Origin of the sequence: Chryseobacterium sp. SSA4.19 (genome assembly GCF_022601875.1) — a bacterium.
Lineage (GTDB): Bacteria > Bacteroidota > Bacteroidia > Flavobacteriales > Weeksellaceae > Chryseobacterium.
This window is the reverse complement of sequence record NZ_JAKVIP010000010.1, coordinates 1-57671: the sequence shown is the minus strand read 5'-3', so window position 1 is coordinate 57671 and position 57671 is coordinate 1. Positions and strand designations below refer to the sequence as shown.

General features: G+C 38.0%; 58 protein-coding genes (1 of these 58 running past the window's edge). 24 read left to right on the top strand and 34 right to left on the bottom strand.

Annotated features, from left to right (window positions below):
* Positions 1-162, top strand: partial view of a voltage-gated chloride channel family protein gene (locus tag MKJ01_RS08845; RefSeq protein ID WP_241614287.1) — the end only. 1143 nt of this gene lie to the left of the window's left edge; 162 of the gene's 1305 nt are visible here — the last part of the coding sequence; the start codon falls outside the window, past its left edge; the stop codon is at positions 160-162.
* Positions 163-370: 208 nt separating this feature from the next.
* Here the strand turns inward: MKJ01_RS08845 and MKJ01_RS08840 are convergent, their stop codons facing one another.
* The 8 genes from MKJ01_RS08840 to MKJ01_RS08805 form a co-directional block, all read right to left on the bottom strand.
* Positions 371-565, bottom strand: a complete 195-nt coding sequence (locus tag MKJ01_RS08840) for a hypothetical protein (RefSeq protein WP_241614286.1) — start codon at positions 563-565, stop codon at positions 371-373.
* Positions 566-730: 165 nt separating this feature from the next.
* Positions 731-1972, bottom strand: a complete 1242-nt coding sequence (locus MKJ01_RS08835; protein WP_241614285.1) for an MFS transporter — start codon at positions 1970-1972, stop codon at positions 731-733.
* Positions 1973-2049: 77 nt separating this feature from the next.
* Complete coding sequence (gene rny, locus MKJ01_RS08830; protein WP_241614284.1) at positions 2050-3621, bottom strand: ribonuclease Y; 1572 nt, start codon at positions 3619-3621, stop codon at positions 2050-2052.
* 228 nt (positions 3622-3849) lie between these two features.
* The gene (locus tag MKJ01_RS08825) at positions 3850-4137 is read right to left on the bottom strand and encodes a cell division protein ZapA (protein WP_241614283.1); all 288 of its coding nucleotides are present in this window, start codon (positions 4135-4137) and stop codon (positions 3850-3852) included.
* Positions 4137-4523 (bottom strand): hypothetical protein, encoded by a 387-nt coding sequence (locus MKJ01_RS08820; RefSeq protein ID WP_241614282.1) that lies wholly within the window; start codon positions 4521-4523, stop codon positions 4137-4139. The genes MKJ01_RS08825 and MKJ01_RS08820 overlap by 1 nt, the downstream gene beginning before the upstream one ends.
* A gap of 51 nt (positions 4524-4574) precedes the next feature.
* Positions 4575-5357, bottom strand: a complete 783-nt coding sequence (locus MKJ01_RS08815) for a porin family protein (protein ID WP_241614281.1) — start codon at positions 5355-5357, stop codon at positions 4575-4577.
* 3 nt (positions 5358-5360) lie between these two features.
* Positions 5361-6092 carry a bifunctional demethylmenaquinone methyltransferase/2-methoxy-6-polyprenyl-1,4-benzoquinol methylase UbiE gene (gene ubiE / locus MKJ01_RS08810; RefSeq protein WP_241614280.1) on the bottom strand — a complete coding sequence of 244 codons (732 nt, stop codon included), beginning with the start codon at positions 6090-6092 and terminating at the stop codon, positions 5361-5363.
* Positions 6093-6095: 3 nt separating this feature from the next.
* The gene (locus MKJ01_RS08805; protein WP_241614279.1) at positions 6096-6665 is read right to left on the bottom strand and encodes a hypothetical protein; all 570 of its coding nucleotides are present in this window, start codon (positions 6663-6665) and stop codon (positions 6096-6098) included.
* Between the two features lie 100 nt (positions 6666-6765).
* Here MKJ01_RS08805 and MKJ01_RS08800 point away from each other — a divergent pair, with 100 nt between their 5' ends.
* Both MKJ01_RS08800 and MKJ01_RS08795 read left to right on the top strand, forming a co-directional pair.
* Positions 6766-7833: a 3-oxoacyl-ACP synthase III family protein gene (locus MKJ01_RS08800; protein WP_241614278.1), complete on the top strand. Its 1068-nt coding sequence runs from the start codon at positions 6766-6768 to the stop codon at positions 7831-7833.
* 70 nt (positions 7834-7903) lie between these two features.
* On the top strand, positions 7904-9109 hold the full coding sequence (locus tag MKJ01_RS08795; protein ID WP_241614277.1) for a metallophosphoesterase: 1206 nt from the start codon (positions 7904-7906) through the stop codon (positions 9107-9109).
* Between the two features lie 50 nt (positions 9110-9159).
* Here the strand turns inward: MKJ01_RS08795 and MKJ01_RS08790 are convergent, their stop codons facing one another.
* Positions 9160-9912 (bottom strand): polysaccharide deacetylase family protein, encoded by a 753-nt coding sequence (locus MKJ01_RS08790; protein WP_241614276.1) that lies wholly within the window; start codon positions 9910-9912, stop codon positions 9160-9162.
* A gap of 83 nt (positions 9913-9995) precedes the next feature.
* Entirely contained in the window at positions 9996-10961 is a 966-nt protein-coding gene (locus MKJ01_RS08785) for an NAD-dependent epimerase/dehydratase family protein (RefSeq protein ID WP_241614275.1), read from the bottom strand.
* 268 nt (positions 10962-11229) lie between these two features.
* Between MKJ01_RS08785 and MKJ01_RS08780 the strand changes: the two genes are divergently transcribed.
* On the top strand, positions 11230-12510 hold the full coding sequence (locus tag MKJ01_RS08780) for a dicarboxylate/amino acid:cation symporter (protein ID WP_241615192.1): 1281 nt from the start codon (positions 11230-11232) through the stop codon (positions 12508-12510).
* Between the two features lie 15 nt (positions 12511-12525).
* On the opposite strand, the gene MKJ01_RS08775 is transcribed toward MKJ01_RS08780, so the two are convergent.
* The 5 genes from MKJ01_RS08775 to gyrB all read right to left on the bottom strand — a co-directional run bounded on the left by MKJ01_RS08775 (position 12526) and on the right by gyrB (position 20281).
* The gene (locus MKJ01_RS08775) at positions 12526-13377 is read right to left on the bottom strand and encodes a diacylglycerol kinase family protein (RefSeq protein ID WP_241615193.1); all 852 of its coding nucleotides are present in this window, start codon (positions 13375-13377) and stop codon (positions 12526-12528) included.
* Positions 13378-13421: 44 nt separating this feature from the next.
* Positions 13422-14249 carry an RsiV family protein gene (locus MKJ01_RS08770; protein WP_241615195.1) on the bottom strand — a complete coding sequence of 276 codons (828 nt, stop codon included), beginning with the start codon at positions 14247-14249 and terminating at the stop codon, positions 13422-13424.
* Positions 14250-14324: 75 nt separating this feature from the next.
* On the bottom strand, positions 14325-16256 hold the full coding sequence (locus tag MKJ01_RS08765; protein ID WP_241615196.1) for a transglutaminase-like domain-containing protein: 1932 nt from the start codon (positions 16254-16256) through the stop codon (positions 14325-14327).
* Position 16257: 1 nt separating this feature from the next.
* Positions 16258-18150, bottom strand: coding sequence for a DUF3857 domain-containing protein (locus MKJ01_RS08760; RefSeq protein ID WP_241615197.1), 1893 nt, complete (start codon positions 18148-18150; stop codon positions 16258-16260).
* Positions 18151-18346: 196 nt separating this feature from the next.
* Complete coding sequence (gene gyrB, locus MKJ01_RS08755; protein WP_241615198.1) at positions 18347-20281, bottom strand: DNA topoisomerase (ATP-hydrolyzing) subunit B; 1935 nt, start codon at positions 20279-20281, stop codon at positions 18347-18349.
* Between the two features lie 227 nt (positions 20282-20508).
* Here gyrB and MKJ01_RS08750 point away from each other — a divergent pair, with 227 nt between their 5' ends.
* Positions 20509-21852, top strand: a complete 1344-nt coding sequence (locus tag MKJ01_RS08750) for a cytochrome ubiquinol oxidase subunit I (RefSeq protein WP_241615199.1) — start codon at positions 20509-20511, stop codon at positions 21850-21852.
* A complete protein-coding gene (locus MKJ01_RS08745; RefSeq protein ID WP_241615200.1) occupies positions 21849-22892 on the top strand; it encodes a cytochrome d ubiquinol oxidase subunit II in 1044 nt (347 codons plus the stop codon). Before MKJ01_RS08750 ends, MKJ01_RS08745 begins: the two co-directional genes overlap by 4 nt.
* A gap of 81 nt (positions 22893-22973) precedes the next feature.
* Here the strand turns inward: MKJ01_RS08745 and lysS are convergent, their stop codons facing one another.
* The 4 genes from lysS to MKJ01_RS08725 all read right to left on the bottom strand — a co-directional run bounded on the left by lysS (position 22974) and on the right by MKJ01_RS08725 (position 26321).
* On the bottom strand, positions 22974-24674 hold the full coding sequence (lysS, locus tag MKJ01_RS08740; protein WP_241615201.1) for a lysine--tRNA ligase: 1701 nt from the start codon (positions 24672-24674) through the stop codon (positions 22974-22976).
* 113 nt (positions 24675-24787) lie between these two features.
* On the bottom strand, positions 24788-25717 hold the full coding sequence (gene rlmF, locus MKJ01_RS08735; protein WP_241615202.1) for a 23S rRNA (adenine(1618)-N(6))-methyltransferase RlmF: 930 nt from the start codon (positions 25715-25717) through the stop codon (positions 24788-24790).
* A 3-nt stretch (positions 25718-25720) separates the two neighbouring features.
* Positions 25721-26095, bottom strand: a complete 375-nt coding sequence (locus MKJ01_RS08730) for a c-type cytochrome (RefSeq protein ID WP_241615203.1) — start codon at positions 26093-26095, stop codon at positions 25721-25723.
* 1 nt (position 26096) lies between these two features.
* Entirely contained in the window at positions 26097-26321 is a 225-nt protein-coding gene (locus MKJ01_RS08725) for a hypothetical protein (RefSeq protein ID WP_241615205.1), read from the bottom strand.
* Between the two features lie 402 nt (positions 26322-26723).
* Here MKJ01_RS08725 and MKJ01_RS08720 point away from each other — a divergent pair, with 402 nt between their 5' ends.
* The 13 genes from MKJ01_RS08720 (at position 26724) to MKJ01_RS08660 (ending at position 38555) form a co-directional block, all read left to right on the top strand.
* Positions 26724-28154, top strand: coding sequence for an anthranilate synthase component I family protein (locus tag MKJ01_RS08720; protein WP_241615207.1), 1431 nt, complete (start codon positions 26724-26726; stop codon positions 28152-28154).
* A gap of 10 nt (positions 28155-28164) precedes the next feature.
* Complete coding sequence (locus tag MKJ01_RS08715; RefSeq protein ID WP_241615208.1) at positions 28165-28755, top strand: aminodeoxychorismate/anthranilate synthase component II; 591 nt, start codon at positions 28165-28167, stop codon at positions 28753-28755.
* A 24-nt stretch (positions 28756-28779) separates the two neighbouring features.
* Positions 28780-29766, top strand: a complete 987-nt coding sequence (gene trpD / locus MKJ01_RS08710; RefSeq protein ID WP_241615209.1) for an anthranilate phosphoribosyltransferase — start codon at positions 28780-28782, stop codon at positions 29764-29766.
* A gap of 33 nt (positions 29767-29799) precedes the next feature.
* On the top strand, positions 29800-30579 hold the full coding sequence (trpC, locus tag MKJ01_RS08705; RefSeq protein ID WP_241615211.1) for an indole-3-glycerol phosphate synthase TrpC: 780 nt from the start codon (positions 29800-29802) through the stop codon (positions 30577-30579).
* Positions 30580-30601: 22 nt separating this feature from the next.
* Positions 30602-31270 (top strand): phosphoribosylanthranilate isomerase, encoded by a 669-nt coding sequence (locus tag MKJ01_RS08700; protein ID WP_241615213.1) that lies wholly within the window; start codon positions 30602-30604, stop codon positions 31268-31270.
* Positions 31271-31334: 64 nt separating this feature from the next.
* On the top strand, positions 31335-32513 hold the full coding sequence (trpB, locus tag MKJ01_RS08695) for a tryptophan synthase subunit beta (RefSeq protein WP_241632577.1): 1179 nt from the start codon (positions 31335-31337) through the stop codon (positions 32511-32513).
* Between the two features lie 74 nt (positions 32514-32587).
* Positions 32588-33322 (top strand): tryptophan synthase subunit alpha, encoded by a 735-nt coding sequence (trpA, locus tag MKJ01_RS08690; RefSeq protein WP_241615215.1) that lies wholly within the window; start codon positions 32588-32590, stop codon positions 33320-33322.
* A gap of 32 nt (positions 33323-33354) precedes the next feature.
* Positions 33355-34077 (top strand): lipoyl(octanoyl) transferase LipB, encoded by a 723-nt coding sequence (gene lipB, locus MKJ01_RS08685; RefSeq protein ID WP_241615216.1) that lies wholly within the window; start codon positions 33355-33357, stop codon positions 34075-34077.
* A gap of 264 nt (positions 34078-34341) precedes the next feature.
* Entirely contained in the window at positions 34342-35475 is a 1134-nt protein-coding gene (locus tag MKJ01_RS08680) for a DUF4932 domain-containing protein (RefSeq protein ID WP_241615217.1), read from the top strand.
* Between the two features lie 249 nt (positions 35476-35724).
* On the top strand, positions 35725-36357 hold the full coding sequence (locus MKJ01_RS08675; protein ID WP_241615218.1) for an NAD(P)H-dependent oxidoreductase: 633 nt from the start codon (positions 35725-35727) through the stop codon (positions 36355-36357).
* Between the two features lie 24 nt (positions 36358-36381).
* Entirely contained in the window at positions 36382-36816 is a 435-nt protein-coding gene (locus MKJ01_RS08670; protein ID WP_241615219.1) for a MarR family winged helix-turn-helix transcriptional regulator, read from the top strand.
* Positions 36816-37238 carry an organic hydroperoxide resistance protein gene (locus tag MKJ01_RS08665; protein WP_241615220.1) on the top strand — a complete coding sequence of 141 codons (423 nt, stop codon included), beginning with the start codon at positions 36816-36818 and terminating at the stop codon, positions 37236-37238. The genes MKJ01_RS08670 and MKJ01_RS08665 overlap by 1 nt, the downstream gene beginning before the upstream one ends.
* Before the next feature lie 189 nt (positions 37239-37427).
* Complete coding sequence (locus MKJ01_RS08660) at positions 37428-38555, top strand: lactonase family protein (protein WP_241615221.1); 1128 nt, start codon at positions 37428-37430, stop codon at positions 38553-38555.
* 5 nt (positions 38556-38560) lie between these two features.
* Here MKJ01_RS08660 and MKJ01_RS08655 read toward each other — a convergent pair whose 3' ends face one another.
* From MKJ01_RS08655 to MKJ01_RS08615, 9 genes are all read right to left on the bottom strand, one after another.
* On the bottom strand, positions 38561-39187 hold the full coding sequence (locus tag MKJ01_RS08655) for a peptide deformylase (RefSeq protein WP_241615223.1): 627 nt from the start codon (positions 39185-39187) through the stop codon (positions 38561-38563).
* Between the two features lie 95 nt (positions 39188-39282).
* Positions 39283-40155 (bottom strand): ChaN family lipoprotein, encoded by an 873-nt coding sequence (locus tag MKJ01_RS08650; protein ID WP_241615224.1) that lies wholly within the window; start codon positions 40153-40155, stop codon positions 39283-39285.
* 259 nt (positions 40156-40414) lie between these two features.
* Positions 40415-41443: a hemin-degrading factor gene (locus MKJ01_RS08645; RefSeq protein WP_241615225.1), complete on the bottom strand. Its 1029-nt coding sequence runs from the start codon at positions 41441-41443 to the stop codon at positions 40415-40417.
* A 4-nt stretch (positions 41444-41447) separates the two neighbouring features.
* The gene (locus MKJ01_RS08640) at positions 41448-42098 is read right to left on the bottom strand and encodes a class I SAM-dependent methyltransferase (protein WP_241615227.1); all 651 of its coding nucleotides are present in this window, start codon (positions 42096-42098) and stop codon (positions 41448-41450) included.
* 1 nt (position 42099) lies between these two features.
* On the bottom strand, positions 42100-42870 hold the full coding sequence (locus MKJ01_RS08635; protein WP_241615229.1) for a heme ABC transporter ATP-binding protein: 771 nt from the start codon (positions 42868-42870) through the stop codon (positions 42100-42102).
* Positions 42867-43910, bottom strand: coding sequence for an iron ABC transporter permease (locus MKJ01_RS08630; protein WP_241632575.1), 1044 nt, complete (start codon positions 43908-43910; stop codon positions 42867-42869). The genes MKJ01_RS08635 and MKJ01_RS08630 overlap by 4 nt, the downstream gene beginning before the upstream one ends.
* Positions 43894-44772 (bottom strand): hemin ABC transporter substrate-binding protein, encoded by an 879-nt coding sequence (locus MKJ01_RS08625; RefSeq protein WP_241615231.1) that lies wholly within the window; start codon positions 44770-44772, stop codon positions 43894-43896. The genes MKJ01_RS08630 and MKJ01_RS08625 overlap by 17 nt, the downstream gene beginning before the upstream one ends.
* Positions 44773-44804: 32 nt before the next feature.
* Positions 44805-45926, bottom strand: coding sequence for an HmuY family protein (locus tag MKJ01_RS08620; RefSeq protein ID WP_241615233.1), 1122 nt, complete (start codon positions 45924-45926; stop codon positions 44805-44807).
* An 11-nt stretch (positions 45927-45937) separates the two neighbouring features.
* Positions 45938-48073 (bottom strand): TonB-dependent siderophore receptor, encoded by a 2136-nt coding sequence (locus MKJ01_RS08615; protein WP_241615234.1) that lies wholly within the window; start codon positions 48071-48073, stop codon positions 45938-45940.
* 96 nt (positions 48074-48169) lie between these two features.
* Between MKJ01_RS08615 and MKJ01_RS08610 the strand changes: the two genes are divergently transcribed.
* On the top strand, positions 48170-48976 hold the full coding sequence (locus MKJ01_RS08610; RefSeq protein ID WP_241615236.1) for a choice-of-anchor J domain-containing protein: 807 nt from the start codon (positions 48170-48172) through the stop codon (positions 48974-48976).
* Between the two features lie 216 nt (positions 48977-49192).
* Positions 49193-50497 (top strand): T9SS type A sorting domain-containing protein, encoded by a 1305-nt coding sequence (locus MKJ01_RS08605; protein ID WP_241615238.1) that lies wholly within the window; start codon positions 49193-49195, stop codon positions 50495-50497.
* 115 nt (positions 50498-50612) lie between these two features.
* Here MKJ01_RS08605 and MKJ01_RS08600 read toward each other — a convergent pair whose 3' ends face one another.
* The 6 genes from MKJ01_RS08600 to MKJ01_RS08575 form a co-directional block, all read right to left on the bottom strand.
* Entirely contained in the window at positions 50613-50903 is a 291-nt protein-coding gene (locus tag MKJ01_RS08600; RefSeq protein WP_241615239.1) for a putative quinol monooxygenase, read from the bottom strand.
* Between the two features lie 90 nt (positions 50904-50993).
* Entirely contained in the window at positions 50994-51875 is an 882-nt protein-coding gene (locus MKJ01_RS08595; RefSeq protein WP_241615241.1) for a sulfite exporter TauE/SafE family protein, read from the bottom strand.
* Between the two features lie 93 nt (positions 51876-51968).
* Positions 51969-53210 (bottom strand): GTP-binding protein, encoded by a 1242-nt coding sequence (locus MKJ01_RS08590; RefSeq protein ID WP_241615242.1) that lies wholly within the window; start codon positions 53208-53210, stop codon positions 51969-51971.
* 136 nt (positions 53211-53346) lie between these two features.
* Positions 53347-54255, bottom strand: a complete 909-nt coding sequence (gene cysD, locus MKJ01_RS08585) for a sulfate adenylyltransferase subunit CysD (protein WP_241615243.1) — start codon at positions 54253-54255, stop codon at positions 53347-53349.
* Between the two features lie 17 nt (positions 54256-54272).
* Positions 54273-54965 (bottom strand): phosphoadenylyl-sulfate reductase, encoded by a 693-nt coding sequence (locus MKJ01_RS08580; protein WP_241615245.1) that lies wholly within the window; start codon positions 54963-54965, stop codon positions 54273-54275.
* An 87-nt stretch (positions 54966-55052) separates the two neighbouring features.
* Positions 55053-55460 carry an Rrf2 family transcriptional regulator gene (locus MKJ01_RS08575; protein WP_241615246.1) on the bottom strand — a complete coding sequence of 136 codons (408 nt, stop codon included), beginning with the start codon at positions 55458-55460 and terminating at the stop codon, positions 55053-55055.
* 140 nt (positions 55461-55600) lie between these two features.
* On the opposite strand from MKJ01_RS08575, the gene MKJ01_RS08570 reads away from it, so the two are divergent.
* From MKJ01_RS08570 to MKJ01_RS08560, 3 genes are all read left to right on the top strand, one after another.
* A complete protein-coding gene (locus MKJ01_RS08570; protein ID WP_241615247.1) occupies positions 55601-56029 on the top strand; it encodes a DUF4268 domain-containing protein in 429 nt (142 codons plus the stop codon).
* 213 nt (positions 56030-56242) lie between these two features.
* On the top strand, positions 56243-57061 hold the full coding sequence (locus MKJ01_RS08565; RefSeq protein WP_241615248.1) for a DUF2314 domain-containing protein: 819 nt from the start codon (positions 56243-56245) through the stop codon (positions 57059-57061).
* 83 nt (positions 57062-57144) lie between these two features.
* The gene (locus tag MKJ01_RS08560; protein ID WP_241615249.1) at positions 57145-57630 is read left to right on the top strand and encodes a Crp/Fnr family transcriptional regulator; all 486 of its coding nucleotides are present in this window, start codon (positions 57145-57147) and stop codon (positions 57628-57630) included.
* Positions 57631-57671 lie beyond the last annotated feature (41 nt).

Here is a 57671-nt window from a genome sequence, read left to right as displayed (position 1 = left end):
ATTGAACTGTTCGGTGCAGAATGCGGAGTGTATGTGGCCATTGCCTGCATTGTTTCTTATCTTTTTTCCGGTCGGAACAGTATTTATTCCAAACAGAAAATCGGTGAAGAAAAGAACAGCCGGTACCGGTCTGACCGGGATAAAAGTTTTTCCGATCTGTGATTTCATTCAGGAATGTGATGCATCAGTTAGCCCCGATTGCAATGAAAATCCTTTTTTGAAAAAAAAGATTGCAATGGAAAGCGGGAAACAGCTTCTAAAAAAAGAATTGTAGGATCACTATTACAAAAGCCTTCCGGAATATCCAAAAGGCTTTTGCGTATTAAATGTGGAAATGTTTATTTCTTGTTGAAATAATTCTGATTATCTGTTAGCAGGTAATTACCTGCGGACATGCAATATAAGATGAGCAGTATTTAGGGCCTGTAACCGCTCCCGTACAGCTGCATCCGCAAAGTGAAAGATCCGGAGTTCCTAAAGAACCGCCTTTACCGATTCCTCCTACAATATTTTTCAGATCTTCTTTTCTAAGTTTTTTGGCGTTCTTTAAAATGTTGTTTTGCATTGTGACTGGTTTTAAATTAATATTAAGATTTAGTTATTTCAAAGTTAAACAAATATTTATTATTCAAAGCATAATTTAATATAATTTTTATAATTTATTTATTTCGTTACACTTACTTATAGAGTAAACGCAAAATATCTGCAAATATTTTTAAACACATTAAATTCATTCTATGAACTCTAGGTCTTTATCATGTGTTTCTGAGATGGTCAGTGAAGCGTAAAAGGCCAGCCCAAAGACGATTGCGCCTAAAATGGCAGCACTTACAACCACTGAAAAATTATTTTTAAAAAAATCAAATGCAAAGATCATGGCCGGCACCAGTCCGCGAACCATGTTCGGAACCGTAGTGGTTGCCGTGTTTCTGATATTGGTACCAAACTGCTCTGCTGCCAAAGTTACAAACATGGCCCAATAGCCTGTTCCCAATCCCAGCCATACACAGAAAAAATAATATTTGGTTTCTGTATCGGTATTACCAAAAAGCATAATTGCGACCCCGATAATGGTAAAGACCAGCATATAAAAGATCGCCATTTTTCTTGATTTTAAAGCCTGGGAAATAAAACCGCTGAGCAAATCTCCTATTGAAATACCAACATATGCCCACATAATAGCTTTCCCGGGGTTCAGATCACTGATGCCCAACTCGGGAGCGAACTGGTTGGCAAGAACGGCCAGAATCCCGATGCAGAACCAGGTAGGCAGTCCTACGGCAATGAATTTCAGATACCGTGTCAAGCGGTCTTTATGAGTGAAAAAAGAAAGAAAATTCCCTTTCGAAACCGATTTATGCTCTATATTTTTATAAATTCCGGATTCTGCCACGCTGATTCTCAGAAATAAAAGCATAATTCCCAAAATCCCGCCGACGATGTAGGAAATGTTCCAGCCACCTGCTAATTCAACGGTAAGTTGTGCCACTACCGCACCCATCAATCCAAAACCGGCAACGACGGAAGTACCAATGGCCCTTAAACTCTTTGGCAGGCTTTCAGAAACAAGCGTAATTCCCGCTCCGAGTTCACCCGCAAGCCCAATACCCGCAATAAATCTTAATCCTGCGTACTGATACACCAAATGTTCTTTTGGAAAATACGGCAGGAAGCCACAAGCGATATTCGCCAGAGAGTATACTAAAATAGATCCGAAGAGCACAGAAAGCCTTCCCTTCTTATCTCCAAATATTCCCCAGAATACACCACCTATCAGCAGGCCGACCATCTGACAGTTCAGGATGAATGTTCCGTCAATGTCAGGATTGAGCCCTAAGGCTTTTAAACTGGGAATTCTTACAATACCGAACAGCAGCAAATCATAGATGTCTACAAAGTATCCTAAAGCGGAAATGATCACGGGAATAGAAAAAATATACTTTAATTTTGAAGATAAGGAAAGTTCCTTCATTGAAATTTAAATTTTGCTAAAAATAAAAAACCTTCCAATTTCTTGAAAGGTTTTTATATAATATCTTTTTTGAGTTGTTACCTCGCAATATTCACGGCTCTTGTTTCCCTGATTACCGTTACTCTTACCTGACCAGGATACGTCAGTTCGTTCTGGATTTTCTCTGAAATATCATAAGACAGCTGGGAAGCCACTTCGTCATTTACTTTACCGCTTTCCACCATTACCCTTAATTCTCTCCCTGCCTGGATGGCGTATGCCGAAGAAACTCCGTCAAAGCTTAAGGCAGCAGCTTCAAGGTCTTTTAATCTCTGGATATAAGATTCCAGTACCTGTCTTCTAGCGCCCGGTCTTGCTCCGGAAATAGCATCCGCAACCTGAATGATCGGTGATAATAATGACGTCATTTCCACCTCGTCGTGGTGAGCACCGATGGCATTTACCACTTCCGCATTTTCACCGTATTTTTCTGCCCACTGCATTCCTAATAATGCGTGAGGAAGTTCTGATTCCTGCTCCGGAACTTTACCTATGTCATGCAGCAAGCCTGCTCTCTTCGCCAGCTTTACATTTAAGCCAAGCTCAGCAGCCATGGTTGCAGCAATATTAGCCACTTCTCTTGAGTGCTGTAACAGGTTTTGCCCGTATGATGAACGATACTTCATTCTTCCGACGATCTTAATCAACTCAGGGTGAAGGCCATGAATTCCAAGATCAATGATCGTTCTTTTTCCTACTTCAATAATTTCTTCCTCGATCTGCTTTCTTGTTTTTTCCACCACTTCTTCAATCCTTGCCGGGTGAATTCTGCCGTCGGTTACCAATCGGTGAAGGGATAATCTTGCGATTTCTCTTCTTACCGGATCGAAACATGAAAGAAGGATGGCTTCAGGCGTATCATCAACAATAATTTCTACACCTGTAACGGATTCCAAAGCACGGATGTTACGTCCTTCCCTGCCGATAATTCTTCCTTTTACCTCGTCAGATTCAATATTGAAAACGGATACGGAATTTTCGATCGCCTGCTCTGTCCCGATTCTCTGAATGGTCTGAATAATAATTTTTCTCGCTTCGTTTTTTGCATTCAGCTGCGCTTCTTCCATAATGCTCTGAACATGTGCCTGCGCTCTGGTTTTTGCTTCAGCTTTCATCGTTTCCACCAATTCTGCTTTGGCTTCTTCAGCTGTATAATTGGCTACTTTTTCAAGCACTTCTATTTTTTTTGCCGTAGCAGAGTCCAGTTCCTGCTGTTTTCTTTCTAAGATTTCGGTTTTTTTGGCGTAATCTGCAATCTGTTTATCCAAGTCTTTTTCAAGCTTCCCTATTTTGCTGAGTTCGTCATTAAGTTTATGTTCTTTGTCTTTGGTTCTTTTCTCAATCTCCTGCATCTTTTTTTCACGGCCCTGTATATCGGCATCGTGCTGGGATTTCAGTTCCAAAAACTTTTCCTTAGCCTGAAGGTTTTTTTCTTTTTTTATGGATTCGGCTTGTACGTTCGCTTTTTCTAAAAGATTTTCAGCATTTTTCTTTGCATCATCTATAATAAATTTCCCCTTTGTATTCAATGAGCTTTTAGAAAATAGCATTCCTATTACCGCACCAATTACAAGGCAAATAACGCCGACTATAATGGCTGTTGTTGTCATAATTTATATTGAGTTTTAATTGTCTTAATCATATTACATAAAAAAGCCTACAACAATTCAGTGATATAGAGTAAACTCCTAATCAACACGATTTGAACTGATTTCCACTGTCTGTAATCCGGACGAACCGGCACGCCATTCAATGGACATTTGTTCGGTAATTGTTTAGCGTTGAGTTTACCTTTAATGTGTTAGAATTATTGTAGGCAGTCTTTACGGGAAAAAAATCTATTTCCCTGTTTCTTCCAGCGACTGGCTGATCTGTTGCAGTCTTTCGCCGGCAGAATGTATGGTTTTTTCATAGGTGGCAGACACCACTTCAGCATTTGTCCCCAATTTCAGGGCACACATGGCCAAAGCATCCTGTTTGTCTCTCACATCGAAATTCTGTTCAAAATCTTTAATCATATTTTCAATCTGCTTCCCTACCTTGCGCAGCGTTTCTTCTTCTGCTGCCGGTACGTTTAGCGGATACACCCTTCCTGCGATATTGATGGTTATTCTTCTTACCTCCATTATAATCCGCTGTTTTGAAGCTGTGCAATACAGAAATCCACTTCTTTCACCAGTCTGTTGATATGATTTTTCATCAGTCTGTTATGTTCAGGATTCCCTGATATTGCTGAATAAAGTTTTATATTTTTTTGTTCTTCTGCTAATACCTGTCCTTTTTTTCTTTCCTCATCATATTTCCTCTTCAGATCTTCATGCTCCTTATGTAATTCAGAAAACTCTTCAGTAAGATTTTTATAATTTTTTTGTAAAATCAAAATCTTTTTTTCTAATTCTGAAAAGTGGTTTTCTAAATCTTGAAGCATTTCAGGTTTATATATTCTAACTATTAGCAAAAATAACAAAATATTAATACTAACAAAAATAAAACGCTCTATATTTTGATTCAAAACAAAAAGGAGATACAAAATGTATCTCCTTTTTATATTTTAAAATAAATGTTATTCAAATTTCAGGACAAAAAATATGGCTCTTGTCTGTAAGGTAGACATTGCTGATGTCCAGTAAGGAGGAGTCGTCGCATTATCTGCAACAATCTCGTTGTTCATGATAAATGTACCTCTTATCGCCGGGGTCAGCTTAAATTTATTAAAGTAAAACTGAACTCCCATTTCAGCAGACCATGCAAAATTATGTGTGGTTGACCTGAATACCTGTTGAAGGTTATCATCGGTAGAGTCTGAATTTGACTGAAGATTAACGATATAGTTCACCCCGGCTGCCACGTACGGCCTGGAATTGTACCATCTCATTCCGTGAAACTCTAGTAATACAGGAACATCTACTAAGGTCGTCTTAATCTCCCTTACTTTATCCTTCTCTGTCAAAGGAATAGGAATAAATGGATCATTCGTCAGACTTCCCGCGGCATACAGGTCGTTTGACTGTGTATTAAAGGTCAGTTGTCTTTGCCCAAATTGTAACCCCGGTTCTAATCGTACATCCAGATAATCATTCAGTCTCCACTTGGCGATCAGTCCGGCCCCGAAACTGTAGCTTTCTTTGGATGTAACAAGATTCTGGTTGTTATTCATACCATATCTTGGATTCAGAACGATACGGTAGTCCAGCCTGTTTCCATTCAGATAAAACCCCCAGCTGAATTTCTGCTCGTCAAAATCTTCGAGCTTATCCATTCTGTTTCGGGTTCTGAATTGCGCGCTTGATAACACGGCAACATTTACTGAGGCTAAAACCAGTACTTTTAATAAAAATTTACTCATAGGTTACTTTGTTGCTTTATAAATTGTGGCTATACCTAAACTTAGTTTTTTATATTCAACTTTTTTAAATCCTGTATCTAAAAGAATTTGTCTCATCTTTTCCCCGAAAGGAAAAGCATTCACAGAATCCGGAAGGTATGTATATGCCCTATTATCTTTGGAAACCAATCTGCCGATGGCAGGTAATATATTTTTAAAATAAAACATATAAAATGGCGCCATGAAACCCTCAACCTTTGAAAACTCCAGTATGTAAACACTCTTGTTGTCTTTAACCACTCTTCTTAATTCCGCTAAACCTTTGGTAAGGTTTTCAAAATTCCTCACTCCGAATGCAACGGATACCGCATCGAACCTGTTGTCCTCGTAAGGTAAATTCTCCGCATCCCCTTTTTGCATGGAAATTTTGCCGTCTAATTTAAGTTTTTTTATTTTAATAACGCCAACATTTAACATTTGTTGCGATAAATCCAAACCAATCACTTTTGAGCCTGTTCCCTTTTCAATCGTGATGGCAAGATCTCCCGTTCCTGTAGCCACATCCAGCACTTCCTGCGGATTATCATTTCTCATCCATTTCACCAATGTATTTCTCCATAAAACGTCAATTTTCATGGACAGCACATGGTTCAGAAGATCATATTTCGGTGCAATATTGTCGAACATATCTTCTACCTGACTCTTCTTCGTTGCTTCAGAGTTGTAGGGCGTAATTTTAGTAATATCTTTTGTCAAAACTTAAAACTTGTAGTATTCTTTATAATAATTCAGGTAATCCTGTTTTCTGAAGATTTTTGACCTGGACTCAACCTGCTGGATGTTTTTGATGACTTTATCATAATCTTCATCCACATTGTAATAAAAATCATCAGTAAATAATTTGCTGAAGCGTCTGGCTCCCCCAAAATATGTTTTCCCGTCAATCACAGTCTTATCAAGTGCCAAAAGTAATGAATCTTTTTTAAGATTGTATCCGTAATACTGATCATTGATATAATAATCCTGATGGGCAATATTAATTAATCCCCGGATTTTATTGACCTCAAAAGCGGAATCAAAGAGCAGTTTTTTATTCTTATCAAAAACTTTAATGGAATTTTTGCCTTTTTTCAAATCTACCGGAACAGTCTGCCCTCCTGCAATTGTTCCTTCCGAGCCGCTGTTGATACTATAATAAAAGGTATCCGGCGTAGGGTTGTCCACCACATAATAATTCTTCTTGGCTAAAAAAAAGAAATATACACCAAAGGCAACGATAAATGCCACTAATGCAACAACTAAGCCTTTCAGGGACGCATTATTTTTCATAAGATTGTAAAGTACAATTTTTGCAAATTTAATAATATTTTTAATTCTTTGTTATTAATATTAATTATTAACTTTGCCTCTTTAAAAATCATATAAACGAATGCCGAATACGATCATTATTGGTTCCGGATCCTATCTTCCCAGCAGAATCATCGGGAGAGATTATTTCCTAGATTCAGAGTTTTATTCAGAAGACGGGATAAAGATTAATAAACCTGCGGAAGAAACCATTGCCAAATTTGTTGAAATCACAGAGATAGAAAACAGAAGATTCATTGATAAAGATCTTTCCAACTCACAAATCGGCTACGAAGCAGCGAAAATTGCGATTGAGAATGCAAAGATAGACCAGGAAGAACTGGATTATATTATTTATGCCAGTAATTTTGGAGAAGTTACCGAAAACGGATATGCGGACTTTATGCCTACCATGGCTGCAAGAGTAAAGAATAAATTAGGTATTCAAAACAGAAAATGCATTACATATGACATGCTTTTCGGCTGTCCGGGCTGGGTAGAAGGTATGATCCTGGCAAATACCCTGATCAAAGCCAAAGTAGCGAAAACCATTCTGGTAATCGGTGCAGAGACATTAAGCAGGGTAACCGATCCTTATGACAGGAACCGTATGATTTTTGCAGATGGTGCCGGTGCAGTTGTTGTGCAAGCTACAGACCAGGAAAATGTAGGCATCATTTCACACAATACGATCTGTGACAACGGGGTTGAGCTTGATTATCTGGCCAACGGCCCATCCATCAACAAAGATTCTGACCAAAACCGTTTATATGTAAGAATGCAGGGAAGGAAAATCTACGAGTATGCCCTTAAGAATGTTCCTGCTGCTATTAAAGAAACGATTGATGATGCAGGTCTTTCCATTGAAGATATCGACAAAATCCTGATTCACCAGGCCAATGCCAAAATGGACTATGCAATGATCGAAAGGCTCCATAAACTTTATCATGTAAAAGATTATGATCATTCGGTTTCTCCCATGACGATCCAGGACTATGGAAATTCATCAGTGGCCACCATTCCTACTATGTATGATTTAATAATTAAAGGAAAAATGGAAAGTCATACGTTTAAAGAAAAAGGCAATATAGTAATGACTTCGGTAGGTGCCGGAATGAACATCAATGCTATTGTGTACAGATTTCCTTAATCTATTTTAATCTAATAAAAATAAATAAAGCACAGGGAAAGAATTTCTTTGTGCTTTTTTAAAACCAGTTATGCAAAGAAACTTTTTCATCATTGCGGTCATCTTCCTTTTTCTGGAAATCTATATTTACCAGGCGATCAGGACGCTTACCGATAATTTCTGGCTTAGGACAGGCTATTGGGTTTTCTCATTGATCATTTACGGGGTTTTTGCTTATGAAGTGACTCATTTCAGCAGAGCAGACCGAAGCATGGTAAGAGCGCAAATTATGATCTCGCTTTTTCTTGTGTTCATACTTCCTAAGGTTTTCATCGTGTTATTCCTGCTGATAGATGATATTTTCAGAACCGGAAGCTACTTAATCGGATTATCAAAACCGGCCGATCATTTTTTTCCGGAAAGAAGAAAATTTTTAAGCCTTGTAGGTTTGGGACTGGGTGGTGTACTATCTGCGCTCTTCATTGACGGGATTACATTCGGAAGATACCGCCATAAAGTAAGAAAGGTAAAAGTAAAGCTGCCCAATCTCCCGCAGAGCTTTAAAGGGTATAAAATCATTCAGATTTCCGATGTTCACAGCGGAAGCTTTTCTGATCCTTCAAAATTGCAGCATGCTATCGATCTGATTAATGAACAAAAGCCGGATCTTGTTCTCTTTACCGGAGATATGGTCAACAATGTAGCAGATGAATTTAAACCGTTCATTCCTCTATTTTCCCAGATTACAGCAAAAGACGGTAAGCTTGCAGTCCTTGGGAACCACGATTATGGCGATTATGTGAACTGGGCTTCACAGGATGCTAAAAAACAAAATCTTGAAACATTGATTGATTATGAGCGACAGGCCGGTTTCGATATGCTCCGCAACGAACATAGAATTATTGAAAGAGGCGATGACCAGCTCTATATATTAGGGGTGGAAAACTGGGGATTAAAACCTTTCCCACAATTCGGCAGGCTGGATGACGCATTAAAAGGTGTTCCGGAATCTGCAACAAAAATATTGATGAGCCATGACCCTACCCATTTTGATTATGTAGTTAAAATGCACCCGGGAAATGTACATCTGACCTTATCCGGACATACTCACGGGATGCAGTTCGGATTAGATCTGAAAAACATAAAATGGTCTCCGGTACAATACAGATATCCGAAATGGGCTGACTTATACGAAAGTGAAGGAAAAATGCTGTACGTGAACAGAGGTTTTGGCGTTTTAGGATATCCGGGAAGAGTTGGCGTTTTACCGGAAATTACGCTTTTTGAATTGGCTTAGATTTAATTCCTGATAATATGGCAACAATTGTGAATTAACTGCATTTAAATTTAAAAGATATAATCTTTCATACGGGAGGTGGCCATTTCCTTTTCGTTGATCCAGGTAAGGAGGGCACTTAGTTTGTCCTCCATTTTTTTTCCTGAGTTCAGTTTCCTGTAAAAAGGAATATTAAATTTATATGCTTTGAAGTCGGTAAACTGCCAGGCATTAAGGTAAATTAAAACAAAGTCATCATTTTTCAGGGTTTCAAAAACCATATTCCTGTAATATTTCATCGGGAGTACCTGAAATACAAAATCATTATATGGCAGCTGGCTGTAAGGAGAAATACTTTCCGGAACCATACTCAATCCATTTTCTTCATGGATCTCAGTGTCCCTTTTAAGCCGCTTAAAAGGAAAAAGAATATTGGCATTATCAATATTTGAAATATAATTAAATCCCATCAACTTCAATCTCTCATGAGGAAGCTGCGCGTCTTTTTGACGGATTCCTTTAATCTGTTTCTCTAAAAATTCCTGTGAAGATTTCTTTATTTCTTCAATTTCCTGAAGAGAAGAATCCTTACAATAAAAAGCAATTTCATGTCCTTGGGATGAAATTGCTTTTGTAAGAGTTTGAAGTTTATCAATAATCGAAACCTCAATAAAAAAGGTTGCTTTAATATCATGAATATCTAAAATTCTAAGAATGGCTTTTGTATTATCAACTGTAATTTCCAGCCGTTCATGATCTGAGAGCTGAAGATTATTTTTTGTTTCAGCCTCTATATTCACAATATTAAAAGTCAATAAAATCATTAAACTATTTTTTATATAATAATTATAATAATATGATAATCAAATGTTAAAATAGAAGTTATTTAAACTTATACTTGATATATTTAATTCTTATTTAATTTTACTTTTAGATTTTTTATCATATCTTTTGACATTTCAGAAATTCCGAAATCATAAGATAATCCCCAGTCTTTTTTAGCAACCGAATCATCTATAGAAGCCGGCCACGAATCTGCAATCTGCTGTCTGAAATCCGGTTGGTAATCAATCTCAAAATCCGGAATCTCTTTTTTGATCTCTTCAGCAAGTTCTTCTGGCGTAAATGACATTCCCCCTAAATTATAAGAAGAACGGACTTTTACACTTTCTTTTGGAGCATTCATTAACTGTAACGTTGCATTGATGGCATCATCCATATACAGCATCGGCATCCCTGTATTTTCGGATATAAAACTTGTATATTTTCCTTCTTCAATCGCTTCATAGAAAATTTCAACCGCGTAATCGGTAGTACCGCCACCTGCCGGAGTTTTCCAGGAAATCAAACCGGGATATCTGATACTTCTTACATCTACTCCATATTTGTCAAAATAATATTCACACCACTTTTCTCCTGCCATTTTAGAAATTCCATATACGGTGGTAGGATTCAGTACCACATCCTGCCCTACATTTTCTTTTGGAATTCCTTTACCGAAAACGGCAATTGAGCTTGGCCAGAAAATCTTTTGGATCAGGCCTTCTTTAGCCATTTCACAAAAATGAAGAAGCGGTTCAAGATTCAGCTTCCATGCAAAAACCGGCTGTTTTTCTGAAGTTCCGGACAAGAGTGAAGCAAGATGATATACAGTCGTAATATCATAATCTTTAATAACCTGCCGTACCAACTGTGTATTGGTAACATCCATCCTTTCATAATGTCCTGCAGAGGTAATACCTTTCTGCCATCTGTCGAGCCCTGAAGCCACTACATTTTCTGCTCCGTGAATTTCAACCAGCCTGTTTGTAAGTTCGGTGCCTATCTGTCCTAAAGCACCCGTAATGAGTATTCTTTCCGTGTGGGTTTCCATTTTTCTTTATTATTAATTGATCCAAAGCAAAAGTAAATATTTTAAACGCTATCTTAAAACAAAATTGCCAATTCGGTTATAAAATTACCCATGAAAAGTTTGCCGGAAATTGGATTCATTTTCTTCTCATATTCAGATAACTACACTAGTGCTGTTATTCAAAACGTAAAAGTTTCGGCGGGGCTGAAAGCCCCGCCGAAACTTTTACTGACATTTGTCATATGAAACAATAATTTTTCATAATTTTCGAACTTCAAAAATATTTTCATTGGGATCAAAAAAATTCTATCAGCAGCTTTATTTCCAGGTTATCATCGCTATTATTGCCGGAATCCTTTTAGGAAGGTTTTATCCGGAACTGGGAGAAAAGATGAAACCACTGGGAGACGGATTCATTAAACTTGTGAAAATGATTATTGCTCCGGTAATTTTCATTACCCTTACATTAGGCATTGCCCATATGACTGACCTTAAAAAAGTCGGGCGAATTGCTGTTAAAGCGATGATTTATTTCTTTACATTTTCCACTCTGGCGTTGGTGATAGGATTAGTAGTAGGGAATATCCTGCAGCCTGGACACGGCCTTCATGTAGATCCTGCTACACTTTCAGGAGATGTTTCACAATATCAGCAAAAAGCACATGAATCGACGCTGACAGGTTTTATTATGAATATCATTCCTGAAACATTATTCAGCCCGCTGGTAGGAGAAAATATCCTGCAAGTTCTTCTGGTTGCCATTTTGATGGGAGTTGCTTTGGTGCTGACGAAAGAAAAGAGCCGTAAAGTAACCGATTTTTTGCAGGAGCTTTCTGCTCCGGTTTTTAAAATTGTCCATATGCTCATGAAACTGGCACCAATCGGGGCATTCGGCGCTATGGCTTTTACTATTGGTAAATATGGGTTACATTCTGTTCTGAATCTTATTTTTCTGGTCGGCAGTTTTTATGTTACTTCTGCCCTATTTGTTGTTATTGTCCTGGGAGTCGTGGCCTGGTATAATGGCTTTAATATTTTTAAACTCATTTATTTTCTGAAAGAAGAACTTCTTTTGGTTTTAGGAACCAGCTCTTCAGAATCTGCCCTTCCTGGAATTATGGAAAAACTTGAAAAGGCAGGATGCTCCAGAGCCATTGTCGGATTGGTGGTGCCTACCGGTTATTCTTTCAATCTTGACGGTACTAACATCTACATGACACTTGCATCCCTTTTTATTGCACAGGCACTGGATATTCATCTTCCGATCGAAAAACAACTTATGTTGCTTCTGGTAGCCATGCTGAGCTCAAAAGGTGCAGCAGGCGTTACAGGAGCAGGATTTGTAACGCTGGCAGCTACTCTGGCTGTAGTTCCTGAAATCCCTATTGCAGGAATGACCCTTATTTTAGGCATTGATAAATTTATGAGCGAATGCCGTGCATTAACGAATGTCATTGGAAATTCTGTAGCCACTGTTGTCGTTGCAAATTGGGAAAAACAGCTGGATAAAAACCAATTGCAGTACTGCCTGGATCATCCGCATGAGACTGAGAAAAAACTGGAGATTTAAATAAAAATCTAACTTCTAAATTAAAATATTAAGGCTGGAAGGCTGCACTTTAATATGAATGGGTGATTTGAGCTTATTGAATTCACCATCAAGATGCCAGTTTTTAGTATTCACTTTAAATTCAACTTCTGAAACAGGAAGATAAGTGATATAATCGTCATCTTTCAGTTTTTTTGTGAACATCCTGAAAGCAAAAAGTGCCGAGTATCTCAAAGGAAATTTTTTAACCAGGACCATATCTACAAGACCATCACTTTTGCTTGCATGCGGTGCAATATATGCATGATTACCGAATTGCCTTGTATTTGCAATACTGACCATCAGATATTTCCCGTTGTATGACTGGTATTTTTCGTCAAAAAATTTAACTTTTATAGGTTTATAGCTGAAAAATGTTTTTAGAGAAACTTTGATATAATTTTTAAACCCGCGGGTTGTTTTTTCAAATTCTTTTACGACTTTTCCGTCGAATCCCGTACCGGAGACATTGATAGAAAGACGTCCGTTCACCGTAAAAGTATCAATTTTCTTATATTTTTTTGCATGAAGTTTCTCCAGCAGTTCATTCAGGTTTTTACTGAATTTTGTTTCATTGGAAAAGCCGTTACCGGAGCCGGCCGGAAAAATAGCCAGAATTTTATCGGTGTTAATCAAGTTACGTGCTACAGTTGATATCGTACCATCGCCGCCAATAGCGACAAAAACATCCACATCATTAAGATGCGCCTGAATAAATTCGTCTGTTCCCAAAATAGATTCTGAAATATAATACAAAGGATTTCCCACCTTCATTTTCAGTTCATTGAGAAACGGCTGATAGTTTTTCTTTGCCGAAAAAGGATTGATGATAAAAGCAACTTTTTCCATTGACACAAAATTAAAAAATGCTTCCGGATCCGGAAGCATTAATATTAATTAATTTTCATTCTTTCTTTAAAAGCAGGATTCAAAGTACCCTGAAGCTCCTGCCATGAAACCGGAATGGTAATATCACCGGCTGCAAAAGCTGCTATTTCATAAGGACTGTAGTGAAAATACAGGCTTTTCCCATCAAAATAAAAATTTTCAGTTACCGGAATCACTTCAACCAGAAGCATTTCTGAATTGTTTACCTGTCCGTTTCCATCCGTAGTGTCGCTGTTTATTTTATTTATATTTTTCATTAATAAACCTTGTAGCTTGCTTTCAGACAAAGAGGTAATATCTTTCAATTCTACTTTCTTATTGTTTTTAAGATCAAATACTCTTTCTGAAAATCCATAATTGTCATGTGCTCCGCCTTCGTAGGATCCCCATACATATTGGATGTGAAGATAGTCATTGATGTTTGATTTCACATTCATGCCTGTGTCAGAATACCATTCCTGAGAAAATGTAAGGTCTGAAAGAAAGTCTTTCGAATCTTTCCTGGCTTTATTGAAATAATCATTTTTTCTTTTTTCAAGCAAGGCCTGAAGTCCGGCTTTTGAAAAAGCCCGGATATTTTTATCTCCAAAATAAATACTGTCCAGCAGTTTTCTATCTTTAATACCAGGAAAGACCAGCATTTTTGAAAAAAACCTTACTTTCAAAGAGTCGCTGAGCTGAATAGAATCATTTACTTTTACAGAGTCTATTGTAAAATTTTTATGTAGATTTTTCTCAGTTTTATCAACATTTGTCTCAACTTCAGATTTCTTGCATGCTGAAAAAACTAATAAACAAGATAACGCTAAGATTGCAAAGGTATTTTTCATCATTCTGGTTTTGTTTGTTACATGCAAAAACCATTCAAAAAATGAATGGTTTTAAAGCTTTTTCGAAAATTTTCAGTTTTATTTTTTTACTAAACTGATTACCTGATTTTCCTGTTTGGAAGCAACTCCCCAGATCTGTCTGAATGCCGGGTAATATTCCTTAGGATAATTCGGACTCAGAATTTTTGTGGTAGAAATAACTTCTATCGTTCTACCTTTTTGCTCTGCCATGTAACTGTACTCGATTTCTTTATCGTCCGTCACTATCTTCTTGTTCTTAGGCATCTCTTCAATGGTATAGCCTTCAGGAATTTCAAGGACTATTTTCTTCACTCTTGTAAAAGGAGATGTAAAATCGATCAGGTATTTTCGTTCTTCTGTCTGATCAAATTCATTTGAACTTTTACTCAGGAACAACATCGGATTGATAATCATTTTTTTTCCTATCTTATCAATCAGGTTTTCAGAAGAAAATTTCATGGTACTTTCAAAGTCACCGTTCTCCAATACTTTAGAGTCAATGCCGGTAAAATCTATGGCAAAATTTTCTTTGTATTGTTTTTTGTATTTATCAGCATTGTCATCATAATTTTCTTTGACAAACATGGCATAAGTTCCCGTATCCCTGTCGGAATATGTCCCAGAAATACTTCCGTCATCATTAATTTTTGCTTCTGCCGTAAGATAAGTAAAGCTTGTTTTAGCATTGATCATTGATAACTGCTCTACTTTTTCTTTAGCCATTAAAATGCCGAACTGGTTCCAGTCTCTTGGAGGCAACTGATCCATTGAAGATTGCTTTGTTGTGGCATCATACAAATGGAAGCCGTCTTTTGTCTGTATCGCTGCTATCACAAAGTTCATATGGGAAACATTAGGAGATGAAATATTAATAATTCCGTTACTTACAGTAGAAATCGCAAGCGGATCTGCTTTAATTCCCGCTTCACGGAGCATCATCACCAGAAAAAGATTAATCTCTGCGGCATTTCCAGTTTTTGTTTCAATCATCTTTTTTATTCCGTCTTCTGTATAAAGTCCTCTGTCCTTATTCCATGTAAACGTATTTTTAACATAATTAAAAATGGCATTTGCTTTCGCAATTTCATCCGTTAGTCCTGAAATTCCAGCGGGCATGTTTTCTTTTGCCAGTTTTGTTTTCTTTAATTCTCCGCCAAAATCTTCATTTTCGTAAAGCCGTTGCTTAATTTGTTCCCAAGATGATGAATACAGCTTCAGCTCCCTGAAGTTGGTAGAATGGAGTTCTGCACTTATTTTTGTACGGTAATTTCTGTCGTTATTGATAAACTTTTCGGTCTTAAAACCTTTTAGATTTTCATAGCCAAACCTATATGTCCGGCAGCTTACTCCGTACAAGGTTCTTTCATCAACTTCTCTATATTTAGGATTCAGAGAACCTGTATAATTCACATTATAAGAAATGTTTGAAGGGTTATCCAGAACATATTCCGTATATAATGAAGGAATATCAGATTCAATTAAAATTTCAGGTACGATAAACAGAAAAGGTGAGCTTATTTCATATTGATATTCGATAACTGAACCGTTTTTTACGTTAGGAAAGGCAAATTTGGTGATCGAAACATATTTGCTTTCTTTACTCTTGTACTTTGAACTTTTATCTACTTTTGTCGCAGCGGAAGTTCCGTTTTCAAGGTTATAGGTAAAAGCTTTTATCTTAGAAAGTGTTTCACGATTGCTTCCATTCTCGTAAAGATGGACCTCAAGATTCAGCCAGTCTTCAGCTTTGTCTTTATCATAAATTTTAACTCTGCAAAAAGATTTTTTAACGAGTAAACCGGTATTGTTATCAATGCTGAAATGCGTAGATTTATATAAAATTTCTGCAGGTGCATTTTCGTCTAAAGCTGATTTTTGTTTCGTTAAATCTGCATCATTGAATTTAGGAGTTTCCAGGAACTGATGTTTCTGTGCCTCAATAAAAATAAAATGTATTGAACACAGAGCCAGAAATAGTATTTTTTTCATGTTAGATTTTAGAAATTAAAATTTTTGAATTATCGGTATTAATTGTTTTTTTTCTGAAATTAATGTAATCGTTGTATTTTTCTTTTGGGTAAAGACCTTTATTGATTTTAATGGTTCTATTCACTTTTAGTTCATCACCATTTTTTACAAAGCTTAATTTGTATGATCCAAACTCAGAATTAAGAGTAACATTATCAGGAATTTCGTCTATTTTATAATTTTTAGGAAGGGCAAAGCTGATTTCATATTCGTCTTCAAAAGACTGTCTCAGCTCAAAAGGCAAATCTCTGTTTTCATCGGTTTTATAAATGTTATTCGCATAAATAGGCACAGCCCTGAAAATAATGCTGCTTCCTGCATTTTTAGAATAATTATTCGCTTTAAAATCAAGATCATATTTTGCAACAGCATTATCTCTGTCATTAAGAAAATTTTTAATTTCAGCTTTTTCGAAATGTAAAACATCAAACATGTTTTTCACTGATTCATTTCTTTCTTTTGGGGACAGTGAGGCCAAAAATAAATTGTTATCATATTGGATGCCGGTGTATGAAAATTTCCCTTCTCCTGATATCGTGTTGTCTTCATTCAGTTTAATATTGAGAACCTGCTTCTCTTTACTCTGTTCCGCAGAATAGGAAGGTGTATCGATAACATCAATTCCATCCTTTTTTACCAGAAGGACATTCCTGTCAGTTGTGGTATAGCTCAAATGATTAAAAGCAATCTGTTGGGATGTATTCTCCAGCCAGATATTTCCTTTTTCGGTTGGCACCATTAAAATAATATGATTCCCGCCCATTTTAGGAAAATCAGGATCAAAAGAGATTTTTGAAGGACCGGAATTGATTGTACAATAATAGGACGGAATTCCTGCTTCATCTAATAATGTTTTCATATAGGTTGTCAAACCTTTACAGTCACCGTACCCTTTTTTCTGTACTTCATCCGGCAACATCGGCTGCCATCCTCCAATTCCAAGAGCAACAAAGATATATCTCGTCTTACTCTGCATGTGCTGATACAGCTTTTTTACTTTTTCTTCTGTGCTCCCCTGCAAATTTAAAGCGGCCACTTCTGCTTTGATAGAAGGCGTAGATACAAAAACAGGCTGTAAGATACTCTGATAATACCATATTCCGAAATCTTTCCAACTGCTGATGGTTCCCTGTTTGCCCTCCAGATTAAACCGTGTTAAAGCAAAACTTACTTTAGGCAGAATCTTTTCAGGCTGTGGCAACAGGCCGGCATTGTCTATTGCAGGAACATTTTTATAAGAATATAGCTTTTCACCTGCATTTTCAATTTCAATGACAGAAGCATAATTATATTTTGACGGATAGGTTTTCGTTTTAAGCTCTATCCCGGATTTATTGATTATTTTCATCTGAGATTCTTCTAACGAAACATTCGTCGATCTGAAAGGCAAAAAGTCCGGTAAAAAAACAGTATTTTCATCTCCGATCTGATAGGAAAACTCAACCGTATAAGGATATTGTGTAGGAGTATACGACAACGACATGATCCGGTTATCCGAATAAAATGTCCCCTGGCTGTTATTTGCAAAATCTCCGAAATCCGATTTTGAATATGATTTTATTTTTTTTCCGGATTCATCATAGATATAAACTTTTACGTCAGAAATATTATCGCCTTTTTCATAAGGAATGAAAACCTGTGCATCTGAACCACCATCTTTGTTAAGAACGGTTTTTGCTGTATAATACTGGTATTTTATATCATCTATTTTATTGATCTGGATCGTTGTAAAATCCTTTCTGATAACCATATTGGCATTTTTCTTTAAGTTTTCAGGAATGGAAGAAACCGGAAAGTTCTGTGAGTAATATAATGAAGCGATAGAAAGTGCTCCAATGAAGAGGATTTTCATCATGGTTTTTAAAATTTAGCAAAAGTAATGAAATCTTAATAAATGTTAAAATTAATTTTTGATGAACGCAAATTTTATAAAGAATTGCAATGTAACTTGTCTTTTTCTAAGTTTATACCTTCAAAATATCATATTGACAGTATAAACAAAAAAAGACTTCATTTCTGAAGTCTCTTAATTTTATATTTTAAAAATTCAATTACGCATCAATTTTTGCATATTTGGCATTTTTTTCAATAAATTCTCTTCTCGGCGGTACCTCATCCCCCATCAGCATAGAAAATACACTGTCTGCTTCTACTGCGTTATCAATGGTTACCTGCTTTAGAATTCTATGTTCAGGATTAAGGGTAGTTTCCCAAAGCTGTTCAGGATTCATCTCTCCAAGACCTTTGTAACGCTGCACTTCAACACCCTTTCCGTCCGGAGACATTTCTAATGTGAACTCTTCGCGTTCTTTTTCATTATAGGCATATACTTTTTTATTTCCTCTTTTTAATAAATATAAAGGCGGCTGAGCAATATAGATGTATCCGTTTTCAATAAGCTCTTTCATATACCTGAAGAAGAATGTCAAAATCAAGGTAGAAATGTGGGAGCCGTCAATATCGGCATCGGTCATAATTACAATTTTATGATACCTCAATTTAGACATGTTCAATGCTTTGCTGTCTTCTTCTGTTCCTACAGAAACTCCTAAAGCAGTGTAAATATTTTTGATTTCCTCATTATCATATACTTTATGAAGCATTGATTTTTCTACATTAAGGATTTTACCTCTTAACGGAAGAATCGCCTGGAAAAAACGGTCACGCCCCTGCTTTGCCGTTCCCCCTGCCGAGTCTCCCTCTACCAGGAAAATCTCTGATTCTGCCGGATTTTTTGAAGAACAGTCGGATAATTTCCCCGGAAGTCCTGAACCTCCCATTGGAGATTTTCTCTGAACCATTTCACGAGCTTTTTTTGCAGCCTGTCTTGCTTTTGCCGCTAAAACCACTTTCTGAACTATAATTTTCGCCTCGTTCGGATTTTCTTCCAAAAAGTTGGTAAGCATTTCTCCTACAATCTTATCAACAGCACCTGAAACTTCGGAATTTCCCAATTTCGTTTTGGTCTGTCCTTCAAATTGAGGTTCCATTACTTTTACAGAGACAACAGCTGTTAATCCTTCACGAAAATCATCACCTGTCACTTCCACCTTTTCTTTTTGAGGAATCCCCAGGTCATCGGCATATTTTTTCAGTGTCCTTGTTAAAGCACGTCTGAAACCAGCAAGGTGGGTACCTCCTTCATGGGTATTGATGTTATTAACGTAAGAGTGAAGGTTTTCGTTAAAAGAGGTATTGTAACGCATGGCTACTTCCACCGGAATATCATCTCTTTCACCTTCCATGAAGATCACATTCTCCATAATAGACTCACGGTTTCCGTCAATATAAGCAACAAATTCTTTTAGTCCTCCTTCAGAATGGAAAACTTCGGTTCTGAACGTATCATCCTCCAGTTTCTCTCTTTCATCCGTAAGGGTAATGGTGATTCCTTTATTCAGGTAAGAAAGCTCCCTTAAACGGCTTGCCAAAGTATCATAATTGTACACTAATTCTGTGAAAATAGTATCATCCGGCTGGAAAAACTGTTTTGTCCCTCTATGCTCGCTGTGTCCGATCTCTTCAACTTCCGTTTGTGCCTTCCCTTTGGAATAGATCTGCTGATAGACATTCCCTTCTCTGTAAACAGTAGTTACCATCTGATTGGAAAGTGCATTAACACACGATACACCAACTCCGTGGAGACCTCCTGAAACCTTATAAGAATCTTTGTCAAACTTACCTCCGGCACCGATTTTTGTCATGACAACCTCAAGCGCGGATTTCTGCTCTTTTTCATGGAAATCAACAGGAATCCCTCTACCGTTATCCATCACTTCAATTCCGTTTCCTTCCTTGATCGCTACGAAGATCGTGTCGCAGTATCCTGCCAATGCTTCGTCAATAGAGTTATCCACTACTTCATAAACCAAATGATGCAGGCCTCTTACCCCTACATCGCCAATGTACATTGAAGGACGCATACGTACGTGCTCCATTCCTTCCAATGCCTGAATACTACTAGCTGTATATTGTTTCTGACTCATATAAATATTAAAAATTTTGCTCGACGCAAAGACTTACAAATATCGTGATTTTTTTCGAGGTATGAAAGTTAAAATATGTCAAAAAACAAGTGATTTTATTACGTAAATAAAAGTGAATTAATTTTAAAAAACACCAAAGTTAGAACCTATTATTTAAACCAATGCTGTTGAAAATCATAGTGTATATTTTTAATTATGCTTACATTTAATACTCAAAAGTTGATATTATGGATGATTTTCTCGCCGCCCGTGCACAAATGGCGATGTCACTTGGTTTCCACATCATTTTTTCATGTGTCGGCATGGTCATGCCTTTTTTGATGGCTTTTGCCCACTGGAAATATTTAAAAACTAAAAATGAGATTTATAAAGGTCTTACCAAAGTATGGAGCAAAGGAGTGGCGATTCTGTTTGCTACCGGAGCTGTTTCCGGAACCATGCTGTCGTTTGAGTTGGGATTACTGTGGCCGCAATTTATGAAGCATGCCGGGCCGATTTTTGGAATGCCATTTTCACTGGAAGGAACCGCATTTTTTATTGAAGCAATTGCCATCGGCTTTTTTTTGTACGGCTGGGACCGTTTCAACAAATGGTTTCATTGGTTTTGCGGTTTTCTGGTGGGTTTAAGCGGACTAGCTTCAGGAATCCTGGTGGTAGCAGCCAATGCCTGGATGAATTCTCCTGCAGGATTTGATTATATCAATGGACAATACCTGAATATAGATCCTATAAAAGCTATGTTTAATGATGCATGGTTTCCGCAGGCTCTACACATGACTGTAGCTGCTTTTTGTGCCACCGGTTTTGCAGTTGCAGGCGTACACGCTTATCTGATTATGAAAAAAAAGAATGTTGAATTTCACACCAAAGCCTTCAGGATTGCTGCCGGATTTGCTTTGATCGGAGCATTCGGAGCACCTTTGAGTGGTGATGTTGCCGCTAAATCAGTAGCAGAACGCCAACCTATTAAATTAGCTGCTATGGAAGCCCATTTTAAAACAGAAAAAGGGGCACCTTTTGTGATTGGCGGAATTCCTGATGAAAACAAAGGCGAACTGAAATATGCAATCAAAATACCTAAAGTATTAAGCTTTCTGGTCTCCAACGATTTTAATCATGAAGTAAAAGGATTAAATGACTTTCCTAAGGACGAATGGCCGCCGGTAGCGGTTGTCCATTATGCATTTCAGATTATGATTTTCTTTGGTGTGGTAATGATTATCATTGGAGGCATTTATGTGTATGCCGTATTTTTCAGAAAGAAATGGCTAAATAAGAACTGGCTGCTAAAAACATTTTTAATCGCTACGCCCTTCGGATATATTGCTTTGGAAGCAGGCTGGACGGTAACGGAAGTAGGCAGGCAGCCATGGATCATTTATGGGATTATGAGAACCGTTGATGCCGTAACACCCATGCCGGGAATACAGTATTCATTTTATTTTTTCACCGCTGTATTTGTTTCATTATCCTGTGTAATCATCTTTCTTCTGAACAGGCAAATACAAATGGTTCCCAGACTGTATGACCCAACCGATCCTCAATATAACCTTAAAAATAAGAAATCATGATATATGTTGTTATCGGTTTTCTCTGGCTGTCTATCTGTCTATATGTGATTCTAGGCGGAGCTGATTTCGGGGCCGGGATTGTAGAACTTTTCACCAAAGAAAAAAACCGTCCCAAGACACAGACTATTATGTATGAATCTATTGCGCCGGTCTGGGAAGCCAACCATATGTGGCTGATTATTGCAATCGTTATACTTTTCGTCGGTTTTCCGGAAATTTACACTACTCTTTCCACTTATCTTCATATTCCATTGGTTTTAATGCTTATCGGAATTATCGCCAGAGGAACTGCTTTTACGTTCAGGCATTATGATGCGGTGGAAGATCAATGGCAACATGTGTATACCCAGATTTTTTATTTTTCAAGTCTGCTGACTCCCTTTTTTTTAGGATTAATTGCTGCTGCAACAGTTTCGCATTCTATCAATCCGTATGCAAAAAGCTTTTTAGATTTATATATTTTCAGCTGGCTAAACTGGTTTGGCGTAAGCGTAGGATTATTTACCGTAGCCATTTGCGCTTATCTTGCATCCATCTTTGCGCTGCGGGAAACCATAGACCGTATGGAATTAAGATTAATGATTAAAAAATCGAAACAAACCATGATTTTTGTAGTCGTGACGGGACTTTTGGTTTTTTTGACGGCTCATTTTTCCGATATCCCTCTGCTGATGTGGGTATTTTCCAAACCTCTCGGAATTATGGCAACCGCTTTTGCCACAATTTGTTTAGGATTAATTCTTAAAGCAATGCATACGGGGAAGCTTCTTCCCGTAAGGGCTTTAGCCGGATTTCAGGTAATCATGATCCTGGTGGCAGCAACATATCAGCATAATCCCAATATTATCCTGTTCGCCAATGGACAGCACCTTTCTTTACTTGAGCATGTAGCAGCACCCAAAACCATTACTGCACTAGGCTGGGCTTTGATGTTAGGTTCTGTATTCATTCTGCCGTTTTTATTTTATCTGATGCTTTCATTCAGCAAACAGAGAAGGCAATTAAAAAATACAGCAAAACCTGAAACACCCATTAGGTAAAAATAAACTCTATATTCAAACAAAATCCTCTGCAGCTTTACACTGCAGAGGATTTTTATAATTAAGATGAGATCAATCGGATTACGCCAATTTCATCAAAACATTTTCATCAATTTTCTCCACTTTTACCAAGTTATTCTTTGTTAAAGTTTTAGATGCTTTATCCCATTTCTTTCCGGATAATTGACTTCTTTCTTTTACTTCTGCCAAAGGCATTGCCTCTTCCTGGGAATTTAAAATCTCAAGAATTACTTTTTCATCCTCACCCAGTTCAATTTGCGGAACTGTTTTTTCAGGTTTCATCTGAGGGAAGAATAACACTTCCTGTATGGAGGCATTATTTGTTAAGAACATAATCAGTCTGTCCATTCCGATTCCCAACCCTGAAGTTGGCGGCATCCCGTATTCCAAAGCTCTTAAGAAGTCTTCATCAATGAACTGCCCGGCTTCATCATCTCCTTTTTCAGCCAATTTTAACTGTTCTTCAAAACGCTCTCTCTGATCAATCGGGTCATTAAGCTCAGAATAGGCGTTCGCAATTTCCTTACCACAAACCATCAATTCAAAACGCTCGGTTAAACCCTCTTTGCTTCTGTGTTTTTTGGTTAAAGGTGACATTTCAACCGGGTAATCGGTAATAAAAGTCGGTTGGATAAAGTTCCCTTCACATTTTTCACCGAAAATTTCATCGATTAATTTTCCTTTGCCCATCGTTCCGTTTACTTCAATCCCGATTGATTTCGCAAAATCGAATAACTCCTGCTCAGTCTTTCCTGTAATATCGAAACCTGTGAATTTCAGGATGGCATCCGTCATGGATATTCTTTCATACGGTGCTTTAAAATCAACCTCATATTCACCGAAAGTAGCTTTTGTTGTTCCGTTGACCTGAACCGCACAGAATTCTAACAGCTTCTCCGTAAAATCCATCATCCAGTTGTAATCTTTATAGGCTACATAGATTTCCATGGCAGTAAATTCTGGGTTGTGCGTTCTGTCCATCCCTTCATTCCTGAAGTTTTTTGAGAATTCGTATACTCCGTCAAAACCGCCGACGATCAGTCTTTTCAGATATAATTCATTGGCAATTCTTAAGTACAACGGAATATCCAGAGCATTATGGTGTGTGATGAACGGCCTTGCCGCAGCACCTCCGGGAATCGACTGTAAGATCGGGGTTTCCACTTCAAAATACCCTGCGTCATTAAAGAAGGTTCTCATGGCGTTGAACAGTTTTGTTCTTTTCACAAAAACTTCTTTCACCTGAGGATTTACCGTTAAGTCTACATAACGCTGTCTGTATCGTAATTCAGGATCATTGAATGCATCATGCACCACTCCGTTTTCATCGGTTTTAGCTTGTGGAAGAGGCCGTAAAGATTTTGTAAGAAGCGTAAAGTTTTTCACTAAAACCGTCATTTCTCCTACCTGTGTGGTAAACAGCTCGCCTTCAATACCGATGATATCACCGATATCCAAAAGATGCTTATACACTTCATTATATAAGGTTTTATCTTCTCCCGTACAGATTTCGTCTCTGTTGAAATATACCTGAATCTTTCCTGTAGAATCCTGCAATTCAGCAAAAGAAGCTTTTCCCTGAATTCTTCTCGACATCAGTCTGCCGGCGATCTTTACCTGTTTACTTTCTGCGAAATCCTGTTTTATAGATTCAGTGGTATCTGTAATGGTATACTCTTCCGCAGGGAATGCGTTGATCCCCATTTCAACAAGCTTATTCAGCTTTTCTCTTCTAATGATTTCCTGTTCTGATAATTGCATTTCTTATTTTTATAAAAGCGTACAAATTTAGGGATTTTTGAATGGATCGTCAATGGGTTTTCAGAAATATATTGATTTCCTGCAAAACTCGTTTTAAATAGAAAGGAAACTCTTTAGAGAAGCCAGTTTTTTCGTTCTTCTTCAGGAATAAATGTCCAGGCCAGGATGCGGCTTATCTTCTGACCCTGGGCCATATCGATGATTTTAAAATCAACCGCCTGAATATTCTTTAAAAGTGCAGTCAGCTGAGGCAGATTATCCTTTTTGGAAATTAAAGACGTAAACCAGAGCACCTGTGAAGAATACAATGTACTTTCATTGATCATCCTTTTAACAAAAGCCAGTTCACCACCTTCGCACCATAATTCAGATTGCTGTCCGCCGAAATTAAACAAAGGCTTCCGAGATTTGGGTTTACCGAGATTTTTTGTTTTTCTTATGTTTCCTTTTATTGCAGCTTCTTCAGAATCGTGAAAAGGAGGATTGCACATTGTAAACATGAACCGGTCTTCAGTCCCGATGATATTCCTGAACACATAGTCAGACTCGGACTGATATTTCAACTGAACTGCAGATGATAAATGCGGATTATGCTCTAAAATTTCCCGTGCATTCGCTAACGAACTCTCATTAATATCGGTTCCGGTCATTTTCCAGCCGTACTCATGATAGGCAATCAACGGATATACAAGATTGGCTCCTGTACCAATATCCAGGCCCTTTACAGATGCTCCTTCAGGGATGGTGTTCCGGTATTCAGCAAGCAGATCTGCAATATAATGAACATAATCTGCTCTTCCGGGAATGGGAGGACAGAGATTATCCTCAGGAATATCCCAATCCTGTATCCTGTAAAAATTTTGTAACAATGCTTTGTTGAGAAGCTTAACGGCTTTGGGAATACTGAAGTTGATAGTGACAGTACTGTAAGCATTTGTAAAGACATACTGTTTCAGTTCCGGCACACAAGAAATAAGCTGATCAAAATCATAAGGATGACGATGCTTATTTCTGATGTGCAGACTGGATTTTTCAGCAGGCATATTTTATTTTTTCTGACTTAAAATATACGCTACCATTTTTTTTGCCTCTTCTCTTGAGACCTGAGGATGGGCAGACATCGGAACACTTCCCCAGACGCCACTTCCGCCTTCGATAATCTTGGAAGCCAGCATCTCAGAATCTTTATCAGAATACTTCCCTGCTATTTGCTGATAGGAAGGCCCCACCATCTTTTCGCTCACGGAATGACAGCCGGAACAATCCAATGATTCAATGATCTGCTCGCCGGAAATATTTGTTTTTACAGGTCCGGAACCAACAGAAGTTTCAGATGAAGAAGTCCCTTCAGCAGGATTGCCTTTTTGGGAACAGGATAAAAACAGCAAAGCGGTACATCCTGTCAAAAACAATTTTTTCATCTTATTTTGTAAGCGTATCTGCTTTTGCCTGGTTAGCAGGAACTGATACTGCAGCATTAACATCAGCTTCAGGCTTATTACGTGTTGTTGCGCTGGAGTCCACTACAGTAGGTGCATCAGGTTCAGGTAACATCGTGTTGCTGTCCTGTAAATCATGATCAGGCTTTTTTGTGCAGCTTACTGCCAGTAAACCTCCGATAAATGCAATTGCTAATACTTTTTTCATTTCTAATAAATAATTTAGGCAAAAATATAAAAAATAAATGTTAAAGCTTATGACCTCTCTTGTTTTGCAAGCTTTTTCATTGAAAAAAATCCTTCAAACTTAAATATGAATCATCTCGTTCAGTTTTAACTAAATCAACAGATCAGGTATATATTGTTATTGGAATTTATGTTGGCCCCTGCATTTTTTTATCTTTTTTATTTTTTATATTAAAAAATTATCTACATTTGTCCCATGTTTACTAACAGCAATAACATATGGTGGTGGCTTTCATACTCTTCGTCGGGTCTGAGGCTATTGTCGTGCTGTTAATTCATCTTAACCAGAAATAATAAAAGCAATATAATAAAAAGACTTTGACGTATACCGTTGAAGTCTTTTTTATTTATACCAATTTAAAATATGATGTTCAGTAAAAAAATAAAAATAAAAACCGTTTCGAAAAAAACACTGGCAGACCTGCAGGCTCCAATGAGCATCTATCTGCAGATCCGTGATAAATTCAGGGATACCATTTTACTGGAAAGTTCCGACGCAAAAAATATGGATAACAATTTTTCATTTATCGCGATTAATGCAATTGCTGGAATTGAAATCAAAAATGTAACGGAATATGAAGTAAAGTTCCCCAATGAGGATCCTGTAAAGCATTTAATCGGCAATAATAAAATAACAGAGGTCTTAGATCAATTTTCGTATGCTTTCGAACGTAAAAAAACACACGATCCTATAGAAGAAACTGCCCAAAGCCTTTTCGGGTATACAAGCTTTGAAGCCGTACAGTTTTTCGAAAACCTCACCTTTAAACCTCAGAGCCCGGAAGTTGAAATCCCGATTCTCCGTTACAGGCTGTATCAATATGTAATCGCTATCAATCATCATAATGATGAAATGCATATTATAGAAAACCAGATTGAAGGATTAAAATCTGAGCTTTACCTGCTGGAAAGTATGATGAAAAACCGTAATGCCGTAATTTACCCTTTTGAAAAAAACGGAGCCGAGACTTCAAATCTTACGGATGAGGAGTATATGGGACTTGTAGAAACAGCCCGTAAACACTGTATGCGAGGTGACGTTTTTCAATTGGTGCTGAGCAGAAGGTTTGAGCAGAAGTTCAAAGGTGATGAATTCAATGTATACCGTGCTTTACGAAACATCAATCCTTCCCCTTATCTTTTCTTTTTTGATTATGGGAATTATAAACTTTTTGGGTCCAGCCCGGAAAGCCAGCTGATTATTAAAGATAACAAAGTCATCATTCATCCTATTGCCGGAACATTTAAAAGAACAGGGCATTTTGATACCGACCTCCAGTCCATTGAAGATTTAAAAAATGATCCTAAAGAAAATGCAGAACATACCATGCTTGTAGATCTGGCCAGAAATGACCTGGGAAAGCTGGGCCGCAACGTTAGCGTCACCAGGCTAAAAGAAATCCAGCTGTTTTCCCATGTTATCCATATGGTCAGTGAAGTTACTGCTGATTTGCAGGAAAATACGAAGCCCTTTGAAATGATTGCTGCTACTTTCCCGCAGGGAACTTTAAGCGGAGCCCCAAAACATAGAGCTTTACAGCTGATTGACCAGTACGAGAAAGATTCCCGCGGATATTATGGAGGCTGTATCGGAATGATCGGATTAAACGGAACCTGCAACCAGGCCATTATGATCCGGACTTTTCTAAGCAAAAACAATACACTGTATTATCAGGCAGGCGCAGGCTTAGTGGCAAAATCCGATCCTAAAAGTGAACTGCAGGAAGTCAATAACAAACTGAATGCTCTGAAAAAGGCTGTAGAAAAAGCTGAAAAGCTGGTTAAAACCCATTAATAAATAAACAATGAACAATAAAATACAAACTGCCAAAGTCCTGGTTTTTGACAATTATGACAGCTTTACCTACAATCTGGTACAGATTATAGAAAGAGTACTGAACACTAAAGTGGATGTGGTAAAAAATGACGAAATCTCTCTGGATGATATTGACAACTATGATAAAATTGTATTGTCTCCAGGCCCGGGAATTCCGGAAGAAGCAGGAATTTTACTGGAGGTCATTAAAAAATATGCTCCTACGAAAAGCATATTAGGCGTATGCCTTGGGCAGCAGGCTATTGCAGAAGCATTTGGAGGAAGCCTGATCAACCTTTCAGAAATTTTTCACGGCGTAGCTACTCCTGCTGAACTGGTAAAAGCAGATACTAAAATTTTCAGGAATCTTTCCAACGGGCTTGAAGTAGGACGCTATCACAGCTGGGTGGTTAACCGTGAAGATTTTCCGGATGAGCTGGAAATCACAGCAGTGGACAAAGATGGGATGATCATGGCCTTACAGCATAAAAAATATGATGTACACGGGGTGCAGTTTCATCCGGAAAGCATCTTAACACCTGATGGAGAACTGATCATTAAAAATTTTCTCCTGAATTAATTGTAGAGTCAAAACGTTTATGCTATGAAAGATATCCTGCAATACTTATTCAATCACCATACTTTGTCCAAAGCTGAGGCAAAGGCAATTATGATTGAAATTGCCCAAAATAAATTCAATCCCACGGAAGTTACTGCTTTTATCAGCATTTTCCTGATGCGGAATATCACACTGAAAGAACTTGAAGGCTTTCGGGAAGCACTGCTACAAATGGCTGTTCCTGTCCATATAGATGCAGGTGATGCCATAGATATCGTAGGAACGGGAGGTGACGGCAAAAATACCATCAACATTTCTACTCTTGCCGGTTTTGTTGTGGCCGGAGCAGGACAGAAGGTGACAAAACATGGGAATTATGGTGCTTCGGCCATTACCGGATCATCAAATGTGATGGAAAAATTGGGCTATACCTTTAAAAATGATTCAGCAATGTTGCAGGAAGAGCTTGAAAAAGCCAACATCTGTTTTCTACATGCTCCTTATTTCCATCCTGCGCTTCAGTCTGTCGGAGCATTGAGAAAATCTTTGGGACTGAGAACATTTTTTAACCTTTTGGGTCCTCTTGTGAATCCTGCACAGCCTCAGTTTTCGATGATCGGTATTTATAATCTGGAAATCGCAAGATTATACCAGTACCTGCTTCAAAAAGACGATCGTGATTTCATTCTGGTTCACGGAATGGACGGTTATGATGAAATCAGCCTGACCCATGACAGCAAAATCATTACAAAACATGGTGAAAATATATATTCAGCTGCAGATTTGGGTTTCAATTCAGTAAGTTGCGAGAGCATACAAGCCGCTAAAACGGTTTATGAAACCGCCGGGATTTTCAGGAATATCCTGAGTGGAAAAGGGACTGAGGAGCAGAATTCCGTGGTGTTAGCAAATGCGGCCGTAGCACTTTATCATACGAATAAATTCGGAAGTTATGAAGACTGCACTGCACTGGCTAAAGAAAGTTTATATGGAGGAAATGCTTTAAGGAGCCTGGAAATGCTTTTAAACTGAATTTTAAAATTCAATTTTCTATTTAAATACACAATGAACATACTTGAAAAAATTATACAGCGAAAAAAGGAAGAAGTTTCAGCCTCGAAATCACAAGTTTCTATTCAGCAATTAAAGGATTCCGAATTTTTTGGAAGGAAAACCCAATCTCTGAAAGAAAGCATACAGACAAAAAGCGGAATTATTGCGGAGTTTAAAAGAAAATCGCCGTCAAAAGGCATCATTAATGATAAAATCTCTCCGTTGGAAGTAGTTTCAGCTTATGAGAGTTTCGGAGCAAGCGGGATTTCGATATTAACAGACCAGACCTTTTTCAACGGAAGCATTCAAGATATCGTAAACGTAAGAAAACATATTGTCCTCCCAATCCTCCGAAAAGATTTCATGATTGACGAATACCAACTTTATGAAGCCAAAAGTATAGGAGCAGACGTTATTTTACTCATTGCTTCCTGTCTCTCTCCTTTACAGGTAAAGGACTTTACAGATCTCGCCCACAGCATAGATATGGAAGTTTTACTGGAAATCCATACCACAGAAGAGCTTGGACATTTTAATCCGGATATTGATTTGGCAGGAATCAACAACCGTAATTTAAAAGATTTTAAAGTTGATCTGGAACATTCTGTCAACCTGAAAAACCAGCTTCCGGAAAACGTTTTATCCGTTGCAGAAAGCGGGATCTACAGCATTGAAGATTTCAGGTATTTAAAAGAAAAAGGTTTTGACAGCTTTCTGATGGGTGAATATTTTATGAAAAATGAAAATCCAGGAGAGAAATTCGCTGAATTTGTTTCCAATATAACGGTATAATTTGACCATAAAAAGGACTAGAATGTACGAAGAAAAACACAGGTTGAAACTTAAGGTTTGCGGTTTAACCCAATTGCAACAGATTGATGAATTGATTTCTATGAACACGGATTTTCTGGGATTTATCTTTTATGAAAAATCTCCAAGATATGCTTTAAACCATTTAAGCTTAAGAGAAATTTCAGAAGTTGAACATCCTGGAAAAGTCGGTGTCTTTGTCAATGAAATTTTAGAAAGGATAATAGAAATATCTGAAAAGGCAAATCTTAATTTTATCCAGCTCCACGGCGATGAAAGTAAAGACTTCATTGCTGAACTGAGAAGAAAATTACATCCTGAAATTAAAATAATTAAGGTAATTAGAGTCGGCAATCAAAGTCTACAGGGAAGAAATCTTACAGAGCAGCTGATGAGTTTTTCACTATCGGATATGGATTATTTTCTTTTTGATACGGATTCAAAGGCTTTCGGCGGTACGGGAAAAACGTTCGACTGGAATATCCTGAAAAGTCTTAAAATTCCTCTGCCTTATTTTCTAAGCGGAGGTATTTCAGAAGAAAATATCGGTCATATTAACTCACTGCATACAAAACCATTTGCTGTAGATATCAATTCGAAATTTGAAGCTGTCCCGGGAATTAAAAATACAGAACGGATAAAGTTATTTAAAGAAAAATATACAATACTGTAAAAATGCAGATATGGTTTGCGTGCCTCATCAGTAAAAAATTTAATTATTAATAAAAAAGATGACAATGAATTATAAAAATCCCGACAAAGACGGATATTATGGAGAATTCGGGGGCGCATTCATTCCCGAAATGCTGTATCCGAATGTGGAGCAGTTACAGAAAAGATATCTCGATATTATTGAATCCGATGACTTTCAGCAGGAATATCAGGAACTGTTGAAAAATTACGTTGGCCGTGCAACACCTCTGTATTTTGCAAAAAACTTAAGCCAGAAATATCAGACCCGTATTTATTTAAAAAGAGAAGATTTAAATCACACCGGAGCACACAAAATCAACAATGCTTTAGGTCAGGTTTTGTTGGCAAAACGTCTTGGAAAACACAGAATTATCGCTGAAACCGGAGCCGGGCAGCACGGTGTTGCAACAGCAACTGCCTGTGCCTTATTGGGCTTGGAATGCATTGTTTACATGGGAGAAATTGATATTGCAAGACAGGCTCCCAATGTCGGAAGAATGAAAATGCTTGGGGCAGAAGTCATTCCGGCGACTTCAGGCTCAAAAACTTTGAAAGATGCCGTGAATGAAGCACTAAGAGACTGGATTAATAACTCAGAAACAACCCATTACGTGATCGGAAGTGTAGTCGGTCCACATCCTTTTCCCGATCTGGTAGCGAGATTCCAGAGTATTATTTCCAAAGAGATCAGAGAACAGCTTTTTGAACAGACCGGACAACAAAACCCTGATTACGTGATTGCCTGTGTGGGTGGCGGAAGCAATGCTGCCGGAGCTTTCTATCATTTTGTCAATGAAAAACATGTACAACTGATTGCTGCTGAAGCAGGCGGTTTCGGGATATATTCCGGAATGTCTGCGGCAACAACTTTTTTAGGGACTTTAGGGATTCTTCACGGCAGCAAAAGCCTCGTGATGCAGACAAAAGACGGCCAGATTATTGAGCCTCATTCCATTTCTGCAGGTTTGGATTACCCCGGAATCGGGCCTTTTCATGCCAATCTCTTTAAAGAAAAGCGAGCAGCATTTTTCAGCATTAATGATGATGAAGCTTTAACGGCAGCTTTTGGACTTACTAAATCAGAAGGGATTATTCCTGCTTTGGAAAGTGCACATTCATTGGCTGTTTTGGATAAGAAAAAATTTAATGAAAATGATATTGTTGTGATCTGCCTGAGTGGTCGTGGTGACAAGGATATGGAAATGTATTTGAAAAATTTATAAAATGTAAAAAGTATCCATGCAAAATGATTTTAAGTGCATCAATACATTTTACATCATACGTTAATACAATAACTATGAAAAAACTAAACATCTATTTCACCGCAGGAATCCCTCAATTGGAAGATACGGCAGATATTATACAGCTGATCCAGGATTCGGGTGCAGACATGATGGAAATAGGAATGCCGTATTCGGATCCTGTAGCAGACGGCCCCGTTATCCAGAGAGCTCATGAACAGGCTTTAAACAACGGAATGACTATTGAAAAACTGTTTTCCCAATTAAAATCTGTAAAGAATGAAATCAGGATCCCGGTTATCTTAATGGGATATGTTAACCCGGTCTTAAGTTTCGGTTTTGAAAATTTCTGCAGGGAATGTTCAGAAAGCGGTGTTTCGGGATTGATCATTCCCGATTTGCCCCCGATTGAATTTGAAAAAAATTATCAGAAAACATTGGAAAAATACCATCTGAATTTTACCTTTCTAGTTACTCCTGAAACTTCCGACGAAAGAATTCTGTATCTGGATTCAATAAGCTCAGGATTTCTCTACGCAGTAAGTTCCTCATCTACAACCGGAAATACAAACACCATATTGAAAAACGAAGAATATCTTTCAAGGCTTGCCGCTCTTCCGCTGAAAAATCCGGTGATGATCGGTTTCGGGATTAAATCTAAAAAAGATTTTGAAAGCGTGACCGAAAAAGCCGACGGCGGAATTATCGGAACTGCTTTCGTTAATATTCTTATGAATAATAAAGACTGGAAGATAAATGCCATAGATTTTATTCATTCCGTGAAAAATTAAAAATCACTAAATTTGCATGTTAATAAAAGGTCATGAATACACATCAGAATAAAGTCGTAGCATTTGAAGATTTAGGCATCAAGGAATATCAGCCGGCTTGGGATTATCAGGAACAGCTGATGAAAAATATCATTGATACCAAAATCAAAAACCGTGACCTGCCTGCCGATCAGCATCTTATAACACCTAACCATTTTTTGTTGGTAGAGCATCCACATGTGTATACCCTTGGAAAAAGCGGACATGAAGAAAATATGCTCGCCGGAATGGATCAGTTAAAAGAAATCGATGCTACTTTTGTAAAAGTAAACCGCGGCGGTGATATTACCTATCACGGGTACGGACAGATTGTAGGCTACCCTATTCTTGATCTTGAAAATTTCTTTACGGACATTCATAAATACATGAGAAACCTCGAAGAAGTCATCATCAGAACCATCGCAGACTATGGATTAAAAGGTGAACGTTCCCCCGGAGAAACGGGCGTATGGCTGGATGTGGGAAAACCGTATGCAAGAAAAATCTGTGCGATGGGCGTGAAAGCTTCACGCTGGGTGACACTGCATGGTTTTGCTTTGAACGTGAATACCGATATGCGCTATTTTGAATACATTATTCCATGCGGAATCAAAGATAAGCAGGTAACTTCCCTGAAAAGAGAGCTTGAAAGAGAACTTACGCCCGAGGAAATGGAAGATATCAAAACGAAGATCAGAAAGCATTTTGAGGAAGTTTTTGAGGCGGAATTGGTGTGAAATCTTAACAAAAAATATATTTAAATGATATAAAATCTGTTTCTATTGAGATGGGTTTTTTTATTAATTTAACTGTACACTCTCCATCTTCAAACAATCCACATTGCATAATTTATAGCTAATTGAATGAACAATCATATGTCGTGCAAAAATGTTATGCCAGAATAGTAAGTAAGAAAATTATTCAATTTATTGAGAAATAAAATAGTTCATGACAATTTTTAATGATATTTTTGAGCTTAAAAAACTCAATTAAATAAATTCATGAAGAAAGTAATTTTACTATTTGGTATTTTTATCTTAGAATTTGTATCAGCTCAGGATTCGGAAAAGATACATTTTGATGAAAAATACAAAAAGGAGTATCAGGGAAAAACAAAAATAGAAATTGATGAAACCAAAGAATTGCTTCACATTATGATTGCAATGACAGAGGTAGGTCTTGAAAATGATGATATGGTAGAACAGAAGGGAAAATATTATCAGGACGTTCTTCAGCATTTTAAAAAGTTTAAAGACGAAAAAATTATTGTCAAGTTTGATTCAATTATTAAGGTAAATCCTACCAATTATGTATTTCTTACGGGAAATGCAATAAGCCATGAATTTAAAGATGATCATCTGGTTCCTGATAAAAATTTTATGTTTCCAATGAAAGAAGTTTCTTCTCATACAAAAATTACTGTTAACCCTATAGTTACTTATAAAAAAGAAATTGAAGATTTTGCAAAAAAAACAAACTTCAGACGATTTTATAAAAATCAAACCCCTTATTATAAAACTATTATTAAAGAATATAACCAACAAGCTAATCTGGAACAACAATGGGAATGGCTGGAGAAAGCATTTAATACGAAAGTAAACAGCTATCTTATTTTTTGTTCACCTCTAATTAATGGGCTGAACTATACAAGCACTTATGATAATAATTATTTCAAGCAGATTATAATGGTGCTCCCTCCTGTCTCAAAAGAAAAAAATTTCAGTGAAAAACAGAATATCGTTTTCAATACTAGAATTATGTTTACCGAGATTGATCATAATTACGTTTCGGGCCCAACAAAAAAATATGCAAAAGAAATTGATAACGCTTTGAAGGAAAGAGAAAAGTGGGTAAACACCAAACAGGAAGGTACCCAATACTATCCTACTCCTGAAAGAGTTTTTGATGAATATATGACGTACGGCGTATTTTATCTTTTCTGCAATGACAAATTTAAAGATGATCAAAGCATAATCAACTATGCTTATAATGATCTCAATGCATTGATGAAAGACAGAGGCTTTCCAAAAATGAAAGAATTTAATAATGCTTTATTGACATTCAGAAAAAAATATCCCAATAAGAAAATAGATGATTGGTATCCTGAATTTATTGAATCATGTAGCCAGTTATGAATAAAGAGTCCGTCTCACTAGTTGTGAGACGGACTTTTTTTATGATTTTTTTCGACCTCCTGTCGGAGAATGATTTTGCACAGTCGATTCTCAACCAACATCATTTAGTTGTGAGACTGAATCTTTTATCTCCAATATCCAAAAATTAAGGTCATTTTAATTTTTAAAATAAATTTAACAAAATTAAATTGCACGCAATTTAATTTGGCAATATATTTGCATCATAGAATTCAATTAAAATAATATACAATGTCATTAATAGAAGATTTGAACTGGAGATATGCGGTAAAAGCATATGATCCTACAAAAAAAGTATCAGAAGAAGATGTAAATAAAATTCTGGAAGCTGCAAGGTTGGCTCCTACTTCCTCCGGACTTCAGCCATTCCGTGTTGTGGTAGTAGAAAATCAGGAATTGAAAGAAAAAATGGTTAAGGGTGCTTTAAACCCTGAAGTGATGAGAGACAGTTCCCATGTTTTGGTTTTTGCAGCCTGGGACAGCTATTCTGATGAAAAAATCGATGAAGTATATGATTATCATACCGATGTAAGAGATTTGCCGAGAGGCCGTTTCGGAAGCTACACTGATAAACTTAAGGAAATTTATGGTGGCCAGACTCCCGAAGAACATTTTGCCCACACAGCAAGACAGACGTATATTGCATTAGGCCTTGCCATGGCCCAGGCAGCAGAACTGAAAGTTGATACCACTCCTGCAGAAGGCTTCAGCAATGAAATCATTGACGAGATCCTGAACTTAAAGGAACTGGGACTAAAAAGTGTTTCACTTTTATACATGGGATACAGAGATGCTGAAAACGACTGGCTTTCCAATATGAAAAAGGTTAGAATTCCCATGGAAGAATTTATCATCAGGAAATAATATTTTCACCTCATATTTTTAATTATGAAAAATCAAAACCCACCCAGATTAGGAAACCAGCTTTGTTTTCCGCTGTATGTGATCGCAAAGGAAATCACAGGACTGTACCGTCCTTTTCTTGATGAGCTTGACATTACCTACCCTCAGTATCTGGTGATGATGGTTTTGTGGGAAAACGATGGACTGACTGTCAACCAGATTGGTGAAAAATTATATCTTGACAGCGGTACTCTGACTCCTCTTTTAAAAAGGCTTGAGAAAAAGGCTTTTATCATAAGAAAAAGAAAAAAAGAAGATGAAAGGGTGGTTCAGATATTTCTGGATGAGGCAGGAAGTCAGTTAAAACAAAAATCCTGTGAAATCCCCGGTAAGATTCAGAAAAAACTGAATCTGGAGGAAGAAGATCTGGCAGAACTCAAAGAAACTATACAGAAAATATTAAACAAAATAGAAAAATAATGAAAACTTTATATACAACAAAAGTAACCGCAACAGGCGGAAGAAATGGCCATGTGAAAAGCGAAACCGGAATTCTGGACCTGGACGTTAAAATGCCTAAAGCATTAGGCGGTGCCAATGATGATTTCACCAATCCTGAAATGCTCTTTGCTGCAGGATATTCTGCATGTTTTGACAGTGCACTGAACAGGGTCATCAGTCTATCCAAAGTAAAAACGGGAGAAACTAGCGTAACAGCGGATGTCAGCATCGGGCAGCTGGAAAACGGAGGTTTCGGATTAGCGGTTGAACTTGAGGTGAATATTCCTGAAGTTACCCTGGAAGAAGCCCAGTCACTGACCGAAAAAGCTCATGAAATTTGTCCGTATTCTAATGCAACGAGAAATAATATTGAGGTGAAGCTTTCGGTAACGAATCATTAAGCTCAGTACAACAATTAATTATATAATCTGTTTCTTTTTGGAAACAGATTTTTTTATTGACATATGTTATAACATACTCGTAATTTAAGCAAAAGTTATCCTTCAGAGCTTATTGGCTTATGATTTTAAGGGATTAATCATTAATTTTGTATTTAAATTCTCTCCTGCTAAATTTCATATTTACATTACATGCCCAGATTAAAAACAGTTGCTTTCACCATTATGATGTGCGTATTTTTAAATGCATATTCACAAAACACCTATGCTTTTTTCGGCTCGTTCAACCGGGATAAAAATACAGAAGGAATCTACGTCTACAAGTTGGATACAGTCAGTGGAAAGTTATCAAAGGTTACTGCTGTGAAAGGTATTTTAAACCCGTCATTTCTCACAGTATCTCCGGATGGAAAATATGTGTTTGCCTGTACAGAAAGCAAAACCAAGAATGCCGGAAGCGTAAGCAGTTTTAAATTTGACCCTGAACATCAAACGCTTACTTATATCAACAGCCAGAAAAGCGGTGGCGAAAATCCTGTATATGTATCCGTTCATAGAAACGGAAAATGGCTGGTTAACGCGAATTATACAGAAGGAAGTGTTACCGTATATCCTGTTTCGGAAAAAGGCTTTATCCAGCCGGGCGTACAAAATTTCCACTTTTCAGAAGGCAGTATTAATCCCGACAGACAGGATCGCTCTCATATTCATGCTGCTGTATTTTCGCCGGATTTCCATTACCTCTTTTTACCGGACCTGGGAGCTGATAAAATCAGGACTTATGTCTTCGCTAGTGAAGATGACAAGCCGTTGCATATCCAGGAGCCATCTTTCAATAAAACTACTCCAGGAAGCGGCCCCAGGCATTTTATTTTTCACCCAAACGGAAAGTCTGCCTACTGCATTGAAGAAATGGGAGGAGCAGTAAGTGTATATTCGTACGAAAACGGGAAGCTGGATGCGCTTCAAAGAATCAATACTCACTCTAAAAAATATAAAGACGATTTTGAAAGTTCAGATATTCACATTTCTCCTGACGGAAAATTTCTCTATGCTTCAAACCGCGGAATAGAAAACAACATTGCCATTTTTTCGATTGAGAATAATGGAACTTTGAAAAACATCGGCTACCAATCCGTCAAAGGAAAACACTCACGGGTTTTCGGTCTTGATCCCGGCGGAAAGTTCCTTATTGCGACCAATGCCGGAACCAATAATGTCGTCGTGTTCAGACGGAATGCAGAAACAGGTCTGTTAAAAAAAGTGGGTAAGAAGATTAAAATAAAGAGTGTTTCCTGTGTAAAGATCAGAAAATATTAATAACGTTATTTCGTAGAGTCAACTTTTATAAAAGCATCTTCTTTTTCATACAAGTCGTTTTTGTCTTTTTCTTTTTTATTCGAAATTAAAATTCCGGAAAGATGGTCGATTTCATGCTGGAAAATTACCGCTGTGAAGCCTTCCACAATTTCAGAATGTTTCTTTCCCTGCAGATCGACATATTCTAACTGAATAACCTTGCTTCTGTAAAACTGGTCTCTGAAATCAGGAATTGACAGGTCACCTTCCGGACCGAGATTCTGCAGCTCGGATTTCCAGGTAATAATAGGATTGATACAATATTCCAACGGGGCATTTTCTTTATCAAACCGTTGTACCCAGATTACCTTTCGGTTGATGCCTACCTGCGGTGCGGCAATTCCTACACCTCCATCGGTTGAAAGAAGCGACTGCTTCATCCTGTCGACCAAGACAGCCGTATTTTTGTCAAGCGGATCAATTTCTGTAGAAAAGCTTAATAAAGTTTCATGCTGATGTTCATCTGTAGTCTGATAGATTGGTAATGCTGATGTTGTATCGCCACTATTGATCAGCGAAATCTCATGCTGTGTTAATTGCTGCGCGCAGAGAGTACTGATGAAAAAAATGAACAGAAAAGTAAGTATTTTCATGGGATTCTTTATATCACAAAGGGTAAATAATATAACTGATGAATGTTTTCAATAAAAATGGAAGGCAAAAGTAGGAACAGCGATGAGCCTAAATCTTAATAGGTTTTCGTCATATCCGCCGGAATAATCAGATTAAAATCAGTAGGCTTATACTCTTTTTCCGGAACTTTTAATTCCGGGTCTTCCGATTCAAAGACAGAAATCACTGCCATTTTCAGGTTCGGGTTCTTTTGTCTGATATACCAGTAAATTCCGCCGAATTCTTTACTGTGATAATTTCCGTTGTAATGGATAAATGTTTGTCCGGTTTTTATATTTTTTAAAATAGATTCTGCCATGGTTGCATCTTTAATGGCCTGTGCAGCAATAAAATTCATGGTTTTGGTGCCGTCAGCGTGATCTCCCATCATGGCTTTCATTTCAGGGTATCCCGGAGTGTCGAGAGTTACTTTAATCGGTAACCGAGCTATATAGGTCTTATCTTTCTCCGGCAGATTATTGAGAGATTCCAATCCTTCTTTGGCAGTTTGGGAAGCATATCTCCTCGGAACATTCGTGGCAATAAAAGAGAGTTTCTTTGCTTTTGCGAAATCTACCAACGGCTTGTAATCGGTTGGGAAATTATTCCACAAACGTGCTGAATCTTTAAATGCCTTGGCATCGAACTTCCCGCTGAGATAATTGTTAAGCTGCGGCTGATTATCCCGTTCAAACATTTCGGCACCCAAAATAAGCTGTCCTTTTTTCTTCTGATATAGACCTTCCGTAATCTTTAGCTGGAGCCAGTGATTAATCGAACTGTTATGGTTTTCTCCAAAAAAGACGACATCATAATCTGCTAATTCGCTGATCAGTTTTTCCGTTTTTATTTCTTTTCCTTTCTGATTGTAAAACCGGAAGGCTTTAAGATCCTGTGCATGCAAGGAGTAAAAGCTCACAAACAATATGGTGATGAGGATATTTTTCATTTTTATCTGATTTGAAATAGGATAGTGTTGAACTTACAAAATTACGTGTAGATTTTTAAAAGTATACTATTATTGACACATTAGATTTTTTTAAGTGACATACCTTGAAAACAGAAGAACACGTAAGCTTTGAAAATCTTTGATCTTCTGAATGACCTCTATTATTGAGTTTTGGTTTTCGTGTATTAAGCTTACTTTACTTTTACCAAAAAGCCGCCCTGCAAAAATACAAAACGGCTTCTGAAATTAATCTAACTATTTATTTTTCAAGGTCTGCTACGAGATCTTTCCATTCCTGAAGCTCAGGGATTCCGGGTTTTCTTTTTCCGAAGAACTGAACGATAAAATCACCTTCTTTATTGAACACTTCGATAGCAGTCACCTCGCCGTCTTCCGTCAGTTTTTTCACAATCCACGCTTCAGCGATTTTCGTTACATCCAGGTGTAAATTGAAATCAGGATCCATTACATTGAACCACTGCTGATGCCAAAGCGTTTTCTTTACATTTCCTGTATGGATCTGGATGATCCCTCTGTTTCCTACAAAGATCATGATCGGAAGCTGTTTTTCAGAAGCATCTTCCAGCACATTGACAACTTTGGAATTATCGATTTTCTTTGCAAAACCTTCGGGAGCCAGTCTCAAGGCCTGAGTTCTGCTTACCCCGAATTTTCTGGTCATCATGAAGAAATCATGTGTATCTTTTAATGAAGTCCAGGCATTTTGGAAACCTTCCACATCAATTTCAGAATCTGCTTTTTCAGGTGCTTTAGCGGCAATCGTTTCAAGTTCACAAGCCTGATTCTGATCATCTGCTTTAAATTTCTCAACCATGGTATCGAAAGCGGCTTCATGACTGTCTTTGGTGAGATAAATCTTATGAAGAGCCAGTCCGTCTTTCCCGAAAAACTGAAGACTTTTTCTGTCTCCTTCCACTACGGCAAAAGCGAATTTCCAGTGGTTCAGGAAAATTCTCAGATCAATGTCTTCCCCAACGAAAAGCTGGGCATGCGGGCTGCTGAAATCTCCGTTCAGGTAGGTTCCTTTTCTTTCATGTACACATTCTTCATTGCGCGTAAGAGCCATTACTTTTCCCAGCTGTTCAGCCTCCGTTAAAATATCCTGAAAATCCGGTCTCAGCACCGTTACCCCTTCCCCTATATTCGTTGCCAGCAATTCTGCTTCGCTTACCCCAAATTCAGCTGCCGCATTTCTGATTCTCACATGTGGATTTTCAGCTTTAAGAGCTTCCCATTTTTCCTTTAGATTGTTTACTAATGTGCTCATTATTTTATTTTTTAATGGTCAAAATTGTATAAATTCTATGTATTGTTTGATCTTCTGTTTTGCTTTTCACCTGTTCCTCTCTATCCGAAATTTTCATTCTTTTAAAAAGGCTTCCGGAAACCGTTTCTTCCATTTCGTCGGTATTATAAAGTGTAAAACCAAATTGCGTGAAAGGAAGTTTTTCCATGAAATCCCTTTGCCCGAAAGTGAGCACAAAGGTTCCGTTGTCTTTCATTACCCTGTAAATTTCATCTAAATACTCAACAGGATTTTCCCAGAAATACACGGTGTTTACTGTTACTATTTTGTCAAAGGTTTTATCGGCAAAAGGAAGTTTTTCCCCTTCATACCATACAAAATCCGCTTGGTGCTGGTATTCCTGATTTAACCTTTTGGCTTCAAGATGCATGGTTTCGGAAATGTCAATACCTGTATATCTTACACTGCGGGCTTTATCGATAATATATTTAACATGCGCTGCATTGCCATGCCCGATTTCCAGGATTGTTTCATCATCTTCTATCAAAAGTGCATTGATACTTTCCAGAATCATCCCGATATTGGTAGAATGCATCATCTCGCCGGTTTCAATACCTTCTTTACCATGAGGATTGGCTAAATGCTGTGCTAATTTTTTTAAATTTTCTTTTTCCATGCTATCCAAAAATAATCATCGGGTTACCGGTTATCGGATGCGCACAGATGGTACAGGGAAAATTATAGGCATTGCTGATATTTTCAGCGGTAAAAACTTCTTCCGGTGTCCCGAATGCTGTAGCTTTTCCTGATTTCATCAGCAGAATTTTATCTGCATATTGTGCCGCCAGATTAAGATCGTGAAGAACAACAACTGCCGAATTGGTTTTCCCAGTGAATTTCTTAATAATTTCCAGTGCTTTATATTGATGCTTTACATCCAAATTATTTAACGGTTCATCTAGGAACAGAAGCTTATGCGCAATTTCATTCTGTAATTGTGCCATCACTCTGGAAAGATGTACACGTTGTTTCTCTCCGCCTGACAAGGTATTGTATTCTCTTTCCTTTAAATGAAAAACATCGGTTTCATACATCATGCTGTTCATGGCTTCATGGTCTTCCTTTTTTGGCTGTGCATCAAAATATGGGTAACGTCCCATCATCACAACGTCTTTTACTTCCAGCGGAATATCGTTGCTGTTGTGCTGGGAAAATTTCGCTTTATGTTTGGACAATTCCCTTACATCCCAATCCATAATGCTTTTATTTTTAAACAGGATCTTCTGTTCTGTTTTCACTTCATTGGCCAGAATGCTTAGCAGGCTTGATTTTCCGGCTCCGTTCGGACCCACGATGCCTAAAAATTCACCGTATTCCAGTGAAATATCGATCCCGTCCAGAATATGGAATTCTTTATGCCGGTAACTGATCTGATGTGCCCTGATCATGATAACGATTTCTTTGATTTAACCAAAATGGCAATAAAAACAGGGCCTCCCATTAATGCCGTTAAAATACCGATCGGCAATTCTGAAGGTTCTACAATACTCCTGCTGAAGGTATCCGCTGTCAGAAGTAAAATACTTCCGCAAACCGCTGACAGGGGCAGGATAAATGCATAATTTGACTTAAACAGAAGCCTGAGAATATAGGGTACGATAAGGCCGACAAAACCTATCGTTCCTGAAAAAGCCACACAGGTCCCGATCATCAGGGCAGTCATCATGATAATCTGTTTTTTCAGTCTTTCCACATTGATTCCCAGGTGCTGTGCATCTTTTTCACCCAACATCATGGCATTCAGCGCTTTTCCTTTTGGCAAAATCATGCTGTAGGATATCATCAAAACCACTGTCAGGATTATATTTTTTGTCCAGGTGGCACCTGCCAGGCTTCCTAAATTCCAGAAGGTCAGATCTCTCAGCTGCTCATCTTTTGAGATATAAATCAGAAATCCTGTAATCGAAAATCCGATCGCTGTAATCGCAACTCCTGTTAACAGCATCATGACCACATTTGTTTTGCCGCCGCTTGTCGAAATCCTGTACACCAGCATCATGGATAAAAAAGAACCGATGAAAGCAGAGATCCCTACCAGCGAAAACTGTACGGCTTCAGGAAGATACTGCTGAAAATGTCCTCCTAAAACAATCGCAATCGCGGCAAGCAAAGTTGCTCCCGAAGTCAGCCCTATCAGATCTCCCGTTGCCAGAGGGTTTTTAAACAATCCCTGCAGGCCTGTTCCGGATACAGCCAGCATGCTTCCGATCAGGATGGCCATTACAATTCTGGCGGCCCGTACCTCCCATACTACGTATTTGTCACTTAATGATAAGCCAGGATCTGCCTGTATTATTTTGTTTAATATTTCAAATGCTGATTTGCCTCCAAAGTCATATACTCCGGTATTAAGTGACCATACCGCTATTAAAATAAGCAATATGGCACTTATAATCATGTAAAAATATAGTTTACTTGGTGCTTTCAATTAACAGTTTGTTTAATCCTACAGCCGCTTCCCCTAATCTCGGTCCGAAACCTGAAACCAAGCCTCCGTCCATAGCAATGATCTTTTTATTTTTACCGGCATTTGTTTGTGAAACGCCCGGCATTTTCAAAGCACCTTCATTTCCTCCGGCACCCTCAAGCCCGCTGGTAAAGAAAAACAGAACATCCGGATTAGCTTTTACCACCGCTTCAGGCGTTAACGGTTTGAAATCTTCAAAATCATTTACCGCATTTTCGCCGCCTGCCAATTCAATTAATGAAGCCATCGGTGTATTTTTCCCGGATACCATCAGCATCGGGCCTCTTGCATAAATGAATAATACTTTCGGCTTTTTAGCCATCGGTTGGATTTGTTTTAAATCAGCATCAATTTTATCATTAAGCTTCTGGTAATCTGTATTCCCGATCGCTTTGGCCACATCAGCAATTAATTTTTTCGTTCCCCCAACCGTAAATTCCTGCCTGAAAATTTCAGCTTTAATTCCTGATGACCTGATTTTCCCCATCAGCTCAGGATTGATATCTTTATCAGATGCTAAAATAAGGGTTGGGCTTACCGCCATGATTGGTTCAATAGTCATTGATCTCACATGGCCTAAATCTTTGGCTGTAGTTTTCAGAGATTCAGGATAAGTACTTGTAACGTCTGTTCCAACGATTTCTTTTTCGTGGCCTAAAGCAGCAACAATTTCCGTGATCCCGCCATTAAGGGTAACGATCTTATTATTGGATTTGGGAGTTTCCGAGCTGACTTCCGTAGTGTTACCGGTCTTAGTACCTTCTTCTTTTTTGCATGAGTATACTGCAACCAGCATAGACACGGCAAGAATTATTTTTTTCATTGATATACGATTTATTTGATTGATTGAATGATTTATAAAGACTTATATTCAAAAGAAGGGAAACCTCTTTCTCCTTTCACTCCCTGATTATCTGCATCTGCCTTAATGAGTCTGGTAAACCTCAGCTTGAAATAAAATCCATTTGCATCTTTGATGATGTAGAAACGGTCTCCATATACTTCAAGGCCGTTTGCCCCGACAGGATTTCTCCAGTTTGCGCCAATAACACGCTGATCGTTATAGATGAATTTCGACTGATCAATATCCGAAGTTTTAAAGTTGTTGTATGCCTCTAGTCCTGATGCCGGCGCAGGCACCACCACTTCATAAGCTCCAGTCCCACCGACATTATTGGTGGTTACAAAGTCGGCAAAAATATAGCTTCCCGCTCCTGTAATGGTGTTTGTAAATACGGTAAAACACAGGTCCCATTTTTTCTTTTCCGGCTGAATGGTAATTTCTTTTTTGTCTTTTAAACTCACGAAATTATAATTATAGGCAGCATTTTTATTTACGGTAATCACATAATTTTCCCCAGCAATATCTCCATATTTCACTTTATATCCCTCTCCAGCACGTACGATCTGTATTATTTTCCAGCCTCTGCTGTCTCCACCCGTAGCAACAGAGCCAACAGGTACCGGACCTGCATTAATTTCTTTTCCCATATTGACAAGGTAGACTGCATTCTGGGAATCGATGGCTTCAATCTTTTCAATCGCAGTATATCCATTTGGGAAATCTCCTTTAACATCATCGATATAGATTTCATTTGCCGGATTGAAATTTGCCACCTGAACCTGGGTTTTCAAAGTAGAAACCATAGCTTCAGTTACCTGGCTTATATCCGTAACATTAGGAATTTTAGCAGCAGCCATCATAATGGACGAATTCAATACTACCTTAAACTGAGCCCCTGAATAAAACGCCAGGTCCCAATCCGTTCTTTTGGTAAGGGTCTGAACAGGTCCTTTTGTAACGGGATCGATTTCGCTTAAATCTATCCAAACCTGATTCGGTTCTGTTGCTCCTCCTACTTTAGGGTCTCCTATAGCTCCTTGAAACGGAGCCACCGCTACAGGATCTTCATTGTCATTAATACAGGACTGAGATAAAGATGCTCCTATCCATAAGCAGAATAGTATTTTTTTCATTTCTAACTTATTTAAAAATTATAATTTAATCTGGCAAAGTAACTTCTGCCATAGAACAGATTCTGTTGATTGGCAGCTGCATTGTGGCTGTTTCCGGATTGAATCGTATTGTTTACACTCGTCACGTCTAAGATATTTTTCACTCCTGCGCTTATTTCAAAATGGTTTTTAAAGAAGGGCTGGCTCACTGTGAAATTCAGCATATTGAAATCGCCGATTTCTCCCAGTATATATTGTCCCGGATCTGTTGGATTATTTTTTTCTCCCCGATGCGTGTAACGTCTTTGCTTCCCGGTATATTTATAATAAAGGGCAAACAAGGTTTTTGAAGACGGTAACGTGTAGTTGGCTGCAAGATTGGCTTCCGCATAATAATTGTAATTATCCGGTGAAGTGATCTTTTCAGTATTTAAGACCTGCGAAATTCCCATTACCGAAATTCCTGCATTCAATGTCAGATCCCCTTTTCTTGCATTAACGCCTCCGCCAAATAGCACAGACCTATAGTTATCCAAATTCAGAAAAGTAATCTGCAACGGGCTGTTGTTGATAATAACATTCTCGATCCTGTTTTTTACATCGAGGTACATCCCTGAAAGACTGAAATTAAATTTCCAGTTATTTGTATTGGTTAACTCATAGTCCCAGAATGCGGCGGCAGAATATCCCGTTTCCGGCTTCAAACCCTCATTTCCTCTGATATCATGATTGTTATCGACTACGAAAGTATACAGTTCATCATATGTCGGGAATCTGTTGGCAGATCCAAAAACCGTTCGGATGTCCGAATTCTCAGACGTTTTAAATCTTAAAGTCCCTGAATAATTATATTGTGCACTAAATCTGTCGCTTAAAGCCAATCTTACTCCCGGACGGAATGACAGCCAGTCATTGATGTTCCATTCTGCCGATAAGAAGTTGGCATAATTAAAAACCGTACGTTCAATGCTCTTTCCGTTATTGTTGCTTTCAAAGGTTGTCGCATCAGCGAAACCTTTAGTCCGGTCTAATTCATATCCAAGCTGAAAATTGATCTTTTCATTATTCAGGAAATTGCTGAACATCCCTCTTGAATACAGTACATTGGATTTATAGAACGTAATTTCGGGATCTCTTGATATTTCCCGTCTGTTAGGAATATCATAGGTGTATATCTGTGATTTTCTTTCCTGGCTCTGATAAGAAAAATCACCGTTATAATTAATCCTTCCCAGTTTGGTTTGGATATTAAACTGGTGAATCCATCTGTTGGTATGATAATCCTTATCATCTGCAGTGTAAGTTCTGTTAAGCCCTCCGAGCGGTAGTGTAGTAATTAAAGGATTGTAATAATTTATTTTCTCGGTAAGAAAATTTAATTTGTAGAAGAAACTGGTATTGTTTTTACTATAGCGTATGGTCCCGTTAGTTGTCAGCTGTTCTTTCGGCTGCCAGTCATAGCCCCGCAGTGCATCGTTGCTTTCGTTAAAATATTTGTATCCGTTAAGATCACCTTTATATCCCTTGAAATCATTATGATTAATATCTCCAGAAACCGACCAGTTGTCATTAATTCTATATCCTAAATTTAAAGACTGAATATGACGGCCGTTCCCTTTTTTAAACCAGTCATAATCTTTTCCAACAGTTTCCTCCTGTAAAGAGGCCAGTGCTGTAAATTTCTTGCCATAGCTTTTCTTCGTAATAATATTTATGACTCCCGCCACCGCATTGTTCCCATATTCAACACCCATTGACCCTTTTACCACCTCAATCCGTTCGATATTATTAACGTTGATTTTTGTAAGATCGACAAGATTCCCCATCCCCTCATCACTTACTACAGGAATATTATCGATGAGAATCTTTGTATACGCCCCACTAAGTCCCAGAATATTGGCACTCGAATTTCCTGAGCTTTTATTCGGTTCTATTAAAATGTTAAGATTCTGATTCAGGACTTCTGCAACATTCGTTACCGCCATATTCTTAATCTGCTGTGCATCTATGACTTCAACCTTATAAATAGATTTATTAATCGCTTGCTGGGTATATTGCCCGGTGATGACAACCTCTTCTATTTTACTTTGATTGAGAGAATCTTTTTCCTGTGCATTCATCCAGAGAACCGTGGATAATGATAGAACGGAAAGCACTTTCTTCTTCATAGAGGCAAAAAATTTTTGACAAATATAATGTTTTATTTAGAACAATTAAAAATAATTGTATAATTTTGTAGAATAATTCTAAATAAAAATAATGTTATGAAATTACGACTACTTATTGGAACTTTGATGCTAGCGGCAGCTTCGGCTCATGCACAGGTAGCTACAATTAATGAGAATTTCAACAGTTTTACCTTGGGTCAGGGACAAAATGTTTTCCCCCAGAATCAATGGACCTCAATACTTCCTCCCGGTGTCGGAAATCCTAATCCCATGATGAATATCATTGCCAACGGACCATCTGATCATTTTGTACAATCTTATTCAGGAGCAAACCAAAACAGCCCCCAGTATTTAATTTCACCAATGATTGTAGCACCTGACGGAAATAAAACCTTAACTTTTAAAGCAAGAAGAAATACGGGTTCTGCACCGGGTACGGTACAGGTAGGATTGGCTTCCAATCCAACTGATATGACTACTTTTGTTGCTCTGGGGAATGCTACTTTCCTGTCTGGTGATGTATTCCAAACAATCTCCGTCCCTGTTACAGCTTCTGCATCACAATATATTGTATTCAGATTTGTAGGTCCTCTTGCACCTCATACTGTATTGGAAATTGATGATGTTGTCTATGCAGCTTCGGCTAATCTTGCTGTCAACGATGCTCAAAAATCAAAAAATGAGATTCAGTTTGTCATAACTTCTGATCATACTGCTTTACAGTTTGTCACCAAAAAAGATCCTAAAAACATCAGCATTTACTCGGCTGCCGGTCAAAAAGTGAAAGAAGGAAAATTATCCGGTAGATCATTTGATATCAGTACACTGCACACCGGTGTTTATTATATGATTATTGAAACACAGGAAGGTGCCGTTATAAAATCCAAGTTTATTAAAAAATAAGATTTATTAGACCTCATAATTTTAAAGCCTGAAGTATGAATTCATAGATCAGGCTTTTTTTATGGACAGTATCAAAACGTTTGACGCACACAGTCAACAAAGATTTAGAAATAAAATTTAATATGGAAACACGATAAAAATCATATTTTATTTAGAATAATTAAAAATAATTTATATAGTTTTGTAGAACAATTCTAAATAATAAATATATTCTTCATGAGAACAAAATTACTCCTGGCTTCGCTTTTTTCAGTAGCAGTTCAGCAAACTGTGCCTGCACAGATTGATATAAACGGATATACTACTGTAAATATGACGATGGGAACCAGCTATCAGAACCGTGTATTTTTCGATTTAAGTGCAAACAATACGGTTTCACAGCCAGCTAATATGTGGGATATCGCTTTTTACAGGAATTCAAGCATGAATTTCGGAACAAGGATTAATGATGCACAGAATATCGAAGTCTATCAGGCTTCCGGTAACCCGAATGACTGGAGTGCAATTACGACCAACAATGTCTCGGCTTATGGATCCCCTTTATATAATATGGATAATACCACATCTATACAAAAGGGTGCTTTTGAACAGGGAACTGCCACATATGGATGGGGAGAATATAATCCAGGAAATCATCATATAGAAGGAAAAGTAATTTTTATTCTAAAATATGCTTCAGGTATCTATTACAAATTTATGATTGATGATTATTTCGGAGGCTATACTTTCAAATACGCCAAATGGAATGCAGCAACGTCATCATGGGACACTACCGTTTCAAAGACCATTGCCAATGGTTCGGATGATGCTTACTTCAACTATTTTTCTCTTGCCACAGGGAATCAGGTAGCCGGTCTTGAACCATATAAAACCAACTGGGACTTTATGTTCACCAGATACTGGACTGATTATCCATACATAGACCCTAATACGGGACAGCCAGCCACGATGAAGTACAGAATGTCCGGTGTTATCCAGAATACCAATATCACGGTGGCAAAAGTACAGCCCGAAACACAGGCAACGATGACATCTACCCTCCCGGCTTCTGCAGCATTTTCAAATAATATTACAGCTATCGGCCATAGCTGGAAACCAACGATGGGTGTATACAGCGATGTTGTGTATTATATCAAGCAGGGCTCTGAATATTACAGGATGTACTTTACTTCCAACGAGGGAAGCACGACCGGAAATATGTATTTCAAATATAAAAATATCACTTCGGTATTGGGCGTTACTGATGTTTCCGGTAAAAAAGCATCATTCGGTATCTATCCGAATCCGGCAGCTGCCGATCAGAAGGTGACTGTTTTATTTGACGTTAAAGAAAAACTTAACAGCAAAGGCAACGTTGAAGTGTATGAACTTTCAGGAAAAAAGGTGTATTCAGCAGAACTGACCAATCAGACCGGGTTCTACAAACAGGATCTGAACCTGTCTCATCTTAGTTCCGGAGCTTACCTGGTAAAAATTACTTTTGGCGGCCAAATAGAAACTAAAAAGCTGATCATAAAGTAAAATCTAAATTTAATACTTTCTATTTTTTCTAATAAAAGGCTGTTCACATTCGTGAGCAGCCTTTGAATGATAAAATCTTAGCTGAGACTTTTGCTGAAAAATTACAGAGTAATAACTATAAAATTTTAGATCCTTTATATACCTGTGTAGAGCTTTCCAGCATCTTTGAGATATCCCTGCGGAAATCCAGTAAATGATCCTGCCCGTTGTGTCGGTTCAGGTGCTCTTCAGATTCCCACAGCTCTGCCATGAAAAAAGTCCCTTTGGTCACTTTATCTTCAACAAGGTCATATTGCAGGCAGCCTTCTTCTTTCCGTGTTTCTCTTACCAGCGTCTGAAAAAGCTCTACTGCTTCCATCAGATAGTTTTCATTCAACCTGAAGAGTGCGACAACATATACGTTCATATTTATTATTTTAAGGATGTAAATGTAGAATATTTTCAAAGCTGAAAATCAATTTTTCGCCTATATTTTATCCATATCCTAAAATACTTATCAAAATACAGATTTACAGACTGTTATCGAGCTCATTACGATGACAAGAGTTCCTATCAGGAGGAACATTCCTTTTACAGGAAGTCTGGCAGTAAGCATGGCAGAAAACGGTGCGGTAACAATCCCGCCGAGCAGAAGCCCCAGAATAATATTCCAGTGCTGGATCCCCAAAGTAAAAATAAAGGTAATTGCCGCTGTTAAGGTTAAAATAAATTTTGCCACGGTGGAACTTCCGACAGCAAACCGCGGAGTAAAGGAATTTTTAATTAGAGTTCCAGTCACCAAAGGCCCCCAGCCTCCCCCTGCAAATGAATCGATAAAGCCTCCAGCCAGCCCAAGTCTGGTCAGATTGGTTTTCTTTTTCAATTTTTTGTCCTGTTTGGGTTTAAATGCATTGGACAGAATCCGGATACCGAGGTATAAAGTATAAAAAGAGATGAGTGTTTTAGTGATTTTAGAATAGTATTCTCCGAGATAAGTTAAAGATAAAGCTCCGATTACCGCGCCAACCACAGCAGGTATTGCTAATCTTTTTACCAGGCTCTTGCTCACATTTTTTAATTTGATATGGCTTATGCTTCCCGCAGCAGTAGTAAAACTCTCTGCAGAATGAATGCTTGCACTTACAGCATGCGGCGGAATATTCAAAAATAAAAGAGTAGTGGTACAGATTACGCCGTAGCCCATACCCATAGAACCTGCAACAATTTCGGCCAGGACACCGACTAACAGCATCCAGTAGAAAATATAATGATCTTTTGCCAAAACAGTAAAGAGTTCATCAAGATACCCAAGCTGATACATGGACAGAACAAAAATCAACAATACCGCTGCCGTTATGAAAAACAGGTTAAGCCTGAACTGAACTTTCTTAGAAATCACCGTACCTGCTTTCTATAATTTAAGGTTAAAAATAAATTTGTAACGATCTCATTTAATATTCTCCAGACATTCTTAACTATATCATGATATTGATTATAAAATCATTACTGCTCCTACGGTTGAATGGCTGGTTTCATCAATCAGAATAGCATTTCCGGTACCCTTGCTTTCTTCAAAACGGTCAAACACCAATGGAGAGGCTGTTTTAAGACGAACTTTCACGACTTCGTTGAGGTTGACGCTTTCTGAAACCTTTGTCTTTTCCAATGTATTGACATCGATTTTATATTCGATTTCTTTTACAATGGTTTTTAAAACCCTGCTCTTATGCTGAATAAGATATTTATTCCCTTCATTAAGGCTTTTGGTATCAAGCCAGCAGATCACCGCGTCAATCTCATTTTCAACCTTAGGAAGATCTCCTGAGAACACCAAAAAATCGCCGCGGCTGATATCAATATCATCTTCAGTATGTAAAACAGCCGGCTGTCCGGCAAAAACGGCCTCAACTCCATGGCCTGCGGTTTCAATCTTTGAAATTCTGGTCTGAATATTTTGCGGAAGAACAGTTACCCCATCCCCTTTCCGGTAAATCCCGGAGATCACTTCTCCGGCATACCCCCGATAATCATGAAGTTCATCAGTCTGCGGACGGATCACGTACTGCACCTGAAATCTCGGACTTTCAAAATGATGGTCTGCATGGATGCTGACATTTTCAAGGAAATATAACAGTACATCACCCTGATACCATGGCATATTATCTGACCTTTCCACGATATTATCCCCATGAAAAGCTGAAATCGGGAAATAACTGACATGCTCAAGTCCCAATTTTTTGGCAACCAGATCATATTGCGCTTTGATATCGTTGAATACCTCTTCAGAATAGTCTACCAGATCCATTTTATTCACAGCTACTGCGATATGAGGGATCTTCAGCAATGAAGCAATGATTGAATGCCTCCGCGTCTGTTCGATCACGCCCTGTCTGGCATCGATCAGAATAACCATTAACTGTGAGTTCGAAGCTCCGGTCACCATATTCCTGGTGTACTGAATATGCCCCGGTGCATCAGCAATTATAAACTTCCTTTTCGGAGTGGAAAAATACCGGTATGCAACATCAATGGTAATTCCCTGCTCCCTTTCAGCTCTAAGTCCGTCCGTTACAATGGCAAGGTCTATTCCATTTTCATTCCTGTTTTTCGACTGTTTTTCCAGCGTTTCAAGCTGGTCAATCAATATGTTCTTACTGTCATACAGAAGCCTTCCGATCAGGGTACTTTTGCCGTCGTCCACGCTTCCCGCAGTGATGAATCTTAATATGTCCACGTTTGTATTATTAATAATGAGTAATTGGTAATGAGTAATTTTTTAAACGACTCTATTTATAATTGTGTTAATCGATGAGTAATAAATGAAGTAAGTTTTGTATTATTTATCACTCATTGCCGATTATTTATTTTATTTAAAAGTATCCTCCTTTTTTCCGGTCTTCCATGGCAGCTTCCGTTACCTTGTCATCAATCCTGGTTTCTCCTCTTTCTGAAATCCTCGAAGCCGTAATTTCGCTGACCACTTCATCCAACGTTGTCGCCGAACTCTCAACGGCAGCAGTACAGGTCATGTCACCGACCGTCCTGTAGCGAACTTTTTTATTCACCACTGTATCGTTTTCATCAATCCGGATAAAATCTGAAACGGCAATCAGTTGACCTTCAAATTCAATCACGTCCCGGTTATGCGAAAAATAGATCGAAGGAAGGCGAATCTTTTCTTTTTTAATATAATTCCATACGTCAAGCTCCGTCCAGTTGGAAATCGGGAAAACCCTTACATTTTCCCCTTTGCTGATCCTTCCGTTATAGATGTTCCAAAGTTCAGGACGCTGCAGTTTTGGATCCCATTGCCCGAATTCGTCACGGACAGAGAAAAAACGTTCTTTGGCCCTTGCTTTTTCCTCATCCCTACGGGCTCCGCCGATGCAGGCATCAAATCCGAATTCTTCAATCGTGTCTAAAAGAGTATGGGTCTGCAGCCAGTTTCTGGAAGCAAATTTTCCTTTAGGCTCTGTAAGATTCTTAGCTTTGATCGTGTCTTCAACCTGTCGTACAATCAGTTCCGCACTGATATTCTTTGCCAGATAATCTCTGAATTCAAGGGCTTCCGGGAAATTATGTCCCGTATCGATGTGCACCAAAGGAAACGGAATTTTCATTGGAGCAAAAGCCTTTATCGCAAGATGAACCAAGGTAATGGAATCTTTTCCGCCGCTAAAGAGCAAAGCCGGCTTTTCAAACTGTGCCGCCACTTCACGCATCATGTAAATACTTTCTGCTTCCAGCTGGTCCAGATAGTCTAATGTATGGGTATTCATTATTTGAAATTTTAAAATTAATGGCTGTGCAGGCCGCATTCTTTATGTGAGCTCTCCCACCACCAACGCCCGGCACGGGGATCTTCGTCCTGAGTAATTGCGCGGGTACACGGCTGGCATCCCACACTGATAAAGCCTTTCTTATGAAGAGACAGTTCCTGCACATTATGCTGTTTCAGGTAATCCAGTACTTCCTGGTAACTCCAGTGCATTAACGGGTTGTACTTATACAGCTGCCGTTCTTCATCCCACTCAAGCACCGGCATCTGCTCACGGTTTTGCGACTGTTCCGAACGCAGGCCCGTAATCCATATTCCCGCGTTGGCAAGCGCTCTGTTTAAAGGTTTAACCTTGCGGATAAAACAACATTCTTTCCTATTTTCGACAGATTGGTAGAAAGCATTGATGCCTTTTTCATTCACATAAGCCTCTACATCCTGAGAATCAGGGAAATAAATTTCTGTTTTTGATGTATACCTTGCATTGTTTTGAGAAAGTAATTCGTAATGTTCACTGAAGAGCCTTCCGGTATCTAATGTGAAAACTTTTATTGGCAGAGATGCCTTGAAAATCATATCGGTAATCACCTGATCTTCCTGACCGAGTGAGGTGGAAAAAACGGCTCTATCCTGGAATCTGGACGAAACAAATCTCAGTCCTTCCTCTGCCGGAAGCTGTTCAAGTATAGCTGCATCTTCTTTTGAAAGCATAGTTTATTCATTTGAAGTCATGCAAATATCTGACAAAATTATTATCCCACCAAACAAGTAGACTAATAATTTGAGGTATGTAAGGAACTAATCTACCAGATCCAATAATGTCTTCTTATCTAAAATATTCAGAGAAGCGTCCCGTACCTCAATCAGTACGTCATGCAACCCGCAGTGGTCTTCATTGCAGTCATCACATTTTTCATAAAAATTCAGGCTTACGCAGGGAAGTAATGCAATGGGGCCGTTAACCAGGCGGATAATTCTTGCCAGGGTCACATTTTCAGGATTTTCCCTTAACAGGTAACCACCTCCTTTCCCTTTTTTACTATCAAGGATATTTGCTTTTTTAAGTTCAAGCAAAATATTTTCCAGAAATTTTAAAGGGATTTTCTTGCGGTCTGCAATTTCTGAAATAAGAACAGGGCCGTCATTTCTCTTTTCAACAAGATATGACAGCGCTTTAAAAGCGTATTGGGATTTTTTGGACAGCATTTACAACAAAAATAGGAAAATTGTTTGGAATGTGGAATTTTAAAGATTATGGTTTAAAAATATCCATCGGAAGTATCTAAAGCAAATCAATAACTTCCCTACACAGCTTTTAATTTCTGCCAAATCACTATATTTGTTATATGTTCAGTAAACAGGAAGCACAGCAGTTAAAGAAAGAGTTTTGGACCGCTTTCGGAAAATCTTTTCCGAGAAAATGGATTTTGTATGATACGAAAATTAAAGATATGTCTTTCAAATTTTACGCAGATAATAAAAAAGCGGAAGTTTCTTTAGACATCGAAATGAAAGATGAGATTTTCAGGAATGCCTATTATGAAAAAATATGGTCATTGGAAGATATTCTGAAAGACTTTATCGGTGACTTCCAAAAGGAAGAATATTTTACTCTTGAAAACGGAAAAGTTATCAGCAGAATCTGGGTTGAAAAATCCGGCATTTCCATTTTCAATAAAAATACATGGCAGGAAACTTTTGAATTTTTCGTGGACAAAATGGATGGCTTTGAGAGATTCTACTATGAATATGAAGATTTTATAAAAGATGTCTGAATAAATAAATTATATCAGCCAGAACATCTTCAGAGATTATTTAAACGTCTGGCAATGGATAGAGATACTGTGAGATCAATTCATATTAATTTTAAAGCCTTGTTGAAATAATTTTCATATTTTAGTTCGTATAAATACCACATCTTTATTCATCATACTTTCAGGCAGAATAATTCCGATATTCTTTAAAACCAAATCATAAAATTTAAAACGATGGAAAACAATCCCATATTTTTTGCAGACGGCTCAGACTCAAGAATGATGGAAGCTTACAAAAGAGCACAGGAAACGTTCAAATATTTCTGGAGAGAACAGTCCTGGGAATACCGAAGAATTATTCCCGCACTTACCGTTTCCTGTGTGAAAATTGCTTTTTATCAGGAAGATCCGGAAACCGGGGAAAATATCGTTGAACATATGTGGATCAATGATATTGATTTTGACGGCGACCATGTAAAAGGATATCTGATCAATGAACCTAACGAATTGACTCATATTCAGGTAGGCGATTATGTTAACGTTCCATTGAATGAGATCAGCGACTGGCTTTTCGCTATTACTCCGGCAACAAAGAAACAGACAGGACTTTCAAAACTGTTTTCATCTTCCGCAGAGCCTTTGCCAAAAGCGTACGGTGGTTTTACCATTCAGAAAATGAGATCTGATATGTCACCGGCTGAAAGAAAAGACCACGATCAGGCATGGCAGCTGGATTTCGGAGATTTTAATGATATTGAAGTAGTATACGAACAAAAAGAAAAGCCGGAAAACCTGATTGAACACCCGATGAGCAGAAATATGCAGGCCGATTTCGTCAAGTTTTTAAAAGACTATCCAGATGAACTTACCCATACAGATGAAAACGGATTAACGATTCTCCACAAAGAAACTATCGCCGGAAATTTAAGCTCAGTCGAAGTTCTGCTAACAGCTGGAGCTGACAGAAATTTGAAGACCAGTAGCGGAAAAACAGCTCTTGATTTTGCTAGGCAGCTCAACTGGGAACATTTAATCCCGGTTTTGGTAAATTAAATATCCATTTTAGAGAGATTTCCGGGTTTCTCTTTTTATCAAATGGCAAATGCAGGAAAGTTATCTTTACTTACATTGCACTCATGAAAGAATTATTTGATTTTATATTAAAATTCGGGAATTTGAACCAGCAGCAAATGGATTTGATTGCCGACAAAGTCACGGAAATTAACCTTACCAAAGAAAGCTATTTTTCAGAAGCCGGAAAGATTGCCCGTCAAGTAGGTTTCGTTAAGAATGGGATTCTACGTGTATGCTATTATAATAAGGACAGCGAGGAAATTACAAAATATTTTATAGATGAAAATAATCTGGTGGTTGATCTGGAGAGTTTTGACAATGAGATCAGCTCAAGCTCTTATGTCCAGGCGGTAACCGATTGTACGATTCTTGTGTTCCAGAGAAAAGACTGGCTCGAGCTTTTACAGACTATTGTCGGGTTCGATTCAATTGTCCACAAAATCATTTCAAGAGCATTGATGCAAAAAGTGGAACGGAGAAGCCCGCTGGTTTCGGAGGATGCCACCACACGCTATTTAAGACACTCTCCCACAAAGTGTGTAAGTTAAAAAGTCAGGGCTTAGATTTTATAATCTGAGCCTTTCTTCAA

Bases quoted from the DNA above. Each gene is read 5' to 3' on its own strand.
- MKJ01_RS08565 (WP_241615248.1), top strand. From the start codon at position 56,243: ATGGAAAACAATCCCATATTTTTTGCAGACGGCTCAGACTCAAGAATG.
- MKJ01_RS08795 (WP_241614277.1), top strand. From the start codon at position 7,904: ATGCAAAGAAACTTTTTCATCATTGCGGTCATCTTCCTTTTTCTGGAA.
- MKJ01_RS08720 (WP_241615207.1), top strand. From the start codon at position 26,724: ATGATGTTCAGTAAAAAAATAAAAATAAAAACCGTTTCGAAAAAAACA.
- MKJ01_RS08645 (WP_241615225.1), bottom strand. From the start codon at position 41,443: ATGAGCACATTAGTAAACAATCTAAAGGAAAAATGGGAAGCTCTTAAA.
- MKJ01_RS08750 (WP_241615199.1), top strand. From the start codon at position 20,509: ATGGATGATTTTCTCGCCGCCCGTGCACAAATGGCGATGTCACTTGGT.
- MKJ01_RS08730 (WP_241615203.1), bottom strand. From the start codon at position 26,095: ATGAAAAAATTGTTTTTGACAGGATGTACCGCTTTGCTGTTTTTATCC.
- cysD (WP_241615243.1), bottom strand. From the start codon at position 54,255: ATGAATACCCATACATTAGACTATCTGGACCAGCTGGAAGCAGAAAGT.
- trpD (WP_241615209.1), top strand. From the start codon at position 28,780: ATGAAAGATATCCTGCAATACTTATTCAATCACCATACTTTGTCCAAA.
- MKJ01_RS08725 (WP_241615205.1), bottom strand. From the start codon at position 26,321: ATGAAAAAAGTATTAGCAATTGCATTTATCGGAGGTTTACTGGCAGTA.
- MKJ01_RS08625 (WP_241615231.1), bottom strand. From the start codon at position 44,772: ATGAAAAAAATAATTCTTGCCGTGTCTATGCTGGTTGCAGTATACTCA.
- MKJ01_RS08745 (WP_241615200.1), top strand. From the start codon at position 21,849: ATGATATATGTTGTTATCGGTTTTCTCTGGCTGTCTATCTGTCTATAT.
- MKJ01_RS08715 (WP_241615208.1), top strand. From the start codon at position 28,165: ATGAACAATAAAATACAAACTGCCAAAGTCCTGGTTTTTGACAATTAT.
- lysS (WP_241615201.1), bottom strand. From the start codon at position 24,674: ATGCAATTATCAGAACAGGAAATCATTAGAAGAGAAAAGCTGAATAAG.
- MKJ01_RS08660 (WP_241615221.1), top strand. From the start codon at position 37,428: ATGCCCAGATTAAAAACAGTTGCTTTCACCATTATGATGTGCGTATTT.
- MKJ01_RS08620 (WP_241615233.1), bottom strand. From the start codon at position 45,926: ATGAAAAAAATACTATTCTGCTTATGGATAGGAGCATCTTTATCTCAG.
- MKJ01_RS08770 (WP_241615195.1), bottom strand. From the start codon at position 14,249: ATGATGAAAAATACCTTTGCAATCTTAGCGTTATCTTGTTTATTAGTT.
- MKJ01_RS08680 (WP_241615217.1), top strand. From the start codon at position 34,342: ATGAAGAAAGTAATTTTACTATTTGGTATTTTTATCTTAGAATTTGTA.
- trpC (WP_241615211.1), top strand. From the start codon at position 29,800: ATGAACATACTTGAAAAAATTATACAGCGAAAAAAGGAAGAAGTTTCA.
- MKJ01_RS08840 (WP_241614286.1), bottom strand. From the start codon at position 565: ATGCAAAACAACATTTTAAAGAACGCCAAAAAACTTAGAAAAGAAGAT.
- MKJ01_RS08835 (WP_241614285.1), bottom strand. From the start codon at position 1,972: ATGAAGGAACTTTCCTTATCTTCAAAATTAAAGTATATTTTTTCTATT.
- MKJ01_RS08575 (WP_241615246.1), bottom strand. From the start codon at position 55,460: ATGCTGTCCAAAAAATCCCAATACGCTTTTAAAGCGCTGTCATATCTT.
- gyrB (WP_241615198.1), bottom strand. From the start codon at position 20,281: ATGAGTCAGAAACAATATACAGCTAGTAGTATTCAGGCATTGGAAGGA.
- MKJ01_RS08670 (WP_241615219.1), top strand. From the start codon at position 36,382: ATGAAAAATCAAAACCCACCCAGATTAGGAAACCAGCTTTGTTTTCCG.
- MKJ01_RS08605 (WP_241615238.1), top strand. From the start codon at position 49,193: ATGAGAACAAAATTACTCCTGGCTTCGCTTTTTTCAGTAGCAGTTCAG.
- MKJ01_RS08785 (WP_241614275.1), bottom strand. From the start codon at position 10,961: ATGGAAACCCACACGGAAAGAATACTCATTACGGGTGCTTTAGGACAG.
- MKJ01_RS08600 (WP_241615239.1), bottom strand. From the start codon at position 50,903: ATGAACGTATATGTTGTCGCACTCTTCAGGTTGAATGAAAACTATCTG.
- MKJ01_RS08640 (WP_241615227.1), bottom strand. From the start codon at position 42,098: ATGGAAAAAGAAAATTTAAAAAAATTAGCACAGCATTTAGCCAATCCT.
- MKJ01_RS08580 (WP_241615245.1), bottom strand. From the start codon at position 54,965: ATGCTTTCAAAAGAAGATGCAGCTATACTTGAACAGCTTCCGGCAGAG.
- MKJ01_RS08665 (WP_241615220.1), top strand. From the start codon at position 36,816: ATGAAAACTTTATATACAACAAAAGTAACCGCAACAGGCGGAAGAAAT.
- MKJ01_RS08615 (WP_241615234.1), bottom strand. From the start codon at position 48,073: ATGAAGAAGAAAGTGCTTTCCGTTCTATCATTATCCACGGTTCTCTGG.
- MKJ01_RS08570 (WP_241615247.1), top strand. From the start codon at position 55,601: ATGTTCAGTAAACAGGAAGCACAGCAGTTAAAGAAAGAGTTTTGGACC.
- trpB (WP_241632577.1), top strand. From the start codon at position 31,335: ATGAATTATAAAAATCCCGACAAAGACGGATATTATGGAGAATTCGGG.
- MKJ01_RS08790 (WP_241614276.1), bottom strand. From the start codon at position 9,912: ATGATTTTATTGACTTTTAATATTGTGAATATAGAGGCTGAAACAAAA.
- MKJ01_RS08800 (WP_241614278.1), top strand. From the start codon at position 6,766: ATGCCGAATACGATCATTATTGGTTCCGGATCCTATCTTCCCAGCAGA.
- MKJ01_RS08610 (WP_241615236.1), top strand. From the start codon at position 48,170: ATGAAATTACGACTACTTATTGGAACTTTGATGCTAGCGGCAGCTTCG.
- rny (WP_241614284.1), bottom strand. From the start codon at position 3,621: ATGACAACAACAGCCATTATAGTCGGCGTTATTTGCCTTGTAATTGGT.
- MKJ01_RS08655 (WP_241615223.1), bottom strand. From the start codon at position 39,187: ATGAAAATACTTACTTTTCTGTTCATTTTTTTCATCAGTACTCTCTGC.
- MKJ01_RS08700 (WP_241615213.1), top strand. From the start codon at position 30,602: ATGTACGAAGAAAAACACAGGTTGAAACTTAAGGTTTGCGGTTTAACC.
- MKJ01_RS08825 (WP_241614283.1), bottom strand. From the start codon at position 4,137: ATGGAGGTAAGAAGAATAACCATCAATATCGCAGGAAGGGTGTATCCG.
- MKJ01_RS08815 (WP_241614281.1), bottom strand. From the start codon at position 5,357: ATGAGTAAATTTTTATTAAAAGTACTGGTTTTAGCCTCAGTAAATGTT.
- MKJ01_RS08775 (WP_241615193.1), bottom strand. From the start codon at position 13,377: ATGGAAAAAGTTGCTTTTATCATCAATCCTTTTTCGGCAAAGAAAAAC.
- MKJ01_RS08635 (WP_241615229.1), bottom strand. From the start codon at position 42,870: ATGATCAGGGCACATCAGATCAGTTACCGGCATAAAGAATTCCATATT.
- MKJ01_RS08560 (WP_241615249.1), top strand. From the start codon at position 57,145: ATGAAAGAATTATTTGATTTTATATTAAAATTCGGGAATTTGAACCAG.
- MKJ01_RS08805 (WP_241614279.1), bottom strand. From the start codon at position 6,665: ATGAAAAATAATGCGTCCCTGAAAGGCTTAGTTGTTGCATTAGTGGCA.
- MKJ01_RS08650 (WP_241615224.1), bottom strand. From the start codon at position 40,155: ATGAAAAATATCCTCATCACCATATTGTTTGTGAGCTTTTACTCCTTG.
- MKJ01_RS08760 (WP_241615197.1), bottom strand. From the start codon at position 18,150: ATGATGAAAATCCTCTTCATTGGAGCACTTTCTATCGCTTCATTATAT.
- trpA (WP_241615215.1), top strand. From the start codon at position 32,588: ATGAAAAAACTAAACATCTATTTCACCGCAGGAATCCCTCAATTGGAA.
- rlmF (WP_241615202.1), bottom strand. From the start codon at position 25,717: ATGCCTGCTGAAAAATCCAGTCTGCACATCAGAAATAAGCATCGTCAT.
- lipB (WP_241615216.1), top strand. From the start codon at position 33,355: ATGAATACACATCAGAATAAAGTCGTAGCATTTGAAGATTTAGGCATC.
- MKJ01_RS08675 (WP_241615218.1), top strand. From the start codon at position 35,725: ATGTCATTAATAGAAGATTTGAACTGGAGATATGCGGTAAAAGCATAT.
- MKJ01_RS08765 (WP_241615196.1), bottom strand. From the start codon at position 16,256: ATGAAAAAAATACTATTTCTGGCTCTGTGTTCAATACATTTTATTTTT.